Raw genomic sequence first — 42,759 nt, forward strand, 5'->3', positions numbered from 1 at the left:
AGACATAAGAGCAGCGATCAAACACATCATCGCCCGTTAACTTAACACCACGCGGCAGCAAGTTTCGGAACTCACAAAACTCACGCATGGCATCAAGAAGCCCCTGACGTAAGCCATTAACATGCGTGCCACCTTGAGCGGTAGGAATCAAGTTAACATAGCTTTCGGTGATCATTTCGCCGCCTTCAGGCTGCCAAATTAGCGCCCAAGTCGCCGCTTCTGTCTCTGCAGAAAACTCACCAGTAAAAGGGACTTCTGGTAAAACGGTATAGCCTTTCACACCTTCAGCAAGGTAATCTTTCAGACCATCTTCGTAATGCCATTTATGATCTTTTCCGTTCACTTTGTCGCTGAATGTGATTTCCAACCCAGGACATAACACGGCTTTAGCTCGCAGGTTATTCACTAAGCGAGTAACGGAGAAGTTTGCGGAATCAAAGTAGCTCGTATCTGGCCAGAAGTGAACACTGGTCCCTTTGTTACGACGCCCACAAGTACCCGTTACTGTCAGCTCTTCAACCTTATTGCCGTTCTCAAACGCCATTTCATAGACTTGACCATCACGGCGAACGGTGACTTCAACACGTTTCGATAACGCATTGACCACGGAGATACCCACCCCGTGCAGGCCACCAGAGAATTGGTAGTTTTTATTGGAAAACTTACCACCAGCATGCAGCTTGCAAAAAATCAGTTCAACACCCGAGACTTTTTCTTCTGGGTGAATATCTACAGGCATACCTCGCCCATCATCAATCACTTCTAGGGATTGATCGGCGTGAAGAATTACTTGCACTTTCGAGGCATGTCCGGCTAGCGCTTCATCGACACTGTTATCGATAACTTCTTGGCCCAAATGGTTTGGACGCGCTGTATCCGTATACATCCCTGGTCGGCGACGTACTGGCTCAAGACCATTGAGAACCTCAATGGCTCCAGCATTATATTGTTCTGTCATAATACGGAAATTTTACTCAAATAAAGATTGATACTTAGCAGCAAAAAGATTGTCGATGATGCATTGCACCATCAGCCTTCATTTGACTCGTAACCAACAAGTCTTAAGGCACACGCGTAAGTACAGACACATCATAGTCTGGCTCAAAGGAAGTGTTGTCAAGTTTCGCACCAAAGTTGGGGGGAAATTTATGACTCCCTCCTCAGCTACACGCTATTTAGTGAAAACGCTACAACTCTAAGAAGTGGATAATCTGTTGTGGATAACGCTCAAAATTAACAAAGCTATGATCGCCACCCGCTTCCACTGTTTGCTTTGAATTCGAATACTTAGCGACCGCTTGGCGGTAATCAAGTACCTCATCTTCCTCTTGTTGCAACAACCAAAAATCGCTAGGCGAGCGAAGGGTCGCCACGTCCAACTCTTTTAGTTCGTTGATATGACAAGATTCTAATGTGTATTGCTCATGAGTATAAGGGTTTTCTTGCTCGCCAAGAAAGTCCACCAGCAACTCATAAGGTTTAACCGCTGGATTAATCAACACGGCTTTAAAACCATACTGCGCATTTAACCACGTCGATAGGTAGCCACCTAAAGAGCTACCGATTAAGCCAATTCGATGCGTCTTTTCATAGCGCTGTATAACATCAACCAAATACGCTGCTGCTTGTTTAGGGAAACTCGGCATTTGCGGAGCCACCACCGTAATATCAGGACGATGCGCCTGACAAAACTGCTGCATGACTTGCGCTTTGTGTGATTGAGGTGAGCTGTTAAAACCATGAATATAGAGCAATAACGACGGCTTTTTATTCATTAGTAACCCTCAGTATTAAAGTTAGTAACCTTCAGCATTAAAGTCAGGACGAAACGCTCCATGTGGTAAACGTTTGACGATGGTATCTAGCTGACCATCATTAAAGAGCTCCAACTCTCGCCACCCTGGCGACAGGGTATCCAGAGAGAATTCATTGGAGTTGGGCTTAAACTGAACACACGTCGACGGCGTTGCTAATACTCTTACACCACGGTGCATCAAATCAAGCTCTTGATGAATATGACCACATAGCACAGCACGCACATTGTCATGTTTATCAGCAATATCCCAAAACTCTTGTGAGTCCTTTAATGAATGCTGATCGAGCCAAGCACTGTTCACCAATATTGGGTGATGATGGAGCAACACCAAAGTATGTCGGTCATGGTGCTCACTGAGTTTATTATCCAAATACTCGAGTTGGCTGTCGCTTAATCGCCCATGGGGTACGCCCACGACTTGAGAATCCAGCAACACAATTTGCCAATGCTCGCCCAGCAATGTATGCGTTGCGGTTTGTATCAGAGGTGAGTCCAATACACTGTTCATACTTGGTTTAAAATCGTGATTGCCCGGCAACCAAAAACAAGGAAGGTTAAGCGGCATAATCCCGTCAACAAACTTTCGATAAGAAGACTCAGTATGATCTTGAGAGATATCGCCCGTTGCCAATAATGCATCAAAGTGTGTGCCTTGCTGGCACACTTCAGACACGACAGCTTTAAAGCTATCGTGGGTGTTCACACTCAGTAAGCAGCCATCCTGAGGCGCAAATAGATGCGTGTCGGTCAATTGCAGTAACCTGACGGCACTAGACTGAGATTCACCACTGGGTGTTGTTTTCAAAATAATAAGACCTGAATATCTACTATTGTTTAACTTCGATACATGATCGGAGCTCGACTAATTCCATTTTTCAGACAAAATGTCAGCCAATCACTAAGAAACTGATTAAACTGAAACTTTTCATCCTTTTGAAGCATTTTAGTATTGGGGTAATCATACCGTGCTTTGACTCTAGCGGTTTGTTCACAATGACAAACTTCGGCAACTTTTGCGTCATGGTAGAGCCTCACCACCATTTTAGGCAAAGGGAAAACAGGAAGCTCATCATCTTGGCAAATTTCGACCAATGTTGTGTACTTGGTCACTTCTACAATCACGATTTGATACGTTAATGAACCTGCCTGATAGCAACGCACATCTCCAACCTGTGGTGTCGTTGGGATCAATCGATTTAACTTGGCGTAATTGGTCTCATAGACTCGCATGAGTTCTGCAAGATCAACATGATACGCTTTACCTTCGATTTGACGTGTTGTTGCCATTTTTACCACTCTTGCTGTAGCTGACGATAATTCAGCTCAAGCCATTGCAGCGCAATAATAGATGCACCGTTCTCAATTTCACCACTGGCTATCATTTGATACGCCTTTTGTCGTGAAACAACCTTGACGCGAATGTCTTCGCCTTCGCTTTTTAGTCCATGAACACCACTCGCTGTTGAGGCATCTACCTGACCCACAAAGACTTCAATTTTCTCTGAACATCCACCTGATGATGGATAGTAAGCGGTAATTCGGGTGAGCTTATTTACCTCAACACCTGCTTCTTCGACCGCTTCTCGCTGTACAAGTTCTTCAACAGATTCTTGTTTATCAACAATTCCAGCAATAATCTCCGTCTGCCAAGGCGACTTATGCTCAAGTGCCCCGACTCGAATCTGTTCGATAAGCACCACTTCATCTCGCTTTGCATCATAAGGCAATAGCGCAGCAGCTCCGCCACGAACTAACATTTCTCTCTGAATGTCAGGGCTCCAACCGCCGTCGAAAAGACGATGCTTAAATCGATACAACACCATTTCAAAAAAACCTTTAAACACCGTTTGTTTAGAGATTATTTCGACATCATGTGATGTATATTTAGGCAATGGCTGTTGTGAATGTTCCATGACAAACCCCAATAAAAATGAATCTTACAGTTTACTCAACGAATCGCACAACTACCAACGACCAGCTTCAACTTTTTACGCAATAATTCAAAAAACATTGGGTTTTGGTTAATTTATTGTCGCATTTTTGCAGGCTCTAGCGTAAAAATTTGCAAAGTTTCGAGTGAATTACGCTCGTTTTAAGTTAAACTGTGAATCATACCTCTTATTCAGTATTCAGGCAGGATTAGGACAAATGAAAAAACTGCTTCCACTATTCATCACAGCTGCATTAGGAAGCGTAAGTGCAGCGACATGGGCCGACTCTTTAACCGAAGTCTATGATCAAGCTAAACAGAACGATCCTCAACTACTGCGTTCAGCTGCTGAACGAGATCGTGCATTTGAAGCCATCAACTCTGCTCGAAGCACCTTACTACCACAAATTAACCTCACTGCTGGTTATAATGTAAACCGAAGTGACGATGATTTTGCAGACAGCGATAAAGCTAGTGCTGGAATTGGCTTTTCTCAAGAGTTATACAATCGCTCTAGCTGGCTCACACTCGATACGGCGGAAAAGAATGCTCGCCAATCAGATTCACTGTACGCTTCCGCACAGCAAAACTTAATCCTGCGCACCGCTCAAGCGTATTTTGAAGTGTTACGTTCTAAAGACAGCCTAGAGTTTGTAAAAGCGAACAAAGCGGCTGTGGCTCGTCAATTAGAGCAAACCAAGCAACGTTTTGAAGTAGGTCTTTCCGCGATTACCGATGTTCATGATGCGCAAGCGCAATATGACCGAGTGTTGGCTGATGAAGTCGTGGCTGAAAACGACTTATTAAATAAGTACGAAGGTCTACGTGAAATCACCGGACAAGAGCACACTAATATCGATGAGCTAGATACGGATCGTTTCTCTGCTCAGCGCCCGACCAATTCGGTTGATTTCTTCATTGAAGAAGCGCAAAGCAAAAACCTTGATTTGCTATCGGCTCGTATCGGACAAGACATTGCGAAAGACAACATTACACTAGCAAGCTCTGGTCACCTTCCTAAGCTAACGCTTGATGGTGGTTATAACTACGGTAACGAAAGAAATGATACCGTAACATCAAGAGCAGGTAGTACTAACAGCTTCAACGCTGGTATCAACTTGTCTGTGCCTCTATATAGTGGTGGCAACATTACGTCACAAACTAAACAAGCAGAGTACGCTTATGTGGCAGCAAGTGAGCAGCTAGAGCAAACTTACCGCTCTGTTGTGAAAAATGTTCGCGCTAACAATAACAACATTAACTCGTCCATTGGTGCTATCCGCGCTTACGAGCAAACGGTTATTTCTGCGCAATCAGCACTAGAAGCAACCAAAGCCGGTTTTGATGTGGGTACTCGTACTATTGTCGATGTACTAGAAGCAACGCAATCTGTGTTCGACGCTGGTCGTAACCTCTCTGATGCTCGTTACGATTACATCGTCAGCATCTTGAACCTACGCCAATCCGTCGGTACGTTAAGCGAACAAGATATTATTGATATCAACGCTGGCCTTAAGCGAACAAACTAATTTATTGAAAAATAAATCGGTTGAAAAACAAATCAGTTGAAAAACAAAAGGGACGCCATGGCGTCCCTTTTTAATTACTGCGTTTTCTCGTGCTATAGAAAGGGATTAACCCTGACCACCCTTGATCGCTTCAATAATTTCCGTCGTTGAGCAGCCATCTTCAAAGTTAAGCACTTTAACTTCGCCGCCAGCAGCAATCACTTCAGTTCCGCCAGCGATCTCTTCAGGCTTATAATCGCCGCCTTTAACCAATAAACTCGGCAATACTTCTGCGATTAAACGCTGCGGTGTTTCTTCCGAGAACGGAACAACCCAATCTACCGCACCTAATCCTGCAAGAACGGCCATACGACGATCCGTTGGGTTAACAGGACGGCCAGGGCCTTTCAGTGCTCGCACTGATTCATCGGTATTCACCGCGACGATCAATCGGTCACCCAGTTCGGCTGCGTGGTTCAAATAAGACACGTGGCCGGCATGAAGAATGTCGAAACAGCCATTTGTCATGACGACTTTCTCGCCTTTTGAGCGCGCTTTTTTCACCGCTTCAATCAAAGCTGATTCACTGATCACGCCATAGTCCGTATCCTGACTACCGTGTACCGCTTCTGCTAACTCAATAGTAGAAAGTGTTGATGTACCAAGTTTACCCACTACGACACCTGCCGCAGCATTAGCTAACGCACACGCTTCATCTAGCGGCTTACCGGCAGCAACAGAGGCAGCTAATACCGAAATAACCGTATCGCCAGCACCCGTCACATCAAAAACTTCTTTCGCTTGAGTAGGTAGGTGGAATGGTGCTTCACCACGGCGAAGTAACGTCATACCATGCTCACTGCGCGTGACAAGTAGCGCTTCAAAGTCAAACTCTTCAATTAACGCACAGCCTTTTTCTACCAGCTCTTCTTCGTTTTTGACTTTGCCTACCACCGTTTCAAATTCAAGCATATTTGGCGTCAGTAATGTCGCACCACGGTAGCGTTCAAAATCCGCACCTTTAGGGTCGATAAAGACGGGTACACCTGCTGACTTAGCTTGTTGAATGTAGGCTTGAACGTGTTCTAACGCCCCTTTAGCATAATCAGACAGCACCACCGCTTTTACATTAGGCAACGCATTCTGCATTCTTGTCAGCACTAACTCAGGATCGGTATTTTCAAACTTGTCTTCAAAGTCTAAACGAATCAATTGTTGCCCACGGCTAAGTACACGCAGCTTAGTAATCGTTGGGTAGTTCTCTAACTCTACAAAGTCACACTTTACCTTCAGAGAAGTCAGCGTATCAGTTAATACTTTCGCTGGTTCATCTTGCCCGACTAAGCCAATAGTGTGGGCGTGGCCACCTAAAGAGGCGATGTTCATCGCTACGTTTGCAGCGCCACCGGGACGTTCTTCATTGTTTTCTACTTTAACAACAGGTACTGGAGCTTCAGGAGATATACGCCCGGTTGGGCCATACCAGTATCTGTCCAACATAACATCACCAACAATCAGTACGCCTGAATCGCTGTAATCAGGTAGGATGGGTTTCATTTCTTACTCCAAATAACGACCGCGATGAGTTGCCTCACCACGTTAAATTGTTTTGTATGCATCACCCCTGCCGCAGTTGCCAAGCTCGATTTGCAACCGATAGCCCGAACAAGCGCAGGTTAAAGCTTTGAAAAGATAGTAGCACAACTCCTACTACCGACACCAAATTCGCGTTACGAGATCATCCATTGCTTCCAAGCTTGAATCACCGCTTCACGCTCGGCAATAAGCTTGTCTTCTGCAACATCCGCATCCAAATTTAGCAGGTTACGATGATGAATTTCATCTCGCAGCGTCGTGTAGGCACGAATCAGCGTCATTGCCTGCTCTTCTTCCATCACCCCTTGTTTGAGCATGGTTTCAAAGATGCGGACATTGTCCGACCAACGAGTGAGTTTAGGTTTATCATGACTAAAACGCAGTACTAAGTACTGAGCTAAAAACTCGATATCGGTGATCCCGCCAGGATCTTGCTTGAGCATAAACCGTCCCGCTTTCTTTCCCCCAAGATGCGTTCGCATCTTTTCACGCATCTCAACGACTTTGGGTTTCAGTTCCGATTCTTCTCGTGCTTTCGTTAACACATCAACTCGAGTGTTATTGAATGCCTGCTGCAAATCAGCATCGCCATAAATCAAGCGAGTCCGGACTAAAGCTTGATGCTCCCATGTCCATGCATCATTGTGTTGATACTCATCAAAAGCATCGGTCGGGCTGACCAGCAAACCAGACACGCCTGAAGGGCGCAGTCGCGTATCCACTTCATATAATATTCCTGACGCGGTACGCGTTGAAAAAATATGAATGATGCGCTGCGCTAAACGTAGGTAAAACTGGCGACCATCCAGCTCTTTTTTTCCATCGGTGTATACATTAACCGGGCAGTCATGCATAAAGACAATATCCAGATCCGAATTATAGCCTAGCTCCCAGCCGCCCACTTTACCGTAGCCAATCACAGCAAAACCTTTACTGCCACGATCTTTGATGTGCGTCGGTTCACCAAACTTCTCTGCCATTTGCTGCCAAGCTTGATTCACACCGGCTTCAACGATCGCTTCAGCCAAATACGTTAAGTGATCACTCACCTTCATTACAGGTAACACACCCGCAATGTCTGCCGCGGCAATACGTAAAATACAGGTTTGCTTAAACTGACGCAGCGCTTCCATTTGCTGCTCCATATCCTCTTCTGGAATACGGGCAAGGTAGTCGCGCAACTCTGTTTTATACGACTCTAATGGCACTGGGTTATAAAGGTGGGAAGGATCTAACAGCTCATCCAGCAAGATCGGATAACGACCTAACTGCTCGGAAATCATTGGACTGGCGGTACATAACCGCACCAGCTGGACCAATGCAGCTGGGTGCTCATCGAGCAACTCAAGGTACGTTGTTCTGGTCACAATGCGGTGCAACACATACAACACTCGAGACAAACCAAATTCCGCGTCCTTATGAGCATAAATCGCATTGAACACTTTTGGCATAAGGCGGTTTAGTACCTCTCGACCACGCGGCCCCAACGTCTTTTTGGCTAGATCTTTTTTAAACTGGCAGATGATCGTTTGCTTCTGCTCTGCTTCTGCAACGTTCAAGTCATGCTCAAGGATATGCTCAACTACTTCAGCATCATGAGCCATGTCCCATAACTCATGGAAGTGTTTTTGTATTGGGTTGGGCTCTTCATCATCATCTTCGCCAATCAAGTCACCAAACACGCAATGCACGTTAAGCATATGCTGCGAGGTTGCCTCTAACATCAACTCCCAAGAATCAAACCCCATCACATAAGCCAATTTGATCTGATCATCTTCCTTTTCAGGCAGCGTTTGGGTCTGCTTATCGCCCATCGCTTGCAGCAAATTTTCTTGGCGGCGTAAAAAGCAGTACGCCTCTCGCAAGTGCGTCACTTCTCTTCGTTCTAGCAGTTTAAGAGTTTCAATGGCATCAAGCGTTTCAAGTAAACCTCGGCCTCGTAAACTCGGTTCGCGTCCACCACGAATCAGCTGGAAAACTTGGGCAATAAATTCCACTTCTCGAATTCCACCGGGACCAAGTTTGATATTGTTCGCCAGGCCACGGCGCCTCACTTCACTGCTGATCATCGATTTCATCCGGCGCAGAGACTGAATCGCACTAAAATCGATATAACGGCGGAAAACAAACGGGCGCAACATCTGACGTAGTTCCTGGTACTCTGGGTACATCTCCCGCCCCATGACTCGCGCTTTGATCATGGCATAGCGTTCCCAATCACGACCTTGCTCTTGATAATAATCCTCAAGTGCCGCATAGCTCATCACTAATGGTCCACTTTCACCAAATGGTCGAAGTCTCATGTCAACGCGATAGCAAAATCCATCAAAAGTTTGCTGATCAAGCGCTTTAATAATGCGCTGCCCTAAACGAGTAAAAAACTGCGCATTGGCAATAGAGCGTCTCGCGCCCTGTGTTTCACCATTCTCTGGATAAGTGAAAATCAGGTCGATATCTGAAGAAAAATTCAGCTCGCCACCCCCGAGTTTACCCATACCAATGATCAACATTGGTTGAGCTTCACCTTCTGCATTACAAGGCGTGCCCCATTCTTGACAGCAAGCCTGATATTGCCAATTGTAGGTTTCAAATATCATGGCTTCGGCAAGCATAGACAAGTGATGCAGGCTTTCTTCAAGCGACCAATCCCCCACCATGTCACGCCAAGCAATATAGGTCATCTCACGGTTACGAAACCGTCGTAATACCCTGTGACCATCGGTTTCTATGCTGCATTCCGATAAATGAGCATGTAAGAGGTCACGATAAGACTCCGCGCGTTCGGTATGTTCGAGCATCTCAGGAAGCTGCTGGAACAGTGTCTCGTCTTTCAGCAGTGCCTCTTCAACAAACTCACTGACTGACAATACCCGTTGCAATTGCTCATATCGAACAGGCGTCCAATGAGAAATATCTGTATAGCGCTCTTTAATTCGCTCAATAGACTGTTGAGCATGGTGTTGTAATGGTGCTGGCAGTTGCATTCGTCGTCCTTGTCTCGACTCAAAAACAAAAATGGTGGCTAATGCCACCATTTTACTTGTCACTTTGACGCCTAGCTTCTCAGGCCTATGCCTTTTGTCACTAGATGATGTGCTACCCCATAAAGTACCACGATAAACACCAATAGTACGCTAAATGAAGTCACAATCCCGACATCCGAAACACCTAAAAACCCATAGCGGAAGGCGTTAACCATATAAACAATCGGATTGATTTTTGATACGCCCTGCCAAAACTCAGGCAACAAGCTGATGGAATAAAATACCCCACCTAGATAGGTGAGCGGTGTCAAAATAAACGTTGGGATTATAGAGATATCATCAAAGGTTTTTGCGAACACGGCATTAATCAAACCGCCTAAAGCAAACACCACCGATGTCAAAAATACCGTCGCGATAATAATGCCCCAGTGCTGCACTTGCAGATCGACAAAAAACAGGGATACAAAGGTTACAATAGTGCCGACCAAAAGACCGCGCACAACACCGCCCATCACAAACCCTGCGATTATCACATAGTTAGGTACCGGTGCTACTAACAACTCTTCAATGTTTTTCTGGAACTTAGCGCTGAAGAAAGAAGAAGCCACATTAGAATAAGAGTTGGTGATTACCGACATCATAATCAGGCCTGGAACAATATATTCCATATAGCTAAACCCGTTCATTTCTCCAATTCGAGAGCCAATCAGGCTACCAAAAATAATGAAGTACAAGGTCATAGTGATAGCTGGCGGTACCAGTGTTTGTACCCATATACGTGTGAAACGGTTAATTTCCTTAGTGAGTAAGCTCTTAAATGCGGTCCAATAAATTGAATACATATTATTGCTCTCCTTGCTTTGGCTGGCGAACAATAGACACAAACAATTCTTCCAATCGGTTGGCTTTGTTTCTCATGGACAACACTTTGATATTAGCTCGACTGAGTTGCTCAAAGACATGATTGAGCCCTTGCGTCTTCTCTAACTCGATTTCCAAAGAGCCATTGACGACTTGCTGTGAGTTCACACCCGACAACTCTGGGATCGTTTGGTTAGTCTCAATATCTAGCACAAATGTCTCAACATGAAGCTTATTTAATAATGACTTCATGGAGGTATTTTCAATCAACTCACCGCGTTGAATGATCCCGATATTACGACACAACAGCTCTGCTTCTTCTAAGTAGTGAGTCGTTAAAATAATCGTAATGCCTTGTTTATTAATTTCTTTAAGAAAGTCCCACATAGAGCGACGCAACTCAATGTCGACACCCGCAGTCGGCTCATCAAGAATAAGCAGCTTAGGTTCATGCATTAATGCTCGAGCTATCATCAGACGTCGCTTCATGCCGCCTGATAAATTTCTTGCGCGCTCTTCACGTTTTTCCCATAAATCTAACTGAGTCAGGTACTTTTCGGCACGCTGCTTTGCCACATCACGCGGCACTCCGTAATACCCTGCTTGCTGTAAGACGATTTGTTGCACGGTCTCAAACGGATTAAAGTTGAATTCCTGCGGCACTAACCCGAGTTGCTGCTTTGCCAATTCCAGCTGTTCATCAATGTCATGGCCGAAGACTTTTACCTTGCCCGAGGTTTTATTCACCAAAGAAGTGATGATACCAATCGTGGTCGATTTTCCTGCTCCGTTTGGGCCAAGCAAGGCGTAAAAGTCGCCTTTTTCAACCGTCAGAGTCACCCCTTTCAGCGCTTCAAAGCCGCCTGCATAGGTTTTACGTAACTGTTCTATCTCTAATGCGTACATGTTGTGCACCAATTGTGGTCAGACACGATAATTGGTAGTCAAATGGTTATAATTTGATAATTCCAATTATATCGAAAAATAAATAACACCAGCAAACACTGTACCACTCAACATGATGTCGCTTTAGCTTATTTTCAATAGCAAAAGCAACATCATGATTAAATTGCCACTATTTATTCTACTTCTCTATGTCATCCGCTCAGTCATGCACTCACGCTATATCGCTAGGTTAGTTTCATTTTCTAACTGACTTGAAGCCGCGCTTAATGCCTGTTCACGCGATGGGTACATATTACTGTTTGGCACCAAATCTAGGATGTGAAACTTTTCAAGCTGCTGCTGCGTCTTTTCATTCGGACACAATAGATACACTTGGCAGTGCGCATCCAACGCATCTTTGATGGCATTCTCCAAAGCCAGGCCAACCGTTACGTCAATCATGGGGACGTCGGTCAGGTCTAAGATCATTGCCTGGTAATCGGCGATACTGGAGTGCTGCCTAGATATTGCTTTGGAGACACTAAATATCATCGGTCCGGAAAGGTAAAAGAACAAAATCTTGCCGTTGGCCTGTTCAAGTAATCGGCGTTCATTTGCTGTCAGTGGTACATCGTCCTCATCGGCATCACTAATCGCCTTAACTTGACGTGCCTGTTCACGACTTAAACGTTCAATAATGATGATATTAGAAATGAATACCCCTAACCCTACCGCGACAATAAGATCGACAAATACCGTTAATAGCATCACGCCATACATAACAGCCATGCCTTGAAGACTGACCTTATGGGCGCGCTGAATAAAACTCCAATCGAGAATATTAAAACCAACGAATACCGCAATCCCCGCCAGCACAGCCATTGGGATAGGTTCGGTTAGTCCGCCCGCAACTAATACGACAAGCGCTAAGACTAATGCTCGAACCACCCCAGATAATGGCGAACGCGCCCCGACTTGAATATTGGTGACGGTTCCCATAGTGGCACCAGCCCCGGGTAGTGCGCCAAATAGCCCCGCGACTAAGTTCGCGAGCCCTTGTCCACGTAACTCTTTATCGGAATCGTGCTCTTTTCTAGTCAGTGAATCGCCAATGACAGCGGTGAGTAAGGTATCAATACACCCTAGCGTGCCGAGCACCAACGCATCAATAACCATCGTCGTCAGCATATCGGCATTGATATGTGGCAACACGATGCTTGGCAGCCCTGCGGGAATTTCGCCGATTCGACGAATGCTGTCCATATCAAAAAACAGCACCGACAATAGAGTCACGGCCACTAACGCGACAAGTTGCGGTGGTACGTATTTTTGATACGACTTAGGGAATAAAAACAAAATAGCCAGCGTCAATAGACCTAAGAAAAGCTCAGCGATATCCATATTACTGAGAATATCAGGCACGGCTTGCAGCGTTCCAATGACGCCTCCAGCGGGTGCTGCCTGCCCCAATAGTGGCGCAAACTGAAGAATAATAAGAATGACTCCAATTCCAGACATAAAACCAGAGACGACACTGTAGGGCATTAGCGTCACATACTTACCCAGTTTAAGCGTGCCTAATAGAATCTGAAATGCACCTGCCATCATCACCACGGTAAACGTCATGGCGAGCCCGGTTTCAGGGTACTTAGCCATCATGCTGGTGAGAACGGCGGTCATAATTACCGTCATAGGACCGGTTGGCTCAGAAATGAGTGTTGAAGAGCCACCAAATAGTGAAGCAAATAACCCCACCATGATTGCCCCCCACAGCCCGGCTTCAGCACCAGCTCCGGATGCAACACCAAATGCTAGCGCTAAAGGAAGGGAGATAATCGCGGTAGTGACACCACCAAAAAGGTCGCCTTTGAGGCTTATTTCACGAAAACGATGTGTTAACTGCATATCCATCCTTGTTCAATCACTCGAAAACCGCCGTACGATAGCAAATGTAATAGTGTATGAAGAAGTGTTAGTGGTTAATTCAATTGTTATATCTCATATACAAAATGTCACTTTGTGTATAAGTGGTTGATTTTAGCGACATGAAGACGTCAGATGAGTGCTTTTTGACGTAATTTTTACGGGATTCAAATTGTAACATTGTGTATAGTAATTCGAATCAATTAAGGGAATAACCATGCCAGAAATCAAACAACTCTTTGAAAATAACTCAAAGTGGTCAGAGCAAATAAAAGCAGAGCGCCCAGCGTATTTTGCCAAACTGGAAGAAGGTCAGAACCCGGGCTTTCTTTGGATCGGTTGTTCAGATAGTCGCGTCCCCGCAGAGCGCCTCACAGGCCTTTATTCTGGCGAACTGTTTGTACACCGCAACGTTGCTAATCAGGTCATTCATACTGACCTGAACTGTTTATCTGTAGTGCAATACGCGGTTGACGTATTGAAAGTCAAACATATCATTGTTTGTGGTCACTATGGCTGCGGTGGTGTGAATGCCGCGATTGATAACCCACAACTTGGTCTTATCAACAACTGGCTACTGCATATCCGTGATTTGTACCTAAAGCACAGAAACTGGCTTGGTGAACTGCCTCGTGAAATGTGGGGAGACAAGCTTTGTGAAATCAATGTGGCGGAACAAGTCTACAACTTGGGTAACTCTACCGTGATGCAAAATGCTTGGGAACGCGGACAAGAGACCGAAATTCACGGCGTGGTCTACGGTATTGGTGATGGCAAGTTGCAAGATCTAGGCGTGCGCTGCTCAAGCCGTGAATCTCTCGAAGTTAACTACCAAGCTGCCATGGCAAAAATTTTAAATAGCGGAGTACTGAAGTAAAGCATACTGAAAATACTCGAATGATAGTGCCTCCTCTTCAGTAGAATAAAAATCGCCCACTCTTAACTAGAAGAAGCGGGCGTTTTTATTATTCCTGAGGAACAACTTTGCCAATGTAAGGCAGGTGGCGATACTTCTGTGCGTAATCAATACCTACACCGACCACAAACTCATCTGGAATGCCAAAGCCAATCCACTTAACATCAACAGGGACTTCACGGCGAGAAGGCTTATCCAATAGCGTACATATCTGGATAGACTTAGGTTCACGCAGCGACAAAATCTCTTTCACTTTCGTCAATGTGTTACCAGTATCAATAATGTCTTCAACCAATAAGACATCCTTACCTTTGATGTCATCATCAAGATCTTTCAAGATACGAACATCACGAGAGCTTTCCATGGTGTTGCCGTAGCTAGATGCAGTCATGAAATCCACTGAGTGTGTAATATCAATCGCACGTGCTAAGTCGGCCATGAATACAAATGAGCCTCTTAACAAGCCAACCATGACCAAATCTTCGCTGCCTTTATAGTGCTCAGTAATTTCCTTGCCCAAGACTTGAACGCGGTCATGCACTTCTTTCTCGGAAATCATCACTTCAATAGTATGTTTCATATCGATCTCGATTATTGTGGTTTACTCAAACAATACGATTCTAACCGTTTTTAACTCAGTAAAATCTAATCCCAAGAGCAGAATAAAATGCCCCCCACTTAGAAGCAGAGGAGTCACTCTTAAAGTGGCGGTATGGTAACACTTTCTGTGTTTCGATAAAAATAGCGGCCGAAATAGTCCGATAAAAAGCTTACTGGTCTAAACCAGCCCCCCTTCTTGTTAACTTAACCTGTTGAAACATTGTTACACTTTCAATAAAAGTGTGATGCGCAGGTAAATACGCACTAATTATCATAATTATCAGTGAATGGGCATTGACCAAGTGATATATGCACCATTACACTTATCACTCAATAGAAAAAGCTAAGCAGTATATTTCCAAAATGGAAAAGTGGTTATTTCATGATAGGCACACTTCATGTCAATCGACCATCCCAACATAGGGGCCACTGACTCAGCACAATAATCTGAGCATTTTTAACGTCATATGCTCAAACAACGTTGGCAAGGAACATAAAATGGACTCAATAGTTAAAAGACCAAGAACTCGCCTGTCGCCTCAGAAGCGTAAACTGCAACTGATGGAAATAGCCTTAGAAGTATTTGCAAAGCGCGGCATTGGCCGTGGTGGACACGCCGATATTGCAGAAATTGCTCAAGTCTCTGTCGCCACTGTCTTCAATTACTTCCCAACCCGAGAAGATCTTGTTGATGAAGTGCTCAATCACGTCGTCTGTCAATACTCTAACTTCTTATCTAACACCATCGATCTTGATATCAACATTAAAGAAAACCTGACGAACATCTTAGATAAAGTAGTCGACATGGTGATGGAAGATTGTCATTGGAATAAAGTGTGGTTCGAATGGAGCACATCAACACGTGAAGAAGTATGGCCGTTGTTTATCTCTTCCAATAAAACTAGCCAAGCTCTGATTGAGAACATGTTTATCAAGGCGATTGAACGCGGTGAAGTTTGCCCGCATCATAACCCTAAGCACCTCACAAGCCTGTTCCATGGCATTTGTTATTCGCTATTCATTGAAGCTAATCGTAATACCGATAGTGACGGTATTAAATCTTTAACAGATTGCTATATGGATATGGTCTGTATCTATAAAAATGAAGGGAATCACTAGGCTTCACTCGGCCAATCGTCGCCTAAGCATGATTCAGACATAACGTCTCACCATAAACGTTTAGGCATAAAAAAAACCGCTCATCTGAGCGGTTTTTTAGATTCTTAAGAAATCTTAATTATTTCTTTTTCTTCGCTTTAGCATTTGGAAGGTCTGTGATTGTGCCTTCAAATACTTCAGCCGCAAGACCAACAGATTCATGCAATGTTGGGTGAGCGTGAATCGTCAATGCGATATCTTCCGCATCACAACCCATCTCAATTGCTAGACCAATTTCACCCAGCAGTTCACCACCGTTAGTACCAACAATAGCACCACCGATAACACGGTGCGTGTCTTTATCGAAGATCAGCTTAGTCATACCGTCAGCACAATCAGAAGCAATCGCACGACCAGACGCTGCCCACGGGAAGCTTGCTGTTTCGTAGTTTAGACCTTCTGCTTTCGCTTCTTTCTCGGTCTTACCTACCCATGCTACTTCTGGCTCAGTGTAGGCAATAGATGGAATCACTTTCGGGTCAAAGTAGTGCTTCTTACCAGAGATAACTTCTGCCGCTACGTGACCTTCATGCACACCTTTATGCGCAAGCATTGGCTGACCAACGATATCGCCGATAGCATGGATATGAGGCACATTAGTACGCATTTGCTTATCAACATTGATAAATCCGCGCTCATCCACTTCAATGCCCGCTTTTTCAGCATCAAGCAATTTACCGTTAGGAACACGACCAATCGCAACAAGAACAGCATCATAACGCTCAGCTTCTGCTGGTGCTTTTTTGCCTTCCATTGATACGTAGATACCATCTTCTTTCGCTTCAACAGCGGTCACTTTGGTTTCAAGCATCAAGTTAAACTTGTTTTTGATACGCTTGGTGTAAACCTTAACCATGTCTTTATCAGCTGCAGGGATCAGTTGATCGAACATTTCAACAACGTCAATTTTAGAACCTAGAGAGTGATATACCGTTGCCATTTCCAGACCAATGATACCACCGCCCATGATAAGCAATTTGCCCGGAACTTCTTTAAGCTCAAGTGCATCCGTTGAATCCCAAATACGTGGGTCTTCATGCGGGATGAATGGCAATTTGATAGGACGAGAACCCGCCGCAACGATCGCGTTATCAAAGTTAATGGTTGTTTTACCATCTTCGCCATCAACGTCGATAGAGTTAGGACCAGTAAATTGACCTAAACCGTTAACCACTGTCACTTTACGCATCTTAGCCATACCGCCAAGACCACCAGTAAGCTGACCGATTACTTTTTCTTTCCAAAGACGAATTTTGTCGATATCTGTTTGCGGTTCACCAAATACGATACCGTGTTCAGCAAGCGCTTTTGCTTCTTCGATAACTTTAGATACGTGAAGTAGTGCTTTAGATGGGATACAACCCACATTCAAACATACACCACCAAGCGTGCTATAACGTTCGATTAGAACCGTTTCTAGGCCTAAATCGGCGCAACGGAATGCAGCGGAGTAACCAGCAGGACCGGCACCAAGTACTACCACTTGGGCTTTAATTTCTTTGCTCATTTTGACCTCTTGTAGTCATTATCCCTAACAGGCTGAGTGGGTATTGATTTCTTATATTGAGACGTTGTTTTAAACAACATTATCTAAATGTATGTTGCTTAAACAATGTAATTCAGACCGCCAACAGTTTACAGAGATGTTAATGGTGTGAAAAGTAAATCAATTTAGCCTGTGAGCTAGACAACAATTCGATTTGTAAAAATTACAGTATCATCAAATTGTCATTGAATTTTGTCAATAAGGGCGGCTGTTTCAGCCGCCCTACTTTCTATTTATTTGTTACAGTACCAAACGGCGAATATCGCTCAAGCAGCTGTTTAAATAAGTAATGAAGCGTGCACCTTCTGCACCATCAATCACTCGGTGATCGTAGGATAGAGAAAGTGGAAGCTGTAGGCGCGGTTCAAATTCTTTCCCGTTCCATACTGGCTTCATTTCAGATTTAGATACCCCTAGGATACCCACTTCTGGTGCATTAACGATTGGCGTAAATGCAGTACCACCAATGCCACCTAGGCTAGAGATTGTGAAACAACCACCTTGCATATCGGCTGCAGTCAGTTTACCAGAACGTGCTTTCTTAGAAATTACTGCTAGCTCTTCAGATAGCTCGTAAATGCCTTTTTTGTTCACATCTTTAAAGACAGGAACAACCAAGCCATTTGGCGTATCAACCGCAATACCAACATTCACGTATTTCTTCAGAATGATGCTCTCACCATCTTCAGATAGTGAAGAGTTAAATGCAGGGAAGGCTTCTAGTGCTTTCGCGACCGCTTTCATGATGAACACAAGTGGTGTGATCTTCATGCCTGTGTCTTTCTTCGCTTCAATCGCATTTTGCTCTTTACGGAATGCTTCAAGCGCCGTGATATCAGCATTATCCCACTGTGTAACATGTGGAATCATTACCCAGTTGCGGTGCAAGTTAGCACCAGAGATTTTCTTGATTTTAGACAGTTTTTGAACTTCCGTCTCACCAAACTTGCTGAAGTCAACTTTTGGCCAAGGTAGTAGGCCAAGTGCTGAACCATCACCGCCTTTACCAGATGCTGCTGCACCAGACTCAAGACGTTTAAGCGCTTCTTTCACGTAAGACTGAACATCTTCTTTCAAGATACGGCTCTTACGACCTGAACCTTTAACTTTAGAAAGGTTAACGCCAAACTCACGAGCAAGACGACGCACAACTGGAGAAGCGTGAGCGTAATCGTTGTTTTCTTGGAAGTCATTTGCTGCTGGAGCCGCTGCAGGTGCTTCTGATTTAGGACGGTCCGCCGATGCGGCAGGCGCCGCCGCTGGAGCGGCTGCTTGTGCAGGTGCTGCAACAGGAGCAGGTGCTGCGCCTTCCACGACAAACGTCATGATTAGAGAGCCAGTTGACACGGTATCGCCAGCTGCAATCTTGATTTCTTTCACTGTACCAGCAAATGGTGCAGGGACTTCCATTGAAGCTTTGTCACCTTCAACAGTAATGAGAGATTGCTCTTCTTCTACTGTATCGCCAACCGCTACCATGATTTCAGTCACTTCGACTTCGTCGCCACCGATATCTGGTACGTTGACTTCTTTCTCAGCAGATGCTGCTGGAGTCGCTGCAACTGGTGCTGCCGCAGGAGCAGGAGCTGCTGCCGGCGCTGAACCAGCCACTTCGAATACCATTACTAGAGAACCAGTAGACACTGAATCACCAGAAGCGATCTTGATCTCTTTAACGATGCCTGCGAATGGTGCAGGCACTTCCATTGAAGCCTTGTCGCCTTCAACAGTAAGAAGCGATTGCTCTTCTTCTACTGCGTCGCCGATAGCGACCATGATTTCAGTGACTTCAACTTCATCACCGCCAATATCAGGAACGTGAACTTCTTTAAGTTCAGCGGCCGCAGGAGCAGCTGCAACAGGTGCCGCCGCTTCAACTGCTGGCGCAGCCGGTGCTGCTGCACCACCTTCCGCTTCAAAGATCATGATAAGAGAACCAGTAGAAACAGAATCGCCTTCTGCTACTTTGATTTCTTTAACGATACCCGCTTGAGACGCAGGAACTTCCATAGAAGCTTTATCGCCTTCAACAGTGATCAGTGACTGTTCTTCTTCAACCTTGTCGCCAACGTTAACCAGAATCTCAGTTACTTCAACCTCATCTGCACCGATGTCTGGTACATTAATTTCGATTGTCATTGTATTTTCCTACCTTAATGGAAGTCTTATGCGTATTGCGGGTTAGTTTTTTCAGTGTCGATGCCAAATTTAGCAATCGCTTCTGCAACTACTGATTTTTCAACATCACCACGCTTAGCCAGCTCAGTCAGCGCTGCTACCACTACGTAACCTGCGTTAACTTCGAAGTGACGACGTAGGTTTTCACGGCTATCAGAGCGACCGAAACCATCAGTACCCAGTACTTTGTATGATTCGCTTGGCATAAATGCACGAACTTGCTCAGCGTAGTTCTTCATGTAATCCGTCACTGCGATCGCAGGTTCTTTACCAAGAACGGTTGTGATGTACGGGACTTTCTCTTCCGCTTCTGGGTGAAGCATGTTGTCACGCTCTACCGCTTGGCCGTCACGAGTCAGTTCGTTGAACGACGTGACAGAGAAGACATCAGAGGCTACGCCGTACTCTTCACTTAGAATTTCAGCAGCTTTACGCGCTTCGTTCATGATAGTACCAGAGCTCATTAGTTGAACTTTGCCCTTAGTACCCGCGTGAGACTCAAGCTTGTAGATACCTTTACGGATGCCTTCTTCAGCGCCTTCTGGCATTGCTGGCATTGCGTAGTTCTCGTTCATTACTGTTAGGTAGTAGTAAACGTTCTCTTGCTCAGGACCGTACATGCGACGAATACCGTCTTGCATGATTACCGCTAGCTCGTAAGCAAACGTTGGGTCATAAGAAATACAGTTAGGTACTGTGTTCGCCATAATGTGCGAGTGACCATCTTCGTGCTGCAGACCTTCGCCGTTTAGCGTTGTACGACCTGCAGTAGCACCCAATAGGAAGCCACGAGCTTGTTGGTCACCAGCTAGCCATGCCATGTCGCCAATACGTTGGAAACCGAACATTGAGTAGTAGATGTAGAATGGAATCATTGGTAGATCGTTGGTGCTGTATGACGTTGCCGCAGCAACCCAAGACGCCATTGAACCTAGCTCGTTGATACCTTCTTGAAGAACTTGACCAGACGTCGCTTCTTTGTAGTAAGAAACAATGCCCTTATCTTCAGGAGTATATTCTTGACCATGCGGGTTGTAGATACCCACCTGACGGAACAGACCTTCCATACCGAACGTACGTGCTTCATCACAAATGATAGGAACAATGTTTTTACCAATATTCTTATCTTTAAGCAGGATATTAAGAGTACGAACGTAAGCCATTGTCGTAGAGATATCACGCTTTTGCTCACCTAGTAGTGGTGCAAATGCATCAAGCTCTGGCACTTTAAATTCTTGAGTGAATTTAGGCAGACGCGCAGGTGTGTAACCATGTAGAGCATTACGACGAGCATGTAAGTATTCGTACTCTGCCGTGCCTTCTTCCAACTTCAAGTAAGGTAGCTCAGCTACTTTCTCATCAGAAAGAATATCTTGTAGGCCTAGACGGTCACGCAGGTGTTGAACATGAGTCATGTCCATTTTCTTAACACCGTGTGCAATGTTCTTACCTTCTGCTGCATCACCCATACCGTAACCTTTAACTGTCTTAGCTAGGATTACCGTTGGCTTGCCACCTGTTTCTTTTGCATTGTTGAATGCAGCAAACAGTTTAGAAGAGTCATGACCACCACGCTTAAGCGCGAAGATTTCGTCATCCGTCATATCAGCCACAAGTGCCGCTGTTTCAGGGTACTTACCAAAGAAGTGCTCACGTACGTAGGCGCCATCTTTAGATTTGAATGTTTGGTAGTCACCATCGATAGTTTCGTTCATTAGTTGAAGAAGCTTACCAGTGGTGTCTTTAGCTAATAGAGAATCCCAGTTACTACCCCAGATAACTTTAACAACGTTCCAACCTGCGCCTTTAAATAGGCCTTCCAGTTCTTGGATGATGCTACCGTTACCCATTACAGGGCCATCTAGGCGCTGTAGGTTACAGTTGATTAGGAAACATAGGTTGTCTAGTTTCTCACGCGCAGCGAAAGAGATCGCACCACGTGATTCTGGCTCATCCATTTCTCCGTCACCTAGGAACGCGTATACGCGTTGCGCTGACGTTTCTTTCAGACCACGGCCTTCAAGGTACTTAAGGAAGCGCGCTTGGTAGATAGCAGAAATAGGGCCAAGACCCATAGATACGGTAGGGAACTGCCAGAACTCAGGCATCAGTTTCGGGTGCGGGTAAGAAGGAATACCTTTACCATCTACTTCTTGACGGAAGTTGTCTAGCTGCTCTTCAGTAAGACGACCTTCAACGAATGCACGAGAATAGATACCAGGAGAGATATGGCCTTGGTAATAAACTAGATCGCCACCGTCCGTCTCGTTTGGAGCACGGAAGAAGTGGTTGAAACATACTTCGTAGAACGCAGCAGCTGACTGGTAAGAAGCCATGTGACCACCAAGGTCTAGGTCTTTCTTAGAAGCACGCAATACGATCATGATTGCGTTCCAGCGAATAATCGAGCGAATACGACGCTCAAGAGTGACGTCACCTGGGTAAGCTGGCTCTTGTGCTGCTGGGATGGTGTTGATGTAGTTAGTGTTGATACCAGTTGGCATATCAACGCCGTCTAAACGAGCTTTATCTAGAACTTGTTCTAGTAAATATTGTGCGCGTTCTACGCCTTCTTCGCGTACTACTGACTCTAGTGCTTGTAACCAATCTTGAGTTTCTAGAGCATCAACGTCATGCTTCATGTCAGACATGGCGATCTATCCTTTTGTTAGTTGGATTCTACTAAACATTTAATGCGTCGCTTGATTACGACTCATTACCCTGCTGAATTCGACGTAGAGAACGCTCTCGGCGTGATTCTTCGCGCGTCAAATCCAGCAATGTTTCTTCGATATACGCTAAATGTGAATGAGACATTTCTCGCGCCTTTTCAGGCTGACCAGAAACAATCGCATCTACAATATTAGCTCTATGTTTACTGACTTTCTCCGACACTTCAGTGCGGCGATGTAATAACTTTAAATTTTGTAGAACATTTTGCTCAAGTAGTGGTGCTAAGCTTCTAATAATATGTAATAAAACCACATTATGAGCCGCCTCTGTTAAGGCAATAAGAAAAGCCATAACCGCAGACGCTTCTTCCTCTACATCACGCTTTTCTTGCGCTTCACCGATATTAACTAAGCAACTTTCTATCTGAGCAAAATCTTCTTCGGTACCACGCAACGCTGCAAAATAAGCTGAAATACCTTCCATCGCGTGACGAGCTTCGAGCAAGTCAAGCTGGGTTTCATTGTGAGATGAAAGTAGCTCTAGCAAAGGATCTGAAAAACTTTTCCATATATTGTCACTAACAAACGTACCGCCACCCTGTCTACGGGTTAGCAGGCGCTTTGCTTCCAAGCGCTGAATTGCTTCTCGAATCGAAGGTCGAGAAACATCAAATTGTTTTGCCAGTTCACGTTCTGGTGGCAACTGCTGCCCCGCAGAAAGTGTTCCTTCGACGATCAACCGCTCAAGTTCCTGTTCGATAACATCCGAAAGTTTGGGCTGACGAATCCTTTGATAAGCCATGGCTATAGTTCTACTTTTCTTATGCAGTGAATTGGTATTACCAATTTCAAGTTGGGCTAAAAATTAACACATTTAAAACGCAAATGTCTAGCTAAAAATTGATTCACATCATAGAAGCGGCGGCACATTAACAGCAATGAAACATTTATTGATTAAAACACCAACAGACTTGGTCATACCAATTACATACAAGAAACCTATCGGGCGTTTTTCGTGCTAGAAAAATCATTATAAATCAACAAGTAAGAACGTGACGATTGAGTGAGGGAAGTTGATCGAAATCAAAAAAAGCTTGCAGGATGAGACAAGCTATTTTTAATAATTTAAGTAACAAAATAAATATATCGATGTTGAGGAGGTCTAACCCATTGGTGGTATTAGTATTTAATCATAGCCCTTGTTTGAACCGCACCCAGTCAAAAACCAATCCAGGGTCAGTCTTTCTCAAAGGGGCAATATATTGATGTCCAGTTATCCGCTCAGGGGTAATTTGCGGATAATACAACAAAATAACCTTAGTTAGTTCAGCCAAGCTCTGATACTGCTCTGGGCTGTACGGTAAAAAGTCCGTCCCTTCTAACTCGATCCCTATTGAGTAATCATTGCATTTATCTCGCCCAGCGAAACTCGATACACCCGCATGCCAAGCACGAGCAGAGAACGGGACAAACTGCACTACCTCTCCGTCACGCCGAATGAGACAGTGGGCAGAAACACGCATATTCTCGATGACCTTAAAAAATGGATGACGATTCGCATCCAAGTTACCCTGAAAAAATGATTCAATATGATCGCCACCAAATTGCCCGGGCGGCAAACTGATGTTATGCACCACCAGCAAAGAGATATCTTGCTCATCACTACGGGCGTCAAAGTGTGGCGATGGCACACGTCGAGCCGGTAAATACCAGCCTTGTTCATCTACGGCAAGTGTGGCAGCTTCACGCTGAGTCATATTGGGGTTTTGCATACTAATGATGTCCATCTGCACAAGGTTCGCTATGATTTTATCCAACAACCAACAAAATGCGAGAATTGATGCTGAAATTACGCACAAGCCAGAGTATCATGCCCACTTTGTTCCCCCATATAGATTCCTTAAGCGATGAAAAACACACATAACAGCCAAGAACGCCTTGAGTATTTAAAGCAACAACTTCCTACTGAAATTACTCGTGCCGTCGCCGATACACTTCGTGAAGACTTGGGCGGAACGCTAGATGCAAGCGCCGACATCACCACCAGCTTGATCCCTGCGGAAACGCAAAATGTCGCGACTATCATTACCCGTGAGCACGGTGTTTTTTGCGGCAAAATGTGGGCGGACGAAGTGTTCAAGCAACTCGGTGGTGAAGTCACCATTGATTGGCATGTTAATGATGGTGATAAAGTGGAACCTAACCAAGTCCTTTGTACTATGTCAGGCCCAGCTCGTATTCTATTAACCGGCGAACGCAATGCGATGAACTTCATCCAAACGCTATCTGGCTGCGCGACCATTACTGCCCAATACGCTGAAAAGATTGCCCACACACAGTGCCGCTTATTAGACACCCGTAAAACCATTCCAGGTCTGCGTAGCGCACTTAAATACGCGGTCGCCTGTGGCGGTGGTTTCAACCATCGTATTGGGGTCTTTGATGCCTACCTAATTAAAGAGAACCACATCATCGCGTGTGGCGGTATCACCAAAGCTATCACAACGGCTAAGCAGTTAAATCCAGGCAAACCTGTTGAAGTAGAAACGGAATCGCTTGAAGAGCTAAACCAAGCCATCGAAGCGGGGGCCGACATCATCATGCTGGATAACTTTACGACCGACATGATGCGTGAAGCCGTGAAGATCAACGGAGGCCGCGCTGCACTAGAAAACTCTGGGAACATCACGATGGACACCATCAAAGAGTTTGCAGAAACAGGCGTTGATTATATTTCCGTTGGCGCGCTGACGAAGCATTTAAAAGCGATGGATTTATCGATGAGGTTTAAGGGGTAGGAGCGGTTTAAGAGCGGGGTCCTAGGTCCTAGGTCCTAGAGAAAAATTAAACTGAGCGGAGTCTGGTTAGGCTTCGCTTTTTTTTATGTCTGTGACCCTGTGGTCCTGTGGTCCTGTGGTCCTGTGGTCCTGTGGTCCTGTGGTCCCAGACTATGTTTAATGCTCAACCTGTCAAATAATACTGTTAATTCAGTATCCCCATCTAGGAACTAGGAACTAGGAACTGCTCTTCCCTTAAACCATAGGGCCACAGGGCCATAGAACCGCTCTTTCCCCACCTACAACCCAAAACTCAACCCCACTCGCAACCTCGCCTGCATACCTTGCAACACATCCCAAAAATTTCCCGACTCACTCGTAGACCAACCATTGTGCGCTTTATTGCGTATAGTCTGATACCTACTGTAGCTAAGTATCACTATTCTAAGGACAAGATGATGAGAAAAACAAATAAACAACAAGGCTTTACCTTGATTGAGTTGATGATTGTTGTGGCGGTAATTGGGGTTTTAGCGGCAGTTGCTCTTCCTCAGTATCAAAAATATGTAGCAAAAGCTGAAGCGGCATCAGCCCTTGCTACACTTTCAGGGTTAAAGTCTAACATCGAGACTTATACCCTCGAAAAAGGAAGCTTTCCAAACTCTAGCGATTCAGGGGTAAAAGAACTACTAGGATTTCCTTCGTCACTAAGTGGTGCAATTACTAGCTCTAGAGTTGGTGTTAGTTCCGCTGGTAAAGTTATTGTGGATTTCTCAGACGTGACAGACTCTAGTCCAGCAATTAAATCAACAAAGCTAGGACTGGTTAGAGATGAAAGTGGTGGTTGGAGCTGCAAGAGTACAGCCTCAGCGAGCTCTGGGGTTTTACCGAAAGGTTGCTCTACCGACTCCAGTTTATAAATGCAATCCAACCTCCCCTCTATCTTGCAGCACGCTAGCCTGATTAGTGCGTCGCAAGCGGAGTCGGTGTTAGACCTCATCGCCACATCGGGCTGTTCCGCGCCCGATGCGGTGCTTGAGCTGAATCTATTCGCGCCACAGGAATTCACCCACCAGCTGAGTTTGTTATTCGGCCTGGCGGTGACGCCGATTCATAACTTTGATTTTACTGAGCTGTGCCAGCGTTTAGGGTTACGCGACGCCATCACCAACCACAGCGCCCTGCCCCTTTCGCAATTTAATGGCGTGCTCACCATCGCTATTGGCGATCCCACTTTACAGCATGTTGAAAATGACTTTCGTTTTGCCACTGGCATGCAAATTGAGCTAGTTTTAGCGTGTCATCAAGACATTCGCGCCGCCATTCGGCGTATGTATGGAGAGACAGGAGACAGTTGGCAAAATAGCAGCAAGGATCTCACTTCCGATGACTTAGCCAACCTAGTACAAGTTACCGATGCAGAATTGGATAACATCGAAGATTTAAGTCTCGATGAATCCCCTGTTAGCCGCTTTATTCAACAAGTCCTCATTGATGCAGTTCGCAAGAAAGCCTCCGACATTCACTTTGAACCCTATGAACACGTCTACCGCATTCGCTTGCGCTGTGACGGCATTTTAATTGAAACCCACCAACCAGCAGGGCACCTCAGCAGGCGTCTCTCTGCCCGAATTAAGATTTTGGCCAAGCTCGATATTGCCGAACGTCGCTTACCACAAGATGGTCGGATTAAACTTAAACTGTCCGACAGCGCCGCCGTGGATATGCGAGTATCAACACTTCCTACCATGTGGGGTGAGAAAATTGTCTTACGGATCCTTGATGGCGGCTCGGCCAACTTGAACATTGATCAACTTGGTTATACATCACAACAACGCACGCTTTACCTTGATGCACTTAAAAAGCCGCAAGGCATGATCCTCATCACCGGTCCGACTGGCAGTGGCAAAACCGTGTCACTCTATACCGGCTTGAGCATTCTCAATACTGCGGATCGCAATATTTCAACGGCAGAAGATCCGGTCGAGATCCATCTTGATGGCATCAACCAAGTGCAAGTTAACCCCAAAATCGGCTTTGGTTTCCCAGAAGCGCTGCGATCGTTCTTAAGACAGGATCCTGATATTGTCATGGTAGGAGAAGTTCGAGATTTCGACACCGCAGAAATTGCGGTAAAAGCGGCGCAAACTGGTCACTTAGTCCTATCCACCCTGCACACCAACTCTGCGATTGAAACCGTAGTTCGGCTGCAAAATATGGGCATCGACGCTTTCAACCTTGCATCGTCGCTGTCCCTAATCATCGCCCAACGACTGGCTCGTAAACTCTGCAATCACTGTAAAACGCCTGAATTACTACCAATTGGGTTACAGCACAACCTCGCTTTATCACCAACGATAACCATTTATCAAGCCAATGAAAAAGGCTGCAACGCCTGCAATCACGGCTACTCAGGACGGACAGGTATTTATGAAGTGATGCCCTTTACGGCTGAGCTCGCTGAGGCGGTCATGCAAAATGCCAGTATCCAAGAGCTAGAGTCTATCGCCAAGTCGCAAGGCATGCTCACCTTAAAACAATCAGGAATCACCAAACTTGAGCAAGGGATCACCAGCTTTAAGGAGCTGCAGCGTGTGCTCTATTTCTAGGCCAGGTACTTTAAGACTTAGATTCAACATTATCATCTTTGCATAGCAAGCTCTGTATCACTTTGAAGGGAACGACAATGGCGAAAATACAAGCTATTCCGCTAAAAACCTTTCGCTGGAAAGGCATCAACAGCACCGGAAAAAAAGTGTCGGGTCATACGCTTGCCATGACAGAAAGTGAGGTTAGGGATAAGCTTAAAAGCCAACATGTTCAAATTAAGAAAATCACCCGCCATAGTGTATCCCTTTGGACTAAGCTCACGCATCGCATCCAACGACAAGATATCACCACACTGACACGTCAGCTCGCCACTATGTTAGGTACTGGTATTCCCATTATCCATGCGCTTAAATTAGTCGCAGATAATCACACCAAGGCGGAAATGAAGTCGGTGCTCGGGCAAATATGTAAAGCGATTGAAGCTGGGACACCTATCTCACGAGCCATGCAAATGGCCAGTGTGCATTTCGATAGCTTCTACGTCGACATGGTCGCAACTGGTGAAACATCGGGAAACTTACCCGCGGTCTTCGAGCGTCTCGCACTGTATAGAGAAAAACAAGAAGCACTAAAGTCCAAAGTCGTCAAAGCTCTCATCTACCCCGGCATGGTACTTTTGGTCTCGTTCATCGTCACCTTTTTAATGTTGACACAAGTGATCCCAGAGTTTGAAAGCATGTTCAAAGGATTTAACGCCACCTTGCCTTGGTTTACCTTACAAGTTCTGCAAGCCTCGCATTGGTTACAAGCTAACGGGACCATGCTCATCATCAGTATCGGTGTCGCCCTTGTTATGTTTCGCTTATTAAGAAAGCAAAATGCCGCGTTTAAACTGCAAACTAGTCGCTTGTCCCTTCGTATCCCCATCATAGGAGGTATCATCACCAAGGCTTCAATCGCTAAGTTTAGCCGTACCCTAGCCACCAGCTTTAGCTCAGGGATCCCTATTTTATCGAGTATCCAGGCCAGTGCGAAAACCGCCGACTGCACCTATTATCAACAATCCATTCTTTCGATTCATGGCGATGTCGTCGCAGGCACCCCTATTCACCTTGCCATGCGCAACGCCAATGCCTTCCCCGAGATGGTGCTACAAATGGTCATGATCGGTGAAGAATCAGGGCAACTTGATGACATGCTGAATAAAATTGCGGCCATCTATGAATTTGAGGTGGATAACACCGTCGATAATCTCGGAAAAATACTCGAGCCATTCATTATTGTTTTTCTAGGGACGATGGTGGGAGGATTAGTGGTCGCAATGTACCTTCCTATCTTTAACTTAATGTCGGTAATAGGCTAACATAGGCAATAACCTGTTGATTCTTTAGGCTAGCACTCAAAAATGGACGTTTTTACCTATTATCCTTGGCTTTACTCAGTCTTCGCCGCCATTGTTGGCCTAATTGTTGGCAGTTTTCTTAATGTGGTGATACACCGTCTGCCCATCATGATGGAAAGAGGTTGGCGCCAAGAATGTGCTGAGGCATTTCCCGAATATCATATTGAGCCACCTCAAGGCGACTATAACCTGAGTATTCCTCGTTCAACCTGCCCTAAGTGCCAAACCGCAATACGAATAGTGGACAATATTCCCGTCTTAAGCTGGGTATTATTACAAGGTAAATGCCGCCAATGTGGTAATAAAATAAGCGCACGCTACCCTATTATTGAATTGCTCAGCGCCGTACTCGCCACTATCGTGGCGTTTGAATTAGGGTACAGCCTTTACAGCGTTGCCTTAATTGCATTTACTTTTACGCTCATCGCTGCAACGTTTATTGACCTTGATACGATGCTACTGCCCGATCAGCTAACACTGCCGCTTATGTGGGCAGGTATCTCACTGGCGTTATTCGGCATTTCTCCCATTTCTCTAATGGATTCCGTTATTGGCGCCATGCTTGGCTATCTCTGTCTTTGGTCTGTCTATTGGGCATTTAAACTGCTCACGGGTAAAGAAGGCATGGGCTATGGTGACTTTAAACTGCTGGCAGCCTTAGGTGCATGGCTAGGATGGGCGCACCTTCCCATCATTGTGTTACTTTCCTCTGTGGTCGGGGTTATATTTGGCCTCATCCAACTTCGACTACAAAAAAAGGGCATTGATATGGCGTTCCCTTTTGGTCCTTATTTAGCCATAGCGGGTTGGGTATGCGCGCTGTGGGGAGATGCCATCATCAATTACTACTTAACTGCTTTTGTGGGAGCCAGTTTATGAGTTATGTCATTGGACTAACCGGGGGGATAGCGAGTGGGAAAACCACGGTGGCGAACCTTTTTCGTGATGAGTTTAATATCGAGTTGGTCGATGCCGATGTGGTGGCGCGAGAAGTCGTGGCAAAAGGCTCCACTGGACTCAACGCAATAACTGCGCAATTTGGTCCATCAATACTGCTGCCTAGTGGGGAGTTGAATCGCACAGCACTAAGAGAACATATTTTTGCTAGTGAACAGGATAAGCAATGGATCAATAACCTACTCCATCCGATGATTCGCCAGCGCATGCAAGTGTTACTGGATAACTCAACAAGCCCTTACACGCTTTTTGTTGTACCACTATTAATCGAAAACGGTTTAAATAGCATGGCCGATCGCGTCTTGGTGGTTGATGTCGATGAAGAAACGCAAATTTACCGAACAATGACACGAGACGGTGTACCAGAATCACAAGTGCGTTCTATACTCAATTCACAGGCTGACCGAGAAACTCGACTAGCGTATGCCGATGATGTGATTGATAATAATACGAACAACGCTCAACTTTTGTCCCAAGTCACACAATTACACCAAAAGTACCTAGCATTGTGCAGTCAAAATCGGTGAAAATAATAGGGAAGCGTTTAAAGGCTAGTGAAATGACAACAAATAGATTCGAACATCCTCTTAATGAAAAAACTAGAATTTACCTAAGAGTTGAATCTCTCCTGAGACAGCTTCAGCATTCTTCGTCATTTTCGGACAGTCATCAGTACCAAATTTTCTTTAAATCACTATTTGATTTATTGGAGATATTTGAACAGATGCAACTCAAGAGTGAATTAGCAAAAGATCTTGAGAAACAAAGACAGACCTATCGTTCGTGGTTAAACATCGACGATGTCGATCAAGAAATGCTCGGTAACCTGCTCCGAGATATCGACGTTGTTCATAAAGAACTTATGATGGCAGAACGTTTTGGTCAGTCACTTCGAGAAGACCGTTTTCTCAGCGCCATACGTCAACGCTTTGGCTTGCCAGGCGGCTCGTGCTGCTTCGATTTACCATCCCTACACTATTGGCTCCATCTGCCTTTAGAAAAGCGCATGCACGATGCGGAGAAGTGGCTCGGCAATCTCAAGCCACTCATGAATGCCCTCAGCATGTGGCTAAAGCTCACAAGAGAGACTGGGCGGATGAAACCTCAGATTGCACGTTCTGGCTTTTATCAAAGTGATGCCGAAGAAGCCAATATTCTAAGACTCACCATTCCAATGGAGTGTGGTGTTTATCCTATGATTTCAGGCCACAAAAACCGATTTGCTATTAAGTTTATTGCCTTTGAGTCGGGACAAGCCTACCCTAACGATGTTGAATTTGAACTGGCTGTTTGCAGCTAAACAATGTGAAGTATGGATCCAATTATGAGTAAACCAACCATCGTTCAGTGCCCTCAATGTAAGGTCGATGTGATATGGAGCGCAGAAGAAAGCCCGTTCAGGCCCTTTTGCTCGAAGCAATGCCAAATGATTGATTTCGGCGAATGGGCTGACGAAGAAAATGCTATCGCTGGCGCGCCCGATATGTCTGACAGCGACGGTTGGTCAGAAGACCAGTACTAGTTTACATGTACAATCGAGCAGATAATAAAAAGGCTGAGAATCATCTCAGCCTTTTTATTTAACTTTTTTTATTTTGCTATCTTTCTACGTCACTACAGTTTTCTTCGCAGCAACAGGGTAGCAATCAATAAGAAAATGAGACTAGGTCCCAGAGCACCGAAGACGGGCGGAATACCATACACCAAACTCAGTGGTCCAAAGAACTCACTAGAAATATAAAAAGTAAATCCAGCAACAACACCAGAAAGAATGCGAGCCCCCATAGTCACACTACGCAACGGGCCAAAAACAAACGAGAGAGCCATCAACATCATGACACCCACTGAGATAGGCTGCGTAGCTTTGCGCCAGAATGCCAATTCGTAGCGAGAAGCATCTTGTTCGGACGCTTCTAGGTACTTCATATAATCGTATAGACCACTGATCGGCAATTCATTCAAATCAACCGTCACGACTTTCAACTTATCCGGTACTAAGGACGTTTCCCATTGATATGTCGGAAACGTTTCTTTAGTGAAAGCTTCCGTATTTTCCAAATTGGTTACCTGAACATCGTTCATGACCCAACCATTTTTGCCAATGTAATCGGCGCTTTCAGCAAAAATTGTGCTGGTTAACTTTTTATTTTCATCAAACCGCCACAGGTTTAATCCAGTCAGTGTGTTATCACTGACACTCGACATAAAAATAAAGTCATTACCATCACGCGCCCACACACCATTTCTCACCGAAACAATGCTGCCGCCCGAAGTCGCTTGTAAGCGTAAGTCTCGCGCCATCTGCTGCGTCGTTGGAGCGCCCCATTCACCCAGCGCCATCACGATAATCATCAGTGGTACTGCGGTTTTTAGCACCGATAAACCAATCCGCACTTTCGAGATACCCGCCGCTTGCATGACGACAAGCTCGGAACTACTGGCTAGCATCCCTAAGCCGATCAACGCCCCTAACAGTGATGCCATAGCAAAGAATAGCTCTATATCGCGAGGCATTCCTAACAGCACAAAGTACAGTGCTGACAAGAGATCGTAGCTACCTTCGCCGACAGAGCGCAGTTGCTCCACATACTTAATGACCGCTGACAAACCAACAAATACCGCAAGCACCAACAAGATGGTGGTAATGATGGTACGACCAACATAGACATCTAAAATTTTAAACATGAATTAGGCTGCCTCTTTTCGTTTGTAACGCTTTTGCCTAAATTTCTCCCGAAACTTGCGCATACCCACCGTGTCGTAAGCGTTGACCATGATGGCCGTGAACAAAAGAGCGATATTAATTGGCCATAATCCAATGTAAGACGGAACAGAGCCATCTTCTAGCGATGACTTCATGGCACTAATCGCCAAAAAGTAGGTGAAATAAACCAAAATAGCCGGGCCCATTTTGGCAAACTTCCCTTGCCTTGGGTTCACAGCAGAGAGCGGGACCACGAGCATCGTCAGAAGCGGGATACAGATCACCAGTGAAATTCGCCAATGTAATTCAGCCTGAGCTTTCGGATCTGGATTAGAAAGCAAATCCAACGTCGGTATCGCCATCCAAGAGCGCCCTCGAGCTTGCGCTTCTCGTTGTCCGATCATGCCTTCGTAATCAGAAAACTCCGTCACCATGTACTCTAAACGTGTTGGTGCACCTTCATAACGGACACCATCATACAAAGCGATAATCTGGCGACCATCACTGAGCTCTTTCACTTCACCAGATTGGGATGAAATGACACTCGGTAAAACCGTATCACGGGGGCTAAGTTGTGCAACAAACACGTTTTCGAGCTTTTTATCTTTAATGCTGTCGATAAAAACCACCGAAGTGCCATCGGGAGTGCGTTGAAATTGTCCCGTCTGTAGCAGTTCTACTGAATTCTCTGAGGCCAATTTCTCCCGTATTTGTACTTCTTGTTCTTGTGTCCAAGGCGCTAACCAAAACGCATTAAATGCAGCAAGCGCGCAGGTGATCGCGGCGAGGTACATCGCCGCGCGAATGAGAAATTTGTTCCCTATCCCCGTCGCATTCATCACCGTTATTTCACTTTCGGCGTAAAGTCGCCCAAAAGTCACCAAAATTCCGATGTAAATACTTAATGGAAACATCAATAAGCCCATCGTAGGCATGCTAATACCAACGAGAGTCATAATAAGTCCAGCGGGAATATCTCCATCAGAAGCATCCGCAAGCACATTGATAAATTGACGGCTGAAAAACACTAAAAAGAGCACAAAAAATATGGCTAATTGGCTCTTAACTGTTTCTCTGATCAAATATCTAACAATAATCACAGTGAAAACACCTATACAAAACTTGTTTTTTTGGTTGAATCGCTATAGTTTTCGGATAAACCTTTTATTTTTTACTTTTTGGATCAATTTTTATCTTACAATTATAGGCCGAACTAACGGCTATGATTCAAACTTTGATAATTGATTATCCAACATTTAGTTCTATTTGTCTTTAGGATGTAGGAGTACGCATGGAGTTTAGTGTTAAAAGTGGCAGTCCAGAGAAGCAACGCAGTGCTTGCATTGTCGTCGGCGTATTTGAGCCACGTCGTCTCTCTCCGGTTGCAGAGCAACTCGATAAAATCAGTGATGGCTATATTAGCTCTTTGCTACGTCGTGGTGACCTAGAAGGTAAACCAGGGCAAATGCTACTGTTGCATCAAGTACCAGGCGTGCTTTCTGAGCGTGTTCTACTGGTCGGTTGTGGCAAAGAACGAGAGCTGGGTGAGCGTCAATACAAAGAGATTATCCAAAAAACCATCAGCACCTTAAATGAAACCGGTTCTATGGAAGCGGTATGCTTTCTGACAGAACTGCACGTTAAAGGTCGCGATACGTACTGGAAAGTGCGCCAAGCGGTTGAAGCGACAAAAGATGGCCTTTACACCTTTGATCAATTCAAGAGCAACAAACCAGAGACGCGTCGCCCGTTACGCAAATTGGTGTTTAATGTACCGACACGTCGTGAGCTCAACCTTGGTGAAAAAGCCATTTCTCACGGCCTTGCTATTGCGTCAGGTGTAAAAACATCGAAAGACCTAGGCAACATGCCACCGAACATTGCAAACCCAGCCTACTTAGCCTCTCAGGCTCGTCGTCTTGCTGACGATTACGAGACAGTGACCACCAAGATCATTGGTGAGCAAGAGATGGAAAAGGTCGGTATGACCTCTTATCTAGCGGTTGGACGCGGTTCTAAAAATGAATCCCTGATGTCTATCATGGAGTACAAAGGCAACCCGGATTCTAACGCAAAACCTATCGTACTTATTGGTAAAGGTTTAACGTTCGATTCAGGCGGTATTTCACTCAAGCCGGGTGAAGGCATGGATGAAATGAAGTATGACATGTGTGGTGCGGCTTCTGTCATGGGTACAATGAAAGCCTTGGCAAAGTTGAACCTGCCTATCAATGTTATTGGTATTCTTGCCGGCTGTGAAAACATGCCAGGCAGCAACGCTTATCGCCCTGGTGACATTCTAACGACTATGTCTGGCCAAACTGTAGAAGTACTGAATACCGACGCAGAAGGTCGCTTAGTACTGTGTGATGCTCTCACTTACGTTGAGCGCTTTGAGCCTGAGTGTGTGGTCGATGTTGCAACGCTAACTGGTGCCTGTGTTATTGCACTAGGTCATCATATCAGTGGTGTCCTTTCTAACCATAACCCACTCTCTCATGAGTTAGTTAACGCTTCAGAGCAAGCTGGCGATCGCGCTTGGCGCCTACCAATGGCCGATGAGTACCAAGAACAACTCAGCAGCCCATTTGCCGATATGGCAAACATTGGCGGCCGTCCGGGTGGCACAATTACCGCAGGTTGTTTCTTATCCCGCTTCACTAAGAAGTATCATTGGGCGCACTTAGATATTGCAGGCACCGCTTGGAAATCGGGTAAAGCGAAAGGGTCAACGGGTCGTCCTGTCTCCCTACTTGTCCAATTCTTACTGAATCGAAGTGGCCACGAAACTGAAGAATAAAAAAAGGGCCTAACGGCCCTTTTACTTTTTAGGTAGCTATGCAAACTGCAACATTTTATATCGTTGAAGAAGAAAGCTTGGAAGATACACAGCCAGGCTTTTTTGCTTATGTTCACTATCTTTGCCGACACTTTACTGGCCAAGGTGCCAAAATTTATCTCAATGCCACCGACCGAGTCTCCGCAGAAGCCTGGGCTGAATACTTTTGGCAAGTTGATGCGAGCGCGTTTATCGCTCACAATTTAGTGGGTGAGGGTCCTAAAAATGGTACCCCTGTAGAGATTGGATTTGACGGCTTAAAACCGAGCTGGAACCGTCAGCTGGTGATAAATGTTGCCGAGACGCACGCAACCTTTGCCCAGACATTCGCTCAAGTGGTAGACTTCGTGCCTTGCGAAGAAAAAGCTAAGCAACTTGCTCGAGAAAGGTATAAAATTTACCGTCAAGCAGGCTACCAGCTACAGACCATCAAGATTCAGCACACTGAATCCTAATCACGGTCAATCCTTATAGGTAAGCGATAATCACGCTTAATTATAAGGTTTGACAGATTTCTTTCACAGTATTAATAAGTTAAGTATCCAGAACGCTATGGAAAAGACATATAACCCAACATCAATCGAACAAGCTTTATACCAAGCTTGGGAAGAGAAAGGCTACTTTAAGCCACACGGTGACACTTCAAAAGAAGCATACAGCATCATGATCCCGCCACCGAACGTCACTGGTAGCCTACACATGGGCCATGCCTTCCAAGATACAATCATGGATACCCTTATCCGTGCTCAGCGCATGAAAGGTAAAAATACGCTATGGCAGGTTGGTACTGACCACGCAGGCATCGCGACACAAATGGTTGTAGAGCGTAAAATTGCCGCTGAAGAAGGCAAAACAAAACACGACTACGGCCGTGAAGCTTTCATCGACAAAATTTGGGAATGGAAAGCTGAATCTGGCGGCACCATCACTCAACAGCTTCGTCGCCTTGGTGCATCGGTAGACTGGGATCGTGAGCGATTCACTATGGATGACGGCCTATCGGCTGCAACTCAAGAAGTGTTTGTTCGCCTGTATGAAGAAGACCTAATTTACCGCGGTAAACGTCTAGTAAACTGGGATCCTAAACTGCACACTGCAATTTCTGATCTTGAAGTTGAAAACAAAGACAAAAAAGGCTTTATGTGGCACTTCCGCTACCCACTAGCGAACGGTGTTAAAACCGCCGATGGCAAAGACTACATTGTTGTCGCAACGACTCGTCCAGAAACCATGCTTGGTGATACTGGTGTTGCCGTAAACCCAGAAGATCCTCGCTACAAAGATCTTATCGGCAAAGAAATCCTACTTCCTGTTGTAAACCGTCTTATTCCTATCGTAGGCGATGAGCACGCAGACATGGAAAAAGGCACGGGTTGTGTGAAAGTCACACCAGCTCATGACTTTAACGATTACGAAGTGGGCAAGCGCAACAACCTACCAATGATCAACATCCTAACGTTCAACGCTGATATCCGTGATGCTGCTGAAGTATTCACAACGAACGGCGAAGAAAGCGATGTTTACTCAACAGACATTCCAGCTAAATACCAAGGCATGGAGCGTTTTGCTGCTCGTAAAGCTATCGTTGCTGAATTCGATGAACTTGGCCTGCTTGAAGAGATCAAAGATCACGACCTAACCGTTCCTTACGGCGACCGTGGCGGCGTGGTTATCGAACCAATGCTGACTGACCAATGGTACGTGCGCACAGCGCCTCTTGCTGAACCGGCAGTTAAAGCCGTTGAAGATGGTCAAATCCAATTCGTACCTAAGCAGTACGAAAACATGTACTTTGCGTGGATGCGTGACGTGCAAGACTGGTGTATCTCTCGTCAACTTTGGTGGGGCCACCGTATCCCAGCATGGTACGACAACGATGGTAAAGTTTACGTTGGTCGCACAGAAGAAGAAGTGCGTGAAAAGAACAACCTAGCGCCTGTTATTGTCCTTAAGCAAGACAACGACGTTCTTGATACTTGGTTCTCTTCTGCACTTTGGACGTTCGGCACACAAGGCTGGCCTGAAGATACAGACGCACTGAAAACCTTCCACCCATCTGAAGTACTGGTATCTGGCTTTGATATTATCTTCTTCTGGGTTGCGCGTATGATCATGATGACCATGCACTTCGTGAAAGACGAAGATGGCAAAGCTCAAGTACCATTTAAAACCGTGTACATGACAGGTCTTATCCGTGATGAAAATGGCGATAAGATGTCTAAGTCGAAAGGTAACGTACTTGACCCAATCGACATGATTGATGGCATCGGCCTTGAAGAGCTAGTCGAAAAGCGTTGTGGCAACATGATGCAACCGAAGCTGGCAGCTAAGATCGAAAAAGCGACACGTAAGACGTTCGAAAATGGTATCGAACCATACGGTACTGATGCACTACGTTTCACACTTGCTGCGATGGCTTCAACGGGTCGTGACATCAACTGGGACATGAAGCGTCTTGAAGGTTACCGTAACTTCTGTAACAAACTATGGAACGCAAGCCGTTACGTACTGATGAACACAGAAGAACACGATTGTGGCATGTCACTGTCTGCTCCAGATCGTGCAAACATGGAGTTCTCTCTTGCTGATAAGTGGATTGAATCTCAGTTTGAAGTTGCAGCGAAAGAGTTTAACGCTCACCTAGACAACTACCGTCTAGACATGGCAGCAAACACGCTTTATGAATTCATCTGGAACCAATTCTGTGACTGGTACTTAGAGCTCACTAAACCTGTTCTTTGGAAAGGCTCTGAAGCGCAGCAACAAGCGACTCGTTACACGCTTATCACGGTTCTTGAAAAGACGCTACGTCTTGCTCACCCAGTGTTGCCTTACATCACAGAGTCTATCTGGCAGAGCGTTAAGCCGCTAGTAGACGGTGTAGAAGGCGAGACGATCATGACTCAAGCGCTTCCTCAGTTTAATGAAGCGAACTTCAATGCTGAGATCGTTGACGACATCGAGTGGGTGAAGACTTTCATTACCGCAATCCGTAACTTGCGTGCTGAATATGACATTGCACCAAGCAAAGGCTTAGAAGTAATGATCAAAGTCGCTGATGAGAAAGATGCGGATCGTATTGAAGCAAATAAGATCGTTCTTAATGCGCTTGCTAAGCTTGATGATATTAAAGTTCTTGCCGACAACGAAGCAACACCTGCGTGTGCGACTAAGCTCGTTGGTAAGTCTGAGCTAATGATTCCAATGGCAGGGCTTATCGATAAAGACGCCGAACTTGCTCGTCTCGATAAAGAAATGGCTAAGATTCAAGGTGAAATTAAGCGTACCGAAGGCAAGCTAAGCAATGAAGGTTTTGTTGCCAAAGCACCAGAAGCTGTTATCACTAAAGAACGAGAAAAGCTTGACGGTTACAAAGAAACCTTAGTTAAACTTGAAGAGCAAAAACAGACGATTGCATCTCTATAACGGTTAACCGTTAAACAGATATTGTCCATCTGCATTTGTAGTTTGAATAAAAAGACCGAAAGCTAACGCTTTCGGTCTTTTTAATATCATCAACTATTTAAGCACGGTTTCCAGTGCTTTAAGGCACAAAGCAACATTCTCTTTTCTTGCCGCATAGCCCATTAAGCCAATCCGCCAAGCTTTACCTGCTAATGCACCTAAACCAGCACCGATTTCCAAATTATAACCTTCCAGCAATTGCTGCCTCACTGCCGCATCGTCAATGCCCTCTGGGAAGTACACTGCGTTAAGCTGTGGCAATCGACTCTCTTTTTCTACCACAAAAGTCAGCCCTAATTTTTCTAGCCCATCCGCGAGTAAAATATGCATCTCTTTATGACGCTGCCATGCGTTTTCGAGCCCTTCATTTTTCAGTATCACTAAGGATTCATGCAAAGCATAAAGGCTATTCACTGGCGCTGTGTGATGGTAGCTACGCTTGCCTTCACCACTCCAATAACCTAGCACTAAGCTTTGGTCTAAGAACCAACTTTGAACGGGTGTTTTACGCGCTTTAATTCGCTCAATAGCAAGAGGCGATAAAGTAACGGGGGATAACCCTGGAACACAAGACAAACATTTTTGGCTACCTGAATACACAGCATCAAGTTGCCACTCATCCACAAGTAATGGAACACCGCCAAGCGACGTCACGGCATCGACAATCGTAAGCATACCATTTTGCTTGGCAAGCTGACTTAACTGCTTAGCATCGCTTACCGCTCCAGTAGAAGTCTCTGCATGTACGAAAGCCAACAATACCGCGTCTGGGTTGTCTGAGATGGCTTGCTGCACTTTTTCAACAGAAACAGGTTTACCCCATTCATCGTCAACGAGGATAGCTTCGCCACCGCAACGAATGACGTTTTCTTTCATACGATCACCGAAAACACCATTTCGACAAACAATGACTTTATCTCCAGGCTCGATTAGATTGACAAAGCAAGCTTCCATCCCTGCGCTGCCAGGAGCAGAGACGGCAATGGTAAAGTCATTCTCTGTCTGAAATGCATATTTGAGTAACGCCTTAAGCTCATCCATCATACCAATAAATAACGGGTCTAAATGGCCAATAGTCGGGCGGCTAAGTGCTTGTAATACCTGTGGGTAGATGTCTGAAGGGCCAGGTCCCATGAGTGTCCTGTGGGGGGGTACAAAGCTAGAAATCGTCATCGAAAGTCCTTTTGTTTTCTAATAATAATGAGGTTACTTGGGTGTAAAGAATCTTTAAGGCTAAATAGTTTGTTCTACAATACGCATGAGATCAACAAATTTGCAACAAATTTGAGGGGTCATATTTTTATTAAATTGCCTCACTCCATTGACATTTGCATCACAAAAACGTTGAATAAACAGGCTATCAAGCAGAAGAGGAGCACTGCCCAGGCAAGTGATGATGTGGAGCCTCAACTCCAACACATTTCACTCATGGGGAGCAGTGCCGAGATAAACTAAATTTGATGGGTTAGTTTATCGGTTAATTGGGCTGAATCCCTTTAACTGTCACCAAACCAAATTGGTGAAGAGCTTCTGAGGTCGATTCATTATCATATGTGCCTCTACTCTTTATTTCTCTTCAAACATCGGACGTTGGGTTTTAACCCTGTAATTTTACTTATTGGAATATCCTGGAGAAAACTGTGAGCGCATTCAATGTAGCTAAATTTGGTGGCACAAGTGTTGCCAACTTCGAAGCCATGAGCCGTTGTGCTGAAATCATCGAAAATAACCCTGAGACAAGACTGGTGGTAAGCAGTGCATGTTCAGGGGTGACAAATATCTTGGTCTCACTGGCTAATGGCGTAAAAAATGATAACGAACGATTAGAACTTATCGAAAAACTCAGAGCGATTCACGTTGCTATACTGAGTCAACTCAAGGATGCAACCTCCATTGAGCCACGTATCAACGCGCTCATTGAAAAAGTAGCAACATTATCAGAAGTCGCCTGTATTGATGTTACCGCCAAGCTGACTGATCACTTAGTGGCATGTGGCGAGAGAATGTCGACACACATTTTCGCACAGCTAATGCGAGAGCGTGGCATTGATGCTGTTCGATTTGATATTCGCCAAGTACTAAGGACCGATAGTACTTATGGAAAAGCGGAACCGAACCTAGAGCAAACCAAAACTCTTGCAGAGCAAAACCTCATCCCTTTGTGTAAAAAGCATGTTGTCATCACTCAAGGGTTTATTGGCGCAGATATTGACGGTGAAACCACAACACTGGGCCGTGGCGGCAGCGATTATAGCGCAGCTCTTATTGCAGAGGCTGTCGAAGCAAGTGGCTTAGAGATCTGGACTGATGTTCCAGGGATCTATACTACTGACCCTAGAATCGCCCCTAACGCTCGCCCTATTCCAGAAATCAGCTTTAGTGAAGCCTCTGAAATGGCTAACTTTGGTGCCAAGATCCTCCATCCATCTACATTATTGCCGGCACTAAGGCATCAAATTCCAGTTTTTGTCGGGTCCTCTAAAGCACCACAAGAAGGCGGAACTTGGGTACGCCAAACAGTAGAAAGTGCCCCGCTATTTCGTGCATTAGCTTTGAGAAATAACCAAACAATGGTGACACTACGGAACCCTAAAATGTTCCAAGCATACGGTTTCTTAGCCGATGTATTTACCATACTGGCCAAGCACAAAATATCGGTAGACCTTATTACAACCTCTGAAGTCAGTGTTTCATTAACTCTTGACCAAACAGACACCAGCGGAAAAGCGCCTGAGCTACCTTTAGATGTGAAGAAAGAACTCGAAGAGCTGTGTATCGTCGAAGTGAAGCAGGATCTTAGCCTAATCGCATTGATTGGTAATAACATGAGCGAAAAGAAAGGTTCCGCTAAAGCGGTATTTGGAACACTTGAGGAGTTTAATCTCCGTATGATCTGCTACGGTGCTAGCCCTCACAACTTATGTTTCTTGCTTGACTCAGATGTTGCAAAAGAAGCAGTGAAAAGGCTGCATATCGACTTATTTGAATAGTTATCATATAGTTAAATAAGTCCCATACTAAGCCTAAGTTCATAACTTAGGCTTTTTTATACACTCTAAACTTAAAGCAAGCTTTTAGTATTACATACTATTTTATAGCGTCAAAATTCCCTAACCTTTTGACGGGGACGCCTAATCTAAGGCGTGGTATAAGTGGCTGAGTGAGCAGGGCTCGAATCGGTGTAACCAACCACCTATCTGACTAAAAGGTAAAGTGACTGACCCGTCACTGACAATTTTCTTCAAACGTAAAAAAGCCTCAGTCTTTCGACTGAGGCTTAGTATAAGTGGCGGAGTGGACGGGACTCGAACCCGCGACCCCCGGCGTGACAGGCCGGTATTCTAACCAACTGAACTACCACTCCGCAGTGGCTCTATCTAAAGTCTTACCTAAGTTGTGCTTCAAATAGATGTCTGTTCAAAGCCTGGCGATGTCCTACTCTCACATGGGGAAACCCCACACTACCATCGGCGCTACTGCGTTTCACTTCTG

The 42,759-nt window shown here is 45.2% G+C and carries 34 protein-coding genes, 1 tRNA gene and 1 riboswitch (1 of these 36 cut by a window edge); of the genes, 15 read left to right on the forward strand and 20 right to left on the reverse strand.

What is annotated here, in order from left to right; translation table 11 throughout:
• From parE to nudF, 5 genes are all read right to left on the reverse strand, one after another.
• Positions 1–958: the 5' portion of a DNA topoisomerase IV subunit B gene (parE, locus tag L4D05_RS21390; protein WP_250617393.1), read on the reverse strand. 923 nt of this gene lie to the left of the window's left edge; the window shows 958 of its 1,881 coding nt (coding positions 1–958); it begins with the start codon at positions 956–958; its stop codon lies beyond the left edge, outside the window.
• 229 nt (positions 959–1,187) lie between these two features.
• Complete coding sequence (yqiA, locus tag L4D05_RS21395) at positions 1,188–1,775, reverse strand: esterase YqiA (protein ID WP_428795232.1); 588 nt, start codon at positions 1,773–1,775, stop codon at positions 1,188–1,190.
• A 21-nt stretch (positions 1,776–1,796) separates the two neighbouring features.
• Positions 1,797–2,621 carry a 3',5'-cyclic-AMP phosphodiesterase gene (gene cpdA, locus L4D05_RS21400; protein ID WP_428795233.1) on the reverse strand — a complete coding sequence of 275 codons (825 nt, stop codon included), beginning with the start codon at positions 2,619–2,621 and terminating at the stop codon, positions 1,797–1,799.
• A gap of 29 nt (positions 2,622–2,650) precedes the next feature.
• Positions 2,651–3,103: a DUF1249 family protein gene (locus L4D05_RS21405; protein ID WP_428753388.1), complete on the reverse strand. Its 453-nt coding sequence runs from the start codon at positions 3,101–3,103 to the stop codon at positions 2,651–2,653.
• A 2-nt stretch (positions 3,104–3,105) separates the two neighbouring features.
• Positions 3,106–3,729 carry an ADP-ribose diphosphatase gene (gene nudF / locus L4D05_RS21410; protein ID WP_428753390.1) on the reverse strand — a complete coding sequence of 208 codons (624 nt, stop codon included), beginning with the start codon at positions 3,727–3,729 and terminating at the stop codon, positions 3,106–3,108.
• A 235-nt stretch (positions 3,730–3,964) separates the two neighbouring features.
• Here nudF and tolC point away from each other — a divergent pair, with 235 nt between their 5' ends.
• Entirely contained in the window at positions 3,965–5,275 is a 1,311-nt protein-coding gene (gene tolC / locus L4D05_RS21415; protein WP_428795234.1) for an outer membrane channel protein TolC, read from the forward strand.
• Between the two features lie 105 nt (positions 5,276–5,380).
• On the opposite strand, the gene hldE is transcribed toward tolC, so the two are convergent.
• The 5 genes from hldE to L4D05_RS21440 form a co-directional block, all read right to left on the reverse strand.
• Entirely contained in the window at positions 5,381–6,811 is a 1,431-nt protein-coding gene (gene hldE / locus L4D05_RS21420) for a bifunctional D-glycero-beta-D-manno-heptose-7-phosphate kinase/D-glycero-beta-D-manno-heptose 1-phosphate adenylyltransferase HldE (RefSeq protein WP_428795235.1), read from the reverse strand.
• Positions 6,812–6,984: 173 nt separating this feature from the next.
• Positions 6,985–9,834 carry a bifunctional [glutamate--ammonia ligase]-adenylyl-L-tyrosine phosphorylase/[glutamate--ammonia-ligase] adenylyltransferase gene (glnE, locus tag L4D05_RS21425; RefSeq protein ID WP_489686391.1) on the reverse strand — a complete coding sequence of 950 codons (2,850 nt, stop codon included), beginning with the start codon at positions 9,832–9,834 and terminating at the stop codon, positions 6,985–6,987.
• 71 nt (positions 9,835–9,905) lie between these two features.
• Entirely contained in the window at positions 9,906–10,676 is a 771-nt protein-coding gene (locus L4D05_RS21430; RefSeq protein WP_265676517.1) for an ABC transporter permease, read from the reverse strand.
• Between the two features lies 1 nt (position 10,677).
• Positions 10,678–11,601: an ABC transporter ATP-binding protein gene (locus L4D05_RS21435; RefSeq protein WP_428753395.1), complete on the reverse strand. Its 924-nt coding sequence runs from the start codon at positions 11,599–11,601 to the stop codon at positions 10,678–10,680.
• A 216-nt stretch (positions 11,602–11,817) separates the two neighbouring features.
• On the reverse strand, positions 11,818–13,485 hold the full coding sequence (locus L4D05_RS21440; RefSeq protein ID WP_428753396.1) for a SulP family inorganic anion transporter: 1,668 nt from the start codon (positions 13,483–13,485) through the stop codon (positions 11,818–11,820).
• Positions 13,486–13,720: 235 nt separating this feature from the next.
• Here L4D05_RS21440 and can point away from each other — a divergent pair, with 235 nt between their 5' ends.
• Positions 13,721–14,380: a carbonate dehydratase gene (can, locus tag L4D05_RS21445; protein ID WP_428753397.1), complete on the forward strand. Its 660-nt coding sequence runs from the start codon at positions 13,721–13,723 to the stop codon at positions 14,378–14,380.
• 88 nt (positions 14,381–14,468) lie between these two features.
• On the opposite strand, the gene hpt is transcribed toward can, so the two are convergent.
• The gene (gene hpt / locus L4D05_RS21450) at positions 14,469–14,999 is read right to left on the reverse strand and encodes a hypoxanthine phosphoribosyltransferase (RefSeq protein ID WP_250617381.1); all 531 of its coding nucleotides are present in this window, start codon (positions 14,997–14,999) and stop codon (positions 14,469–14,471) included.
• A 518-nt stretch (positions 15,000–15,517) separates the two neighbouring features.
• Here hpt and L4D05_RS21455 point away from each other — a divergent pair.
• Positions 15,518–16,138: a LuxR/HapR/OpaR family quorum-sensing transcriptional regulator gene (locus L4D05_RS21455; RefSeq protein ID WP_428753398.1), complete on the forward strand. Its 621-nt coding sequence runs from the start codon at positions 15,518–15,520 to the stop codon at positions 16,136–16,138.
• Positions 16,139–16,256: 118 nt separating this feature from the next.
• Here L4D05_RS21455 and lpdA read toward each other — a convergent pair whose 3' ends face one another.
• The 5 genes from lpdA to ampD form a co-directional block, all read right to left on the reverse strand.
• On the reverse strand, positions 16,257–17,684 hold the full coding sequence (lpdA, locus tag L4D05_RS21460; protein ID WP_250617379.1) for a dihydrolipoyl dehydrogenase: 1,428 nt from the start codon (positions 17,682–17,684) through the stop codon (positions 16,257–16,259).
• A gap of 279 nt (positions 17,685–17,963) precedes the next feature.
• Positions 17,964–19,862 (reverse strand): pyruvate dehydrogenase complex dihydrolipoyllysine-residue acetyltransferase, encoded by a 1,899-nt coding sequence (aceF, locus tag L4D05_RS21465; protein WP_428795236.1) that lies wholly within the window; start codon positions 19,860–19,862, stop codon positions 17,964–17,966.
• A 26-nt stretch (positions 19,863–19,888) separates the two neighbouring features.
• Positions 19,889–22,552: a pyruvate dehydrogenase (acetyl-transferring), homodimeric type gene (gene aceE, locus L4D05_RS21470; protein ID WP_428753401.1), complete on the reverse strand. Its 2,664-nt coding sequence runs from the start codon at positions 22,550–22,552 to the stop codon at positions 19,889–19,891.
• A 55-nt stretch (positions 22,553–22,607) separates the two neighbouring features.
• Entirely contained in the window at positions 22,608–23,375 is a 768-nt protein-coding gene (pdhR, locus tag L4D05_RS21475) for a pyruvate dehydrogenase complex transcriptional repressor PdhR (protein ID WP_428795237.1), read from the reverse strand.
• A 388-nt stretch (positions 23,376–23,763) separates the two neighbouring features.
• Positions 23,764–24,345 carry a 1,6-anhydro-N-acetylmuramyl-L-alanine amidase AmpD gene (gene ampD / locus L4D05_RS21480; RefSeq protein WP_428795238.1) on the reverse strand — a complete coding sequence of 194 codons (582 nt, stop codon included), beginning with the start codon at positions 24,343–24,345 and terminating at the stop codon, positions 23,764–23,766.
• Positions 24,346–24,480: 135 nt separating this feature from the next.
• Here ampD and nadC point away from each other — a divergent pair, with 135 nt between their 5' ends.
• The 8 genes from nadC (at position 24,481) to yacG (ending at position 31,781) form a co-directional block, all read left to right on the forward strand.
• Positions 24,481–25,371, forward strand: a complete 891-nt coding sequence (gene nadC, locus L4D05_RS21485) for a carboxylating nicotinate-nucleotide diphosphorylase (protein ID WP_428795239.1) — start codon at positions 24,481–24,483, stop codon at positions 25,369–25,371.
• A 434-nt stretch (positions 25,372–25,805) separates the two neighbouring features.
• Positions 25,806–26,270, forward strand: coding sequence for a pilin (locus L4D05_RS21490; protein WP_428795240.1), 465 nt, complete (start codon positions 25,806–25,808; stop codon positions 26,268–26,270).
• Positions 26,271–27,959, forward strand: a complete 1,689-nt coding sequence (gene pilB, locus L4D05_RS21495) for a type IV-A pilus assembly ATPase PilB (RefSeq protein WP_428795241.1) — start codon at positions 26,271–26,273, stop codon at positions 27,957–27,959. It begins immediately after the preceding gene.
• Between the two features lie 77 nt (positions 27,960–28,036).
• Positions 28,037–29,263 carry a type II secretion system F family protein gene (locus tag L4D05_RS21500; RefSeq protein ID WP_428795242.1) on the forward strand — a complete coding sequence of 409 codons (1,227 nt, stop codon included), beginning with the start codon at positions 28,037–28,039 and terminating at the stop codon, positions 29,261–29,263.
• A 42-nt stretch (positions 29,264–29,305) separates the two neighbouring features.
• Positions 29,306–30,181 carry a prepilin peptidase gene (locus L4D05_RS21505; RefSeq protein WP_428795243.1) on the forward strand — a complete coding sequence of 292 codons (876 nt, stop codon included), beginning with the start codon at positions 29,306–29,308 and terminating at the stop codon, positions 30,179–30,181.
• Positions 30,178–30,786: a dephospho-CoA kinase gene (gene coaE / locus L4D05_RS21510; protein WP_428795244.1), complete on the forward strand. Its 609-nt coding sequence runs from the start codon at positions 30,178–30,180 to the stop codon at positions 30,784–30,786. The genes L4D05_RS21505 and coaE overlap by 4 nt, the downstream gene beginning before the upstream one ends.
• 32 nt (positions 30,787–30,818) lie before the next feature.
• On the forward strand, positions 30,819–31,559 hold the full coding sequence (zapD, locus tag L4D05_RS21515; protein ID WP_428753412.1) for a cell division protein ZapD: 741 nt from the start codon (positions 30,819–30,821) through the stop codon (positions 31,557–31,559).
• Between the two features lie 24 nt (positions 31,560–31,583).
• Positions 31,584–31,781: a DNA gyrase inhibitor YacG gene (gene yacG, locus L4D05_RS21520; protein WP_250617368.1), complete on the forward strand. Its 198-nt coding sequence runs from the start codon at positions 31,584–31,586 to the stop codon at positions 31,779–31,781.
• A 92-nt stretch (positions 31,782–31,873) separates the two neighbouring features.
• Here the strand turns inward: yacG and lptG are convergent, their stop codons facing one another.
• Positions 31,874–32,944 carry an LPS export ABC transporter permease LptG gene (lptG, locus tag L4D05_RS21525; protein WP_428795245.1) on the reverse strand — a complete coding sequence of 357 codons (1,071 nt, stop codon included), beginning with the start codon at positions 32,942–32,944 and terminating at the stop codon, positions 31,874–31,876.
• Positions 32,945–32,947: 3 nt separating this feature from the next.
• On the reverse strand, positions 32,948–34,063 hold the full coding sequence (gene lptF, locus L4D05_RS21530) for an LPS export ABC transporter permease LptF (protein ID WP_428795246.1): 1,116 nt from the start codon (positions 34,061–34,063) through the stop codon (positions 32,948–32,950).
• 191 nt (positions 34,064–34,254) lie between these two features.
• Here lptF and pepA point away from each other — a divergent pair, with 191 nt between their 5' ends.
• From pepA to L4D05_RS21545, 3 genes are all read left to right on the forward strand, one after another.
• Positions 34,255–35,763, forward strand: coding sequence for a leucyl aminopeptidase (gene pepA, locus L4D05_RS21535; RefSeq protein WP_428795247.1), 1,509 nt, complete (start codon positions 34,255–34,257; stop codon positions 35,761–35,763).
• A gap of 38 nt (positions 35,764–35,801) precedes the next feature.
• Positions 35,802–36,257: a DNA polymerase III subunit chi gene (locus L4D05_RS21540; protein WP_428795248.1), complete on the forward strand. Its 456-nt coding sequence runs from the start codon at positions 35,802–35,804 to the stop codon at positions 36,255–36,257.
• A gap of 97 nt (positions 36,258–36,354) precedes the next feature.
• A complete protein-coding gene (locus L4D05_RS21545; protein WP_265677583.1) occupies positions 36,355–39,228 on the forward strand; it encodes a valine--tRNA ligase in 2,874 nt (957 codons plus the stop codon).
• A 93-nt stretch (positions 39,229–39,321) separates the two neighbouring features.
• On the opposite strand, the gene L4D05_RS21550 is transcribed toward L4D05_RS21545, so the two are convergent.
• The gene (locus L4D05_RS21550) at positions 39,322–40,440 is read right to left on the reverse strand and encodes a pyridoxal-phosphate-dependent aminotransferase family protein (RefSeq protein ID WP_428753416.1); all 1,119 of its coding nucleotides are present in this window, start codon (positions 40,438–40,440) and stop codon (positions 39,322–39,324) included.
• 187 nt (positions 40,441–40,627) lie between these two features.
• A riboswitch (Lysine riboswitch) is annotated at positions 40,628–40,805 on the forward strand.
• A 102-nt stretch (positions 40,806–40,907) separates the two neighbouring features.
• Here L4D05_RS21550 and lysC point away from each other — a divergent pair.
• Positions 40,908–42,257 carry a lysine-sensitive aspartokinase 3 gene (gene lysC, locus L4D05_RS21555; protein WP_428795249.1) on the forward strand — a complete coding sequence of 450 codons (1,350 nt, stop codon included), beginning with the start codon at positions 40,908–40,910 and terminating at the stop codon, positions 42,255–42,257.
• Positions 42,258–42,554: 297 nt separating this feature from the next.
• On the opposite strand, the gene L4D05_RS21560 is transcribed toward lysC, so the two are convergent.
• Positions 42,555–42,631 (reverse strand) — tRNA-Asp (locus tag L4D05_RS21560).
• Between the last annotated feature and the right edge of the window lie 128 nt (positions 42,632–42,759).

Origin of the sequence: Vibrio nomapromontoriensis (genome assembly GCF_050337205.1) — a bacterium.
GTDB lineage: Bacteria > Pseudomonadota > Gammaproteobacteria > Enterobacterales > Vibrionaceae > Vibrio > Vibrio nomapromontoriensis.

What these genes read in the sequence shown, in the direction of transcription:
- pepA (WP_428795247.1), top strand. Translation starts at nt 34,255, where the DNA reads ATGGAGTTTAGTGTTAAAAGTGGCAGTCCAGAGAAGCAACGCAGTGCT.
- aceF (WP_428795236.1), bottom strand. Translation starts at nt 19,862, where the DNA reads ATGACAATCGAAATTAATGTACCAGACATCGGTGCAGATGAGGTTGAA.
- hpt (WP_250617381.1), bottom strand. Translation starts at nt 14,999, where the DNA reads ATGAAACATACTATTGAAGTGATGATTTCCGAGAAAGAAGTGCATGAC.
- L4D05_RS21430 (WP_265676517.1), bottom strand. Translation starts at nt 10,676, where the DNA reads ATGTATTCAATTTATTGGACCGCATTTAAGAGCTTACTCACTAAGGAA.
- pilB (WP_428795241.1), top strand. Translation starts at nt 26,271, where the DNA reads ATGCAATCCAACCTCCCCTCTATCTTGCAGCACGCTAGCCTGATTAGT.
- L4D05_RS21545 (WP_265677583.1), top strand. Translation starts at nt 36,355, where the DNA reads ATGGAAAAGACATATAACCCAACATCAATCGAACAAGCTTTATACCAA.
- L4D05_RS21490 (WP_428795240.1), top strand. Translation starts at nt 25,806, where the DNA reads ATGATGAGAAAAACAAATAAACAACAAGGCTTTACCTTGATTGAGTTG.
- aceE (WP_428753401.1), bottom strand. Translation starts at nt 22,552, where the DNA reads ATGTCTGACATGAAGCATGACGTTGATGCTCTAGAAACTCAAGATTGG.
- L4D05_RS21500 (WP_428795242.1), top strand. Translation starts at nt 28,037, where the DNA reads ATGGCGAAAATACAAGCTATTCCGCTAAAAACCTTTCGCTGGAAAGGC.
- L4D05_RS21405 (WP_428753388.1), bottom strand. Translation starts at nt 3,103, where the DNA reads ATGGCAACAACACGTCAAATCGAAGGTAAAGCGTATCATGTTGATCTT.
- ampD (WP_428795238.1), bottom strand. Translation starts at nt 24,345, where the DNA reads ATGCAAAACCCCAATATGACTCAGCGTGAAGCTGCCACACTTGCCGTA.
- L4D05_RS21440 (WP_428753396.1), bottom strand. Translation starts at nt 13,485, where the DNA reads ATGCAGTTAACACATCGTTTTCGTGAAATAAGCCTCAAAGGCGACCTT.
- pdhR (WP_428795237.1), bottom strand. Translation starts at nt 23,375, where the DNA reads ATGGCTTATCAAAGGATTCGTCAGCCCAAACTTTCGGATGTTATCGAA.
- tolC (WP_428795234.1), top strand. Translation starts at nt 3,965, where the DNA reads ATGAAAAAACTGCTTCCACTATTCATCACAGCTGCATTAGGAAGCGTA.
- yqiA (WP_428795232.1), bottom strand. Translation starts at nt 1,775, where the DNA reads ATGAATAAAAAGCCGTCGTTATTGCTCTATATTCATGGTTTTAACAGC.
- nadC (WP_428795239.1), top strand. Translation starts at nt 24,481, where the DNA reads ATGAAAAACACACATAACAGCCAAGAACGCCTTGAGTATTTAAAGCAA.
- can (WP_428753397.1), top strand. Translation starts at nt 13,721, where the DNA reads ATGCCAGAAATCAAACAACTCTTTGAAAATAACTCAAAGTGGTCAGAG.
- glnE (WP_489686391.1), bottom strand. Translation starts at nt 9,834, where the DNA reads ATGCAACTGCCAGCACCATTACAACACCATGCTCAACAGTCTATTGAG.
- zapD (WP_428753412.1), top strand. Translation starts at nt 30,819, where the DNA reads ATGACAACAAATAGATTCGAACATCCTCTTAATGAAAAAACTAGAATT.
- lptG (WP_428795245.1), bottom strand. Translation starts at nt 32,944, where the DNA reads ATGTTTAAAATTTTAGATGTCTATGTTGGTCGTACCATCATTACCACC.
- nudF (WP_428753390.1), bottom strand. Translation starts at nt 3,729, where the DNA reads ATGGAACATTCACAACAGCCATTGCCTAAATATACATCACATGATGTC.
- yacG (WP_250617368.1), top strand. Translation starts at nt 31,584, where the DNA reads ATGAGTAAACCAACCATCGTTCAGTGCCCTCAATGTAAGGTCGATGTG.
- lpdA (WP_250617379.1), bottom strand. Translation starts at nt 17,684, where the DNA reads ATGAGCAAAGAAATTAAAGCCCAAGTGGTAGTACTTGGTGCCGGTCCT.
- hldE (WP_428795235.1), bottom strand. Translation starts at nt 6,811, where the DNA reads ATGAAACCCATCCTACCTGATTACAGCGATTCAGGCGTACTGATTGTT.
- L4D05_RS21505 (WP_428795243.1), top strand. Translation starts at nt 29,306, where the DNA reads ATGGACGTTTTTACCTATTATCCTTGGCTTTACTCAGTCTTCGCCGCC.
- coaE (WP_428795244.1), top strand. Translation starts at nt 30,178, where the DNA reads ATGAGTTATGTCATTGGACTAACCGGGGGGATAGCGAGTGGGAAAACC.
- L4D05_RS21455 (WP_428753398.1), top strand. Translation starts at nt 15,518, where the DNA reads ATGGACTCAATAGTTAAAAGACCAAGAACTCGCCTGTCGCCTCAGAAG.
- L4D05_RS21540 (WP_428795248.1), top strand. Translation starts at nt 35,802, where the DNA reads ATGCAAACTGCAACATTTTATATCGTTGAAGAAGAAAGCTTGGAAGAT.
- L4D05_RS21550 (WP_428753416.1), bottom strand. Translation starts at nt 40,440, where the DNA reads ATGACGATTTCTAGCTTTGTACCCCCCCACAGGACACTCATGGGACCT.
- L4D05_RS21435 (WP_428753395.1), bottom strand. Translation starts at nt 11,601, where the DNA reads ATGTACGCATTAGAGATAGAACAGTTACGTAAAACCTATGCAGGCGGC.